This window comes from Rhizobium sp. S96, assembly GCF_030382195.1.
Taxonomy (GTDB): Bacteria; Pseudomonadota; Alphaproteobacteria; order Rhizobiales; family Rhizobiaceae; genus Rhizobium.
In genome coordinates this window covers 542,049-599,719 of sequence record NZ_JAUDRY010000003.1, presented here as the reverse complement: position 1 = coordinate 599,719, position 57,671 = coordinate 542,049, and the positions used below count along the sequence as shown (strand labels likewise).

General features: G+C 62.0%; 52 protein-coding genes (2 of these 52 cut by a window edge). 35 read left to right on the top strand and 17 right to left on the bottom strand.

Annotation, left to right across the window (positions count from 1 at the left end):
- The 5 genes from QTL94_RS03945 to QTL94_RS03925 all read right to left on the bottom strand — a co-directional run.
- Positions 1-39: the 5' end (the start) of an ABC transporter ATP-binding protein gene (locus QTL94_RS03945; protein WP_289800662.1), read on the bottom strand. The gene continues 1,599 nt to the left of window position 1, outside the view; 39 of the gene's 1,638 nt are visible here — the first part of the coding sequence; the start codon lies at positions 37-39; its stop codon lies off the left edge, out of view.
- Positions 36-1,184 (bottom strand): ABC transporter permease, encoded by a 1,149-nt coding sequence (locus tag QTL94_RS03940; protein WP_289800661.1) that lies wholly within the window; start codon positions 1,182-1,184, stop codon positions 36-38. Before QTL94_RS03940 ends, QTL94_RS03945 begins: the two co-directional genes overlap by 4 nt.
- A complete protein-coding gene (locus tag QTL94_RS03935; protein WP_065691034.1) occupies positions 1,184-2,278 on the bottom strand; it encodes a microcin C ABC transporter permease YejB in 1,095 nt (364 codons plus the stop codon). Before QTL94_RS03935 ends, QTL94_RS03940 begins: the two co-directional genes overlap by 1 nt.
- 159 nt (positions 2,279-2,437) lie before the next feature.
- The gene (locus tag QTL94_RS03930) at positions 2,438-4,273 is read right to left on the bottom strand and encodes an extracellular solute-binding protein (RefSeq protein ID WP_289800660.1); all 1,836 of its coding nucleotides are present in this window, start codon (positions 4,271-4,273) and stop codon (positions 2,438-2,440) included.
- Positions 4,274-4,394: 121 nt separating this feature from the next.
- Complete coding sequence (locus tag QTL94_RS03925; RefSeq protein WP_289800659.1) at positions 4,395-5,009, bottom strand: TetR/AcrR family transcriptional regulator; 615 nt, start codon at positions 5,007-5,009, stop codon at positions 4,395-4,397.
- Between the two features lie 51 nt (positions 5,010-5,060).
- Between QTL94_RS03925 and QTL94_RS03920 the strand changes: the two genes are divergently transcribed.
- The 7 genes from QTL94_RS03920 (at position 5,061) to QTL94_RS03890 (ending at position 11,742) form a co-directional block, all read left to right on the top strand.
- Positions 5,061-5,633, top strand: a complete 573-nt coding sequence (locus QTL94_RS03920; RefSeq protein ID WP_289800658.1) for a hydrolase — start codon at positions 5,061-5,063, stop codon at positions 5,631-5,633.
- 129 nt (positions 5,634-5,762) lie between these two features.
- Positions 5,763-6,827, top strand: a complete 1,065-nt coding sequence (gene mepA / locus QTL94_RS03915; protein WP_289800657.1) for a penicillin-insensitive murein endopeptidase — start codon at positions 5,763-5,765, stop codon at positions 6,825-6,827.
- A 95-nt stretch (positions 6,828-6,922) separates the two neighbouring features.
- The gene (locus QTL94_RS03910; RefSeq protein WP_289800656.1) at positions 6,923-7,306 is read left to right on the top strand and encodes a methylglyoxal synthase; all 384 of its coding nucleotides are present in this window, start codon (positions 6,923-6,925) and stop codon (positions 7,304-7,306) included.
- 25 nt (positions 7,307-7,331) lie between these two features.
- Positions 7,332-8,357, top strand: coding sequence for a glucokinase (locus tag QTL94_RS03905; RefSeq protein WP_289800655.1), 1,026 nt, complete (start codon positions 7,332-7,334; stop codon positions 8,355-8,357).
- 93 nt (positions 8,358-8,450) lie between these two features.
- Complete coding sequence (locus tag QTL94_RS03900) at positions 8,451-10,238, top strand: ABC transporter ATP-binding protein (RefSeq protein ID WP_289800654.1); 1,788 nt, start codon at positions 8,451-8,453, stop codon at positions 10,236-10,238.
- Positions 10,239-10,260: 22 nt separating this feature from the next.
- Entirely contained in the window at positions 10,261-11,085 is an 825-nt protein-coding gene (gene dapB / locus QTL94_RS03895) for a 4-hydroxy-tetrahydrodipicolinate reductase (RefSeq protein WP_289800653.1), read from the top strand.
- 21 nt (positions 11,086-11,106) lie between these two features.
- Positions 11,107-11,742 (top strand): 2,3-bisphosphoglycerate-dependent phosphoglycerate mutase, encoded by a 636-nt coding sequence (locus tag QTL94_RS03890; protein ID WP_289800652.1) that lies wholly within the window; start codon positions 11,107-11,109, stop codon positions 11,740-11,742.
- A 63-nt stretch (positions 11,743-11,805) separates the two neighbouring features.
- Here QTL94_RS03890 and QTL94_RS03885 read toward each other — a convergent pair whose 3' ends face one another.
- On the bottom strand, positions 11,806-12,219 hold the full coding sequence (locus QTL94_RS03885) for a winged helix-turn-helix transcriptional regulator (RefSeq protein ID WP_289800651.1): 414 nt from the start codon (positions 12,217-12,219) through the stop codon (positions 11,806-11,808).
- Positions 12,220-12,306: 87 nt separating this feature from the next.
- On the opposite strand from QTL94_RS03885, the gene QTL94_RS03880 reads away from it, so the two are divergent.
- Positions 12,307-13,176 carry an oxidoreductase gene (locus tag QTL94_RS03880; protein ID WP_289800650.1) on the top strand — a complete coding sequence of 290 codons (870 nt, stop codon included), beginning with the start codon at positions 12,307-12,309 and terminating at the stop codon, positions 13,174-13,176.
- Positions 13,177-13,226: 50 nt separating this feature from the next.
- Here QTL94_RS03880 and phnF read toward each other — a convergent pair whose 3' ends face one another.
- A complete protein-coding gene (gene phnF, locus QTL94_RS03875) occupies positions 13,227-13,958 on the bottom strand; it encodes a phosphonate metabolism transcriptional regulator PhnF (protein ID WP_289800649.1) in 732 nt (243 codons plus the stop codon).
- 98 nt (positions 13,959-14,056) lie between these two features.
- On the opposite strand from phnF, the gene phnG reads away from it, so the two are divergent.
- From phnG to QTL94_RS03830, 9 genes are all read left to right on the top strand, one after another.
- Positions 14,057-14,524 carry a phosphonate C-P lyase system protein PhnG gene (phnG, locus tag QTL94_RS03870; protein ID WP_289800648.1) on the top strand — a complete coding sequence of 156 codons (468 nt, stop codon included), beginning with the start codon at positions 14,057-14,059 and terminating at the stop codon, positions 14,522-14,524.
- Complete coding sequence (phnH, locus tag QTL94_RS03865) at positions 14,524-15,132, top strand: phosphonate C-P lyase system protein PhnH (protein WP_289800647.1); 609 nt, start codon at positions 14,524-14,526, stop codon at positions 15,130-15,132. The genes phnG and phnH overlap by 1 nt, the downstream gene beginning before the upstream one ends.
- Positions 15,133-15,135: 3 nt before the next feature.
- A complete protein-coding gene (locus tag QTL94_RS03860; protein ID WP_289800646.1) occupies positions 15,136-16,245 on the top strand; it encodes a carbon-phosphorus lyase complex subunit in 1,110 nt (369 codons plus the stop codon).
- Positions 16,242-17,123: an alpha-D-ribose 1-methylphosphonate 5-phosphate C-P-lyase PhnJ gene (locus QTL94_RS03855; RefSeq protein ID WP_289800645.1), complete on the top strand. Its 882-nt coding sequence runs from the start codon at positions 16,242-16,244 to the stop codon at positions 17,121-17,123. The genes QTL94_RS03860 and QTL94_RS03855 overlap by 4 nt, the downstream gene beginning before the upstream one ends.
- 154 nt (positions 17,124-17,277) lie before the next feature.
- The gene (gene phnK, locus QTL94_RS03850) at positions 17,278-18,054 is read left to right on the top strand and encodes a phosphonate C-P lyase system protein PhnK (protein ID WP_289800644.1); all 777 of its coding nucleotides are present in this window, start codon (positions 17,278-17,280) and stop codon (positions 18,052-18,054) included.
- Positions 18,055-18,118: 64 nt separating this feature from the next.
- Positions 18,119-18,829, top strand: a complete 711-nt coding sequence (gene phnL / locus QTL94_RS03845; protein ID WP_113520524.1) for a phosphonate C-P lyase system protein PhnL — start codon at positions 18,119-18,121, stop codon at positions 18,827-18,829.
- On the top strand, positions 18,826-19,443 hold the full coding sequence (locus QTL94_RS03840) for a DapH/DapD/GlmU-related protein (protein WP_289800643.1): 618 nt from the start codon (positions 18,826-18,828) through the stop codon (positions 19,441-19,443). The genes phnL and QTL94_RS03840 overlap by 4 nt, the downstream gene beginning before the upstream one ends.
- 355 nt (positions 19,444-19,798) lie before the next feature.
- Positions 19,799-20,200, top strand: a complete 402-nt coding sequence (locus QTL94_RS03835) for a hypothetical protein (protein WP_065691015.1) — start codon at positions 19,799-19,801, stop codon at positions 20,198-20,200.
- A 79-nt stretch (positions 20,201-20,279) separates the two neighbouring features.
- Positions 20,280-20,810, top strand: coding sequence for a ribonuclease H family protein (locus QTL94_RS03830; RefSeq protein ID WP_289800642.1), 531 nt, complete (start codon positions 20,280-20,282; stop codon positions 20,808-20,810).
- Positions 20,811-20,851: 41 nt separating this feature from the next.
- On the opposite strand, the gene QTL94_RS03825 is transcribed toward QTL94_RS03830, so the two are convergent.
- A complete protein-coding gene (locus QTL94_RS03825) occupies positions 20,852-24,496 on the bottom strand; it encodes a hydantoinase B/oxoprolinase family protein (RefSeq protein ID WP_289800641.1) in 3,645 nt (1,214 codons plus the stop codon).
- 101 nt (positions 24,497-24,597) lie between these two features.
- Between QTL94_RS03825 and QTL94_RS03820 the strand changes: the two genes are divergently transcribed.
- Positions 24,598-25,119, top strand: a complete 522-nt coding sequence (locus QTL94_RS03820; RefSeq protein ID WP_289800640.1) for a winged helix DNA-binding protein — start codon at positions 24,598-24,600, stop codon at positions 25,117-25,119.
- A 7-nt stretch (positions 25,120-25,126) separates the two neighbouring features.
- On the opposite strand, the gene QTL94_RS03815 is transcribed toward QTL94_RS03820, so the two are convergent.
- The gene (locus QTL94_RS03815) at positions 25,127-25,690 is read right to left on the bottom strand and encodes a methylated-DNA--[protein]-cysteine S-methyltransferase (RefSeq protein ID WP_289800639.1); all 564 of its coding nucleotides are present in this window, start codon (positions 25,688-25,690) and stop codon (positions 25,127-25,129) included.
- Between the two features lie 82 nt (positions 25,691-25,772).
- Entirely contained in the window at positions 25,773-26,690 is a 918-nt protein-coding gene (locus tag QTL94_RS03810) for an MYG1 family protein (RefSeq protein WP_289800638.1), read from the bottom strand.
- A gap of 228 nt (positions 26,691-26,918) precedes the next feature.
- Here QTL94_RS03810 and rsgA point away from each other — a divergent pair, with 228 nt between their 5' ends.
- Positions 26,919-27,938: a ribosome small subunit-dependent GTPase A gene (gene rsgA, locus QTL94_RS03805; protein ID WP_289800637.1), complete on the top strand. Its 1,020-nt coding sequence runs from the start codon at positions 26,919-26,921 to the stop codon at positions 27,936-27,938.
- A 190-nt stretch (positions 27,939-28,128) separates the two neighbouring features.
- On the top strand, positions 28,129-28,752 hold the full coding sequence (locus QTL94_RS03800) for a hypothetical protein (RefSeq protein WP_065691009.1): 624 nt from the start codon (positions 28,129-28,131) through the stop codon (positions 28,750-28,752).
- A 25-nt stretch (positions 28,753-28,777) separates the two neighbouring features.
- Here the strand turns inward: QTL94_RS03800 and QTL94_RS03795 are convergent, their stop codons facing one another.
- Entirely contained in the window at positions 28,778-29,107 is a 330-nt protein-coding gene (locus tag QTL94_RS03795; RefSeq protein WP_289800636.1) for a hypothetical protein, read from the bottom strand.
- A gap of 230 nt (positions 29,108-29,337) precedes the next feature.
- Between QTL94_RS03795 and phnC the strand changes: the two genes are divergently transcribed.
- The 8 genes from phnC to QTL94_RS03755 all read left to right on the top strand — a co-directional run bounded on the left by phnC (position 29,338) and on the right by QTL94_RS03755 (position 36,674).
- Positions 29,338-30,183: a phosphonate ABC transporter ATP-binding protein gene (gene phnC, locus QTL94_RS03790; RefSeq protein WP_289800770.1), complete on the top strand. Its 846-nt coding sequence runs from the start codon at positions 29,338-29,340 to the stop codon at positions 30,181-30,183.
- 91 nt (positions 30,184-30,274) lie between these two features.
- Positions 30,275-31,180: a phosphonate ABC transporter substrate-binding protein gene (gene phnD / locus QTL94_RS03785; protein WP_289800635.1), complete on the top strand. Its 906-nt coding sequence runs from the start codon at positions 30,275-30,277 to the stop codon at positions 31,178-31,180.
- Between the two features lie 70 nt (positions 31,181-31,250).
- The gene (gene phnE, locus QTL94_RS03780) at positions 31,251-32,222 is read left to right on the top strand and encodes a phosphonate ABC transporter, permease protein PhnE (protein ID WP_065691005.1); all 972 of its coding nucleotides are present in this window, start codon (positions 31,251-31,253) and stop codon (positions 32,220-32,222) included.
- A gap of 8 nt (positions 32,223-32,230) precedes the next feature.
- Positions 32,231-33,574: a phosphonate ABC transporter, permease protein PhnE gene (gene phnE / locus QTL94_RS03775; protein ID WP_289800634.1), complete on the top strand. Its 1,344-nt coding sequence runs from the start codon at positions 32,231-32,233 to the stop codon at positions 33,572-33,574.
- 130 nt (positions 33,575-33,704) lie between these two features.
- Positions 33,705-34,400: a DUF1045 domain-containing protein gene (locus QTL94_RS03770; protein ID WP_113520510.1), complete on the top strand. Its 696-nt coding sequence runs from the start codon at positions 33,705-33,707 to the stop codon at positions 34,398-34,400.
- Between the two features lie 12 nt (positions 34,401-34,412).
- On the top strand, positions 34,413-35,552 hold the full coding sequence (locus tag QTL94_RS03765) for an alpha-D-ribose 1-methylphosphonate 5-triphosphate diphosphatase (RefSeq protein WP_289800633.1): 1,140 nt from the start codon (positions 34,413-34,415) through the stop codon (positions 35,550-35,552).
- A complete protein-coding gene (phnN, locus tag QTL94_RS03760; protein ID WP_289800632.1) occupies positions 35,549-36,148 on the top strand; it encodes a phosphonate metabolism protein/1,5-bisphosphokinase (PRPP-forming) PhnN in 600 nt (199 codons plus the stop codon). The genes QTL94_RS03765 and phnN overlap by 4 nt, the downstream gene beginning before the upstream one ends.
- Before the next feature lie 22 nt (positions 36,149-36,170).
- Positions 36,171-36,674 (top strand): GrpB family protein, encoded by a 504-nt coding sequence (locus tag QTL94_RS03755; RefSeq protein WP_289800769.1) that lies wholly within the window; start codon positions 36,171-36,173, stop codon positions 36,672-36,674.
- Positions 36,675-36,720: 46 nt separating this feature from the next.
- On the opposite strand, the gene QTL94_RS03750 is transcribed toward QTL94_RS03755, so the two are convergent.
- From QTL94_RS03750 to polA, 3 genes are all read right to left on the bottom strand, one after another.
- A complete protein-coding gene (locus QTL94_RS03750) occupies positions 36,721-37,914 on the bottom strand; it encodes a TCR/Tet family MFS transporter (protein WP_289800631.1) in 1,194 nt (397 codons plus the stop codon).
- 761 nt (positions 37,915-38,675) lie between these two features.
- Positions 38,676-41,378 (bottom strand): DNA translocase FtsK, encoded by a 2,703-nt coding sequence (locus tag QTL94_RS03745; protein WP_289800630.1) that lies wholly within the window; start codon positions 41,376-41,378, stop codon positions 38,676-38,678.
- Positions 41,379-41,550: 172 nt separating this feature from the next.
- Positions 41,551-44,541: a DNA polymerase I gene (polA, locus tag QTL94_RS03740; protein ID WP_289800629.1), complete on the bottom strand. Its 2,991-nt coding sequence runs from the start codon at positions 44,539-44,541 to the stop codon at positions 41,551-41,553.
- A gap of 415 nt (positions 44,542-44,956) precedes the next feature.
- Here polA and QTL94_RS03735 point away from each other — a divergent pair, with 415 nt between their 5' ends.
- Positions 44,957-45,373: a MarR family winged helix-turn-helix transcriptional regulator gene (locus tag QTL94_RS03735; RefSeq protein WP_065690995.1), complete on the top strand. Its 417-nt coding sequence runs from the start codon at positions 44,957-44,959 to the stop codon at positions 45,371-45,373.
- A 9-nt stretch (positions 45,374-45,382) separates the two neighbouring features.
- On the opposite strand, the gene QTL94_RS03730 is transcribed toward QTL94_RS03735, so the two are convergent.
- Complete coding sequence (locus tag QTL94_RS03730; protein ID WP_289800628.1) at positions 45,383-47,755, bottom strand: bifunctional diguanylate cyclase/phosphodiesterase; 2,373 nt, start codon at positions 47,753-47,755, stop codon at positions 45,383-45,385.
- Positions 47,756-47,938: 183 nt separating this feature from the next.
- On the opposite strand from QTL94_RS03730, the gene QTL94_RS03725 reads away from it, so the two are divergent.
- Complete coding sequence (locus tag QTL94_RS03725) at positions 47,939-49,327, top strand: dipeptidase (RefSeq protein ID WP_289800627.1); 1,389 nt, start codon at positions 47,939-47,941, stop codon at positions 49,325-49,327.
- A 411-nt stretch (positions 49,328-49,738) separates the two neighbouring features.
- On the top strand, positions 49,739-50,599 hold the full coding sequence (locus QTL94_RS03720; RefSeq protein WP_502944096.1) for an SH3 domain-containing protein: 861 nt from the start codon (positions 49,739-49,741) through the stop codon (positions 50,597-50,599).
- 181 nt (positions 50,600-50,780) lie between these two features.
- Here QTL94_RS03720 and QTL94_RS03715 read toward each other — a convergent pair whose 3' ends face one another.
- Together QTL94_RS03715 and QTL94_RS03710 are read right to left on the bottom strand one after the other, a co-directional pair.
- Entirely contained in the window at positions 50,781-50,963 is a 183-nt protein-coding gene (locus tag QTL94_RS03715) for a hypothetical protein (protein WP_113520499.1), read from the bottom strand.
- A 176-nt stretch (positions 50,964-51,139) separates the two neighbouring features.
- Positions 51,140-51,472 carry a GCG_CRPN prefix-to-repeats domain-containing protein gene (locus tag QTL94_RS03710; RefSeq protein ID WP_289800626.1) on the bottom strand — a complete coding sequence of 111 codons (333 nt, stop codon included), beginning with the start codon at positions 51,470-51,472 and terminating at the stop codon, positions 51,140-51,142.
- A gap of 267 nt (positions 51,473-51,739) precedes the next feature.
- Between QTL94_RS03710 and QTL94_RS03705 the strand changes: the two genes are divergently transcribed.
- The 4 genes from QTL94_RS03705 to QTL94_RS03690 form a co-directional block, all read left to right on the top strand.
- Positions 51,740-54,103, top strand: coding sequence for a transglycosylase domain-containing protein (locus tag QTL94_RS03705; RefSeq protein ID WP_289800625.1), 2,364 nt, complete (start codon positions 51,740-51,742; stop codon positions 54,101-54,103).
- Between the two features lie 236 nt (positions 54,104-54,339).
- Positions 54,340-56,256, top strand: a complete 1,917-nt coding sequence (gene dnaK / locus QTL94_RS03700; protein WP_065690990.1) for a molecular chaperone DnaK — start codon at positions 54,340-54,342, stop codon at positions 56,254-56,256.
- An 85-nt stretch (positions 56,257-56,341) separates the two neighbouring features.
- Positions 56,342-57,466, top strand: a complete 1,125-nt coding sequence (dnaJ, locus tag QTL94_RS03695) for a molecular chaperone DnaJ (RefSeq protein ID WP_289800624.1) — start codon at positions 56,342-56,344, stop codon at positions 57,464-57,466.
- A 203-nt stretch (positions 57,467-57,669) separates the two neighbouring features.
- Positions 57,670-57,671, top strand: partial view of a TPR end-of-group domain-containing protein gene (locus QTL94_RS03690; RefSeq protein ID WP_289800623.1) — a 2-nt sliver only. The gene runs 1,897 nt beyond the window's last position; only 2 of the gene's 1,899 nt are visible here; the start codon is cut by the window's right edge — 2 of its three bases fall inside, at positions 57,670-57,671; the stop codon falls past the right edge of the window.

Sequence of the window (57,671 nt, the reverse complement as noted above, 5' to 3'; positions counted from 1 at the left end):
GTCGCGAACGGACAGCAATGGTTCCGACTTGTCGCTCATTGAAACGTCTTCCTTGGGTCGAAGGCATCACGCACGGCTTCGCCGATGAAGATCAGCAACGACAGCATGATCGACATGGTGAAGAAGGCCGTGAGGCCCAGCCACGGCGCCTGCAGGTTGGCCTTGCCCTGGGCGATCATCTCGCCCAGCGACGGCGAGCCGGGCGGCATGCCGAAGCCGAGGAAATCGAGCGAGGTCAGCGTGGTGATCGAGCCGGAAAGGATGAAGGGCAGGAAGGTCAGCGTTGCCACCATCGCGTTGGGAAGCAGGTGCCGCCACATGATCGTGCGGTTGCCGACGCCGAGCGCTCTCGCCGCCCTGACATACTCGAAATTGCGCGCCCGCAGGAATTCGGCACGCACGACGCCGACGAAGCCGACCCATGAGAAGAGCAGCATGATTCCGAGCAGCACGAAGAAGCCGGGCGGCAGGATCGCGGCGATGATCAAGAGGATATAGAGCACTGGCATCGACGACCATATCTCGATGAACCGCTGCAGCAGCAGGTCGGTCCAGCCGCCGAAATAGCCCTGGATCGCACCAGCCGTGACGCCGACGACCGCCGAGCAGATCGTCAGGACCAGCCCGAACAACACCGAAATGCGGAAGCCATAGATCACGCGAGCAAGCACATCGCGTGCCTGGTCGTCCGTGCCGAGCCAGTTGAGATTGCTAAGGCTGCAGCCGGGATCGTTGACGCCTTGCGGATAGCCGGAGCAGCGCTCCTCCTTGCTCATCATCCAAAAAGGCGCGGTCGGCGCCGAGTGCGGGATGTTGGAGTTGACCGAGCGGTAGGAGTAGCGGATCGGCGGCCAGATCATCCAGCCGTTGGCGTTGATCTCATCCGATATCACGTCGGAGCGATAGTCGGTTTCGGCCAGGAAGCCGCCGAACTTCTCCTCGGGATAGTTGACCAGCACCGGAAACAGGATCTCGCCCTTGTAGGAGGCAACGATCGGTCGGTCGTTGGCAATGAACTCGGCGAAGAGGGTGAGCACGAAAAGGACGAGAAACAGCCAGAGCGACCAGTAGCCACGCCTGTTCGCCTTGAAGTTCTTCCAGCGGCGCACGTTTGTAGGCGACAGCAGCCCCTTGCGCGGCGGCTTGACCGGCGTTGCGGTCGTCGGGTTTGCGGCGGTGTCCATCACACGTCCCTCCGCTCGAAGTCGATGCGCGGATCGATCCATGTGTAGATCAGGTCGGAGATCAGGCTGACGAACAGGCCGAGCAGCGAGAAGATGTAGAGCGTCGCAAACACGATTGGGTAGTCGCGGTTGACCACCGAGAGGTAGCCAAGTCGCCCCAGACCGTCGAGTGAGAAGATGTTCTCGATCAGCAGCGAACCGGTGAAGAAGGCGGAGATAAAGGCACCGGGAAAGCCGGCAATGATGATCAGCATGGCGTTGCGGAAGACATGGCCATAAAGCACTTGCCGCTCGTTCAGCCCCTTCGCCCGCGCCGTGACGACGTACTGCTTCTTGATCTCCTCGATGAAGGAGTTCTTGGTCAGCAGCGTCGTTGTCGCGAAGGCGGCCAGCGACAGCGAGATCAGCGGCAGTGCCAGGTGCCAGAAATAGTCGAGCGGCTTCTGCCACCAGGCCAGCTGGTCGAAATTGTCGGAGACGAGGCCGCGCAGCGGGAACCAGTCATAGAACGATCCACCGGCAAAGAGCACGATCAACAGGATGCCGAACAGGAAGCTCGGAACCGCGTAACCGATGATGATGATGCCCGAGGTCCAGACATCGAATGTCGAGCCGTCCTTCACAGCCTTGCGGATGCCGAGCGGGATCGAGATCCCGTAAGAGAAGATCATGATCCAGACGCCGAGCGACGCCGATACCGGCAACTTGTCCTTGATCAGGGCAAGCACCGTGGTGTTGCGGAAGAAGCTCTCACCGAAATCGAAGCGGATATAGTTCCACATCATCTCGCCGAAGCGCGTCAGCGGCGGCTTGTCGAAGCCGAACTGCTTCTCAAGCTTTTTGATCAGCTCCGGATCGAGCCCCTGGGCGCCACGATATTTCGAGCCGCCTTCGTCAAGCCCGCCACCGCCCATCAGGTCGCCGCCACCGCCGGAAAGGCGGGCATCCGCACCTTGGGCATCGCCGGTCAGCTGCGCGATCACCTGTTCGACCGGGCCACCCGGAGCGAACTGGATGACCGTGAAGGAAATGGCCATGATGCCGATAATGGTCGGGATCATCAAAAGCAGGCGGCGAAGAATATATGCTCCCATCAGCGAGCGGCCTCCAGGGAGTTCATGTGTCGTCCGTCCAGTCTATCGCCGCTCAATCCGCCAGCCTTCCTTTGCCGGTTCGCCCGGCTCTGCAATCTCGCCCCGAAGTGATTCGGGTCGCTCATTTGGAGCCCAGCCATTCGGCCAATGCAAGCCCACTCATTTTGCCGTCTTGGACCACCAGACGTCGGGGAAACCGGTCGAGTAGGTCGGCAGTTCGGCGGGCCTGTCGAACTTGTCCCAATAGGCGATCGGGATGTCGGAGCGATAATAGAGCGGCACGACATAGTGCCTCGCCAGCATCACGCGATCCATCGCCTTGATCGCCGCGATCTGGTCCTCGCGGCTCGGCGCGAAGATGATCATCTTGATCAGGGCATCGACGGCGGGATCGGCGATACCGGCATAGTTGCGCGAACCCTGCTGATTGGCCGAAGACGAGCCCCAGTAATCAGCCTGTTCGTTGCCGGGGTTCATCGTCTCGGCCCAGACATTCCAGATCATGTCGTAGTCGAAACTGCGGACGCGGTTGGTGTATTGCGAGGGATCGACAGTGCGCACCCGCGCATCGATGCCGATCTTGCGCAGCGCCTGGGTGTAGGGAACGGCCACGCGTTCCAGGGTCGGGCTGCTCAGGAGCACCTCGAAGGACAAGGGCTTGCCCGTCTTCGTGTTGACCATCTTGTTGCCCTGGATCGAGTACCCTGCGTCCTTGAGCAACGCGATCGCCTTGCGCAGGTTGTCGCGGCTCTTCTGCGGATCGCCGCCGACCGGGTTGCTGTAAGGCGTGGTGAAGATTTCCGGCGGCACCTTGTCCTTCAGGCCCTGCAGGATCTCAAGCTCGCGTCCCTCGGGCAGACCCGAGGACGCGAGTTCCGTACCAAAGAAGAAGCTGTCGACACGCTTGTAAGCGCCGAAGAAGACCGTGCGGTTCATCTCCTCGAAGTCAAAGGCATAGTTCAACGCTTCGCGTACCCGCTCGTCCTTGAAGATCTCGCGGCGCATGTTCGGCACCATCGCCTGCATGATGCCGGTCGCTCGCAGCGAGTTCGGCAACTCCTCGCGTTTGATGCGGCCGTCCTTGACGGCCGGGAAGTTGTAGCCCGTCGCCCAGCGGCTCGCCTGGTTTTCCTGCCAGAAATCGACGTTGCCCGCGCGGAAGCCCTCGAACTCGACATCCCGATCGCCAAAATAGGTGTAGGCGATAGTCTTGAAGTTGTTCTGACCGACATTGACGTTGATGTCCTTGCCCCAATAGTCGTCACGCAACTCGTAGCTGATCTTGGAGCCTGCGGAGAAAGCGCCGATCTTGTAGGGCCCGGACCCCATCACCGGTTCCAGCGTCGTCTTGGTGATGTCGCGCGGCTTGCCGTCGGGCCCGTTGGCTTCCCACCATGCCTTCGGCACGACCTGCAGCTGGCCGAGAATATTCGGCAGCTCCTTGTTACCCTTTTCGTCAAACGTGAACGTCACGTCCCGCTCGCCTGTTTTCTCGGCTTTGACCACGTGCCCGTAGTAGTTGGATAGCAGGGGATTGAGCTCTTTCGATTTCTCGAAGCTGAATACAACGTCCTCCGGCGTCACCGGGCTCCCGTCGGCCCACTTGGCTTCCTTGCGCAGCCGGAACGTCGCGCTCGAGATATCGTCGGGGTAGGAGAGGCCTTCCGCCAGCAATCCGTAGGAGGCGAGAAGCTCGTCGTCGGCGGATTTCATCAGGGTTTCGAAGACGAGCGTCAGCCCCGTCACGGTCTCGCCCTTGCTGAGCAGTGGGTTGAACGTGTCGAAGGTGCCTGTCGTCGACAGGTTGAGATTGCCGCCCTTGGGTGCATCGGGATTGACGTAGTCGAAATGCGTGAAGCCCGGCTTGTACTTCAGCTCGCTGATGACAGAGCTGCCGATGCGGAAATCCTGCTCCTGGGCCGCCGCCTGCAGAGGCAGGGCGATCGCGCCGAAAAGAGAAAAGACCAAACCAAGTTTCGACAACGCACGCACCATTCGCCAGCCCCAATTGTTTTGCTTTCGCCGAGAATAGGCGAAAAGCTGGCGAAAAACAGGTGAGGCTCAGGTTTTTATCCCGTTCGCGAAATCGTGACCGCGGGACAGCCGCGATCGTGGCTCAAGGGGTGGCTTCATCCAGCCTCTTGCGCAGCATTCCGCGAAGCTCGGTCACCATGCGCGGGTCGCCCGCGATATCGGGGTCATACGCCGCCGTGACGATGATGCGCAAAAGTTCAAGCACGAGGGCGGCCAGGAGATCCACGTCCTGTCCGATCGAAGGCACCGCAGTCCTGAGGAGCGCGGCAATATTGGCGCGGAGCTCGGCGCGCGACTTGGCCTTGCGGTCCTTAGGGATATCTCGACGCGCTGCAAGCACCGGGAACTCCGGATACTCGCCGAGGAAATTGCCGAGCCGTGCGAAAATCTCTTCGCCTATCTCGGCAGCACGCTTGCCGGCGACATCGTGCTGCAGGTCCAGCAGGATCGTGTTGAGCTGGCGCAGCCGTTCGATATGGAGTGCTTCGGCCAGCAGCGCCTTGGTCGGGAAGAACTGATAGAGCGAGCCGATCGATGACTTGGCCTCGGCGGCGATCTCCGTCATCGTCGCAGCTTCATAGCCTTTTTCGACGAAGACCTTGGCCGCGGCTTCCGTCAGGATGGCCACGCGTTCGCGGCCCCTCTGCTGTTTGGGTGAACGATTTGTAGTGTCAGTGCTTGATTTTTGTGAGGGCATCCTCATATTTCCAATTGTGAGGAAATCCTCATGTTTATCCCGGAGCCTTTCATGTCCCTTTATGATCCCAAGACAACAGCCCTGATCTCGATCGATCTGCAGGGCTTTATCATCACCAGACCCGTTGTGCCCCATTCCTCTCAGCAAGTCATCGACAACACAGCCGAGATCGCCAAGGCCCTCAAGGCTGCTGGCGGAACGACTATCTTCGTCACGATCGGATTCTCAACGGACTATGCGGATGCTGTCAACCAGCCGACCGACGAGCCGATCGCCTTCCCGCAAGGTGGCCTGCCGCCTGATGCCCTTCGCGAGCCACCGGAAATTGCGGCGCTAACCCCTGATGTTCGCATTACCAAGCATCAGTGGAGCGCGTTCTATGGCACCGAGCTTGATCTCCAGCTTCGCCGTCGCGGCATAAAGACGGTCATTCTGACCGGGATCGCCACGAATTTCGGTGTCGAGGCCACGATCCGCGATGCGTTTGCGCACAACTATGCGGTTTTGGCCGTCGAAGATGCGACGACGACCTTCTCGGCCGAAATGCACGCCTTTGCTTGCGAGCGGATATTCCCGCGCCTTGCCCGCGTCCGAAAGACGGCCGAAATTCTGGCCAATAACTGAAACCTAGCTGCTGCCTGACTCTGTCGGCGCGAGATCGTCGTTGAAAACATCGATTCACCAAAGTTGCTTTTCACGATAGATTCCAAGGCAAATCACTCGACCCCGGTCGACAGCAGTTCAGGACATGGCATGGCTTTCCGCATCGCCCAGACTTTCCACGCAATCGGTAAATTGGCGCTCGCCGGCGCGATAGGCGCAAGCCTGATCGCCGGCGATGTCGCAGCCCAGCAGAAGCAGCCAAGCCCGGGCAGCGCCAAGGCCATCTTTGGCGGTGTTGCGTTGCCGACGCAGGGCCCGGCGCAGCCTTACGGCTTTTATGCCAAAGGCTGCATGGCCGGCGCTGTGGCGTTGCCGACGGATGGGCCGAACTGGCAGGCGATGCGCCTCTCGCGCAACCGGCGCTGGGGCAACCCCGCGACCATCGCCTTGCTGGAGCAGCTTTCGCGCGACGCCGCGAAGTTTGACGGCTGGCCGGGTCTCCTCGTCGGCGACATCTCCCAACCGCGCGGCGGACCGATGTTCAATGGCCACGCCTCCCACCAGATTGGTCTTGATGCCGACATCTGGCTCACGCCGATGCCGTCGCACCGGATGAGCGCCGACGAACGCGAAACCTTGCCATTCACCACCATGCTGCAGAAGGATGCCTTCCTGACGATCAACCCGAACGTCTGGAGTGACTCACGCGCCCGGCTGCTCATGCGCGCGGCGAGCTATCCGCAGGTAGAGCGCATCTTCGTCAATCCGGCCATCAAGAAGAAGATGTGTGACACCTGGACTGGCGATCGCACCAATCTCGGCAAGCTTCGTCCCGAATACGGACATGACTCGCATTTCCATATCCGCTTGAAATGCCCGCCCGGCGTCGCTGGATGCAAGGCCCAGGCGCCGGTTGTCGCCGGTGACGGTTGCGATAAATCGTTGGCGTGGTGGTTCACCAAGGAGCCCTGGGCCGCCCCGAAGCCGCCCAAGTCCGGCACTAAACCCGTCAAGCCGCGCGAGGTGATGGTCTCGGACCTGCCGAACGCATGCGCCGCCGTTCTGGCCGCGCCATCGGTCGCCTCGGTTCGGGCCGCAACGTACGGCGGGGCGTCGGCGGCAGAAGCATTGACCGTTGCTCCCGCCGCCGAACCCGCAGCCGCATCGGACAATGCACTGCCCGCGATCGGCCCTGTGCCGGATGACAAGCCGTAAGGTTGAAATCTTGGCTTTGGGCACTCTTTCAAAGCCAAGTCTCTTCGTATAGAAGCGCTCAAATCGATTGAATTTTCGAATGGAGGTCTCCTTTTATGGCCAGTGGCAAATGCCTCGCATTGATTGCGCATGACCAGAAGAAGGACGACATGGCCGAGTTCGCTCGCCGCAATCGCAAGACGCTGGCAGCGAACTGGAAAATCGTCGCCACTGGAACGACTGGTGGCCGCGTTCTTGACGCCGCACCGGACCTCGACGTGACGCGACTGAAGAGCGGCCCACTCGGCGGCGACCAGCAGATTGGCGCCTTGATCTCGACCGGTGAGGTCGATGCGCTGATTTTCTTCGTCGATCCTTTGACCCCGATGCCTCACGATGTCGACGTCAAGGCGCTGATGCGACTTGCAATCGTCTATGATATTCCAATGGCACTCAACGAAGCGACGGCCGACAGGCTGATCGCAAATCTTCACGCTTAACCGGCGCGCATCAACGGAACCTGCCATGCACCAGATCGACAAAAGCGAAGCCTCTATGCCTTTCCCGATCCTGATCGGCGATATCGGCGGGACCAACGCCCGCTTTGCCATCATCGCAGATGCTGGCGCGGAACAGGTCAACTTCCCGAATCTCCGCACGGCCGAGTTCGAAACGATCGATGATGCCATCCGCGCGACCATTCTCGAAAAGAGCGCCATCAAGCCGCGCTCGGCCATTCTGGCGGTCGCGGGTCCGATCAGCGATGACGAAATTCCCCTGACGAACTGTGACTGGATCGTTCGTCCCCGGACGATGATCGAGGGTCTCGGCTTCGAGGACGTTCTTGTTGTCAACGATTTCGAGGCTCAGGCCTTGGCGATTGCCGATCTCTCGGACGAGAACCGGCAGCGTCTCGGCAGTGCGTCAGGTGAGATGGTGGCCTCCCGCGTCGTGCTTGGCCCCGGCACCGGCCTGGGCGTCGGCAGCCTCATTCACGCGCGAAACACCTGGATTCCCGTTCCCGGGGAAGGTGGGCACGTTGACCTGGGGCCGCGTACCACACGTGATCTGCAGATATTTCCGCATGTCGAGACGATCGAGGGTCGCGTGTCGGCCGAGCAGATCCTCTCCGGCCGCGGCATCGTCAATCTCTACCGAGCCATCTGCACTGCCGATGGCATCGATCCGCTTTACACCGATCCGGCAGACATAACGTCACACGCGCTGGCCGGAACCGATCACGTGGCCGTTGAGACGATCGCGCTGTTTTCGACCTATCTCGGCCGTGTCGCTGGCGACATGGCGATGATCTTCATGGCGCGCGGCGGTGTGTTCCTCTCCGGTGGCATCTCCCAGAAGATCTTGCCGGCCCTGATGAAGCCTGAGTTCCGGGCCGCCTTCGAAGACAAGGCGCCGCATTCCGCTCTGCTGTCGACCATCCCGACCTATGTCGTTACCCATCCTCTCGCGGCGCTGGCCGGCTTGTCTTCCTATGCCCGCAAACCGGAGAGCTTTGGTGTCTCGACCGACGGCCGCCGCTGGCAGCGCTAGGCTACTCTAGCCAAACCGGCGCCAATTCTCTATAGAGCCGCACGAGCGCAGGCCGCATTGCGGCTTGCTTGTCCGAGACAGGAAGCCAGATTTTTGCCTTCACCCGACACCTCGCCGAGCCATATTGATAGCAGTACGGTCACTGCCGTTCTGAAGCGCGTCATCGCTGAAAATGGCCGCGACCACATCTGGGGCTATGCGATCGCCATTGTCTGCCTGGTGATTGTGGCGCTATCGACGTCGTTTACAGCCTGGATCATGAAGTCGGTCATTGACGAGGCGTTCGCCAATCGCCGTGCCGATGTCGTCTGGATCATCTGTCTGTCGATCTTCGTCGCATTTGTGCTGCGCGGCTTTGCCGGCTACATCCAGGCGGTGACGCTTTCGAAGATCGGCAACAACATCGTTGCGCGCTACCAGCGGCGCCTCTATGCGCATCTGATGACGCTGTCCGTCGGGTTTTTCACCGAAGCGAGATCAGCGCGGATCGCGGCACAGGTCAGCCAGAATGTCAGCGGTATCCGCGACGTCCTCAACCTGACAGTCACGTCGACCGCGCGTGACATGTTGACTTTCGTCTCTTTGCTCGGCGTGATGGTTTACCAGGATCCGTTGCTCAGCTGTGCCGTGCTGGTCCTTGCGCCGCCCCTGTTGCTAGCACTGCGTTATCTTTCGAAGCGCCTGCGTCAGGTCACCAAGGAGTCGATCCACCTGAACAGCCACGTGCTTGGCGCGATGCAGGAGACAATTCAGGGGATCTCCATCGTCAAGGCGTTTACGATGGAAGCCGAGCTGGAACGCAAGATCAACAAGATCATCGCGGCTGCCGAAGGCCGCTCCAACAAGATCGCTCGCCTGTCGGAGCGCAACGCGCCGATGACCGAGAGCTTTGCAGGTCTCGCCGTCGCCAGCGTGCTTGCTTATGCAGCGTACCGAGCGATCTATAACAACGTGCCGCCGGGCGCGTTCTTCTCCTTCGTCACGGCGCTGCTACTTGCCTATGACCCGGCCCGCCGCTTGGCGAAACTGCAGGTGCAGATGGAGCGCGCCGCTGTCAATGCGCGCATGATCTACGAGCTCCTCGACATGCAGCCACGCCAGCGCGACCTGCCGGATGCCAAGCCGCTGGTGGTGACGGAAGCCCGGATCGAGCTGCGCGACGTGGCTTTCGCCTATGGCAACGACGACGTTCTGAACGGCGTCAATTTTGTCGCCGAGGGCGGCAAGACGACCGCGCTGGTCGGCCCGTCCGGCGCTGGCAAGTCGACGATCATCAACCTCATTCCCCGCTTCTACGATCCGAAGTCCGGGCAGATTCTGATCGATGGCCAGGATATCGCGCATGTGACCAAACAGTCACTGCGCGAGCAGCTGGCCTATGTCTCGCAGCAGCCCTACCTGTTCGAAGGCTCGATCCGCGACAACATCCGCTACGGCCGCCCCGACGCGACCGATGCCGAGATCGAGGAGGCGGCCCGGCTCGCTTATGCTCACGATTTCATTCTTGCTCAGCCGGAAGGCTATGACACGCCGGTCGGCGAAAACGGCGTGACGCTTTCGGGCGGCCAGCGCCAGCGCCTGTCGATCGCGCGTGCGCTGGTGCGCAATGCGCCGATCTTGCTGCTCGACGAAGCCACCTCGGCGCTCGATACGGAATCGGAAGCGGCGGTGCAGAAGGCGCTTGACGAAGCCATGACCGGCCGCACCGTGGTCGTCATCGCCCACCGGCTGTCGACGGTGGTGCGCGCCGACAAGATCGTCGTGATGCAGCAGGGCCGCGTGGTCGAAGAGGGCAATCATGAGGCGCTTGCGCAGCGCCGCGACGGTCTCTACGCTCGCCTCAACAATCTGCAGAGGCCTGCGGCCTCGGATACGAACTGATAGAAATTTAGGACAGCCTGAGATGAGCGATGCTGCGATGAAGCTGGTGGTGGTTGGTGCAGCAGGTCGCATGGGGCAGGCGCTCATTCGGTTGGTCCACGAGATCGATGGCGTGACCCTTCATGCCGCCGTCGCCCGCCCGGGCTCGGCCTTCGTCGGCAAGGATGCCGGCGAGATCGCAGGCCTCGGCCCGAACGGCATCATCATCGGCGACGATCCGCTGGCGGCTTTCCTGCACGCCGACGGCGTCCTGGATTTCACCACGCCGGCGACGACCAACGAATTTGCAGCACTCGCAGCCCAGGCCCGCATCGTCCATATCATCGGCACGACCGGATGCTCGACCGAGGACGAAGCGAAGATCGCAGCTGCCGCCCGTCACGCCCGCATCGTCAAGTCGGGCAACATGGGCCTCGGCGTCAATCTCTTGAGCGTCCTTGTCGAACAGGCCGCTCGCGCGCTCGATCCCGCCGATTGGGATGTCGAAGTTCTCGAAATGCACCACAAGCGCAAGGTCGATGCCCCCTCGGGCACCGCGCTGCTTCTGGGTGAAGCGGCTGCCAAGGGGCGCGGCATCGATCTCGCCACCCATTCCGTACGCGTCCGCGATGGCCACACAGGCCCGCGCGAAGCTGGCACGATCGGTTTTGCCACGCTGCGCGGCGGCTCGGTTATCGGCGAACATTCGGTCGTTTTCGCCGGCGAAGGCGAGCTGGTCACCATGTCGCACAGCGCCGGCGATCGTTCGATTTTCGCACGCGGCGCCATCAAGGCCGTCCTTTGGGCGCGCGACAAGAAACCCGGTCTCTATTCCATGCTCGACGTGCTCGGGCTTTCCCAACACTGATCTATTTTGGAGGCATTTTTCATGAGCGGTACCCTCGTCCTCGTTCGTCACGGCCAGAGCGACTGGAACCTGAAGAACCTTTTCACCGGCTGGAAGAACCCTGAACTGACCGAGCTCGGCGTTCAGGAAGCCAACACCGGCGGCAAGGCGCTTGCCGATTACGGCATCAAGTTCGACATCGCCTTTACGTCTGATCTGAAGCGCGCCCAGGACACGCTGAAGATCATCCTCGACAACGTCGGCCAGACCGGTCTGCAGACGATCAAGGACCAGGCGCTGAACGAGCGCGACTACGGCGATCTTTCCGGCCTCAACAAGGACGACGCCCGCGCCAAGTGGGGCGAGGAGCAGGTCCATATCTGGCGCCGCTCCTACGACGTACCGCCTCCGGGCGGCGAAAGCCTGCGCGACACCGGCGCCCGCGTCTGGCCGTACTACCTGACGGAAATCCTGCCCCGCGTGCTGCGCGGCGAAAAGGTGCTGGTCGCCGCTCACGGCAACTCGCTGCGCTCGCTGGTCATGGTGCTCGACCGCCTGACCAAGGAACAGATCCTCGGCGTCAACCTCGCGACCGGCGTTCCCATGGTCTACAAGCTCAACGCCGACTCCACCGTTGCGTCCAAGGAAGTGCTCGGCGACATGTCCGGCGCTCACTAAATATCGATTGCGCCGCGCATCGTTTGCTGCGCGGCGCTTTTCCAACCTGACGGTATTGGCTTTTCAGCCTTTTGACGTGTCCGTAGCCTGAGGCGCCTTCTTCCGCGCCGCCTCGAAGTCAGGCAGGCGATTGGCGATCCACTGCCAGAGCGTCACTACCTCCACCAGAAGCTCGCCGCCGAGCGGCGTCAGTTCATACTCCACCCGTGGCGGCACCTGCGGATAGAGTGTGCGCGTCACCAGTCCATCGCTTTCGAGGGTCCGCAGCGTTTGCGTCAAAACCTTCTGGCTGATGCCTTCCACCCGTTCCAGAACGCGCGAGAAGCGCAACGGCCCCTTGGCTTCCGCCAGGATGTGCATCACCCGCAGCGGCCATTTGGCGCTGGCACGTTCCAGCATCTCGCGGGCCAGCGCATCCTGCGCATCGGTCAGCGTCCCGCAGAAATCGAATGTACCGTCGGGCAAGTCAGTTACCATTAGGTATGTATAGCTCCATTGGGTACCTTCTTTCAAGATGAAACCGACTTGCCTATATGCTGTTGCGACGGATCAAGGAGATTTTGGATGTCACAGGTTTGGTTGATTACAGGCAGTTCGCGCGGCCTTGGCAGGGCGCTTGCGGAAGCGGCGCTGGCAGCAGGGCATAAACTGGTCGCGACCGCGCGCGATCCTTCGCAGCTTCAGGACATCAAGCAGCGCTACGGCGGCAATGTCTTGACGATTCCTCTTGATGTGACCGATGAACAATCGGCGGCATCAGCCGTAAAGGCAGCTGTGGATGCGTTCGGTCGCCTCGACGTGCTCGTGAACAATGCCGGTTATGGCGATGTTGGATCGATCGAGGACACCAGCCTCGCCGATTTCCGCGCCCAGATCGAGACCAATCTGTTCGGAACGATCATCGTCACCAAGGCGGCGCTGCCGCTGATGCGCGAGCAGGGCTCCGGCCACGTCATCCAGGTCTCCTCCGTCGGCGGTCGCATCGGCCCTGCCGGCCGCGCACCCTATGCGTCGGCAAAATGGGGCGTCGAAGGCTTCTCGGAAGTGCTGTGCCGGGAAGTCGGCCCGCTCGGCATCAAGGTGACGATCATCGAGCCCGGCGGCTTCCGCACCGATTTTGCCGGCGCCTCCACCACGCTCCGCGAAGGGCGCCCGGAATATGAAGGCACGGTCGGCAAGATGGCCCGCTACCAGCGCGACTACAGCGGCAAACAGCCGGGGGATCCCGCAAAGGCGGCCGCTGCGATCATCCATGTCGCCGGTGTGGCTGAGCCGCCGCTACGCCTGCTGCTCGGCAGCGATGCAGTGCGTGGCGTCGAGCAGAACGACGCGGCACGGGCCAGCGAGCATGCCGCTTGGCGCGACCTCAGTGTTTCCACAGACTTCGAGCCCGGCGCCGGTGCCGGAAAGTTTCCGTGGGAAGCCGGGAAATAACGACCGGCCCTGTCATCGATGCCGGAGACCTTTCCCGGCATCGGCCTGACCTAGTTCTCGATCGTGAACTGCACCCGATCCGCAGCAAACCGGCTGATCGCATATTGCACTGGCACGCCTTCGAGGTCGGTGTTGACGGCCTTGGTGATCAGCAGGATCGCGCCGGGCGCCAGTTCGAGTGCTGCGGTATCGGCCTCATCGGCATGGATGGCGGTGATCTCCGTCGTCGAGCGCACGTAGTCTGATAGTCCAAGCTCGGCAAAGGCCTTGGTGATCGATTCCGTCCGCTTGTAGACGTCGGGCATACCGCCGAAGCGCGCGGCTGGAAACCACGCTGTCGCGCAGGAGACCGGGCGGCCGTCTGCCTTGCGCACCGTTTCCATGCGCACGACAGGCTCGCCCGGCCGGATCTTCAACCCACGCGCCACGTCCGCGTCAGCCTTCTCCTCCGAATGGGAAAGCAGCAGCGCGCGCATCTCGCGCGCCTGTTCGCCGATGCCTGATGTAAACCGGGTGCGCTTGGTGATCGGAAAGTTCAGCCGCTCCTTGCGCTCGATCAGCGTGCCGCGTCCCTGCACGGCGCGCACGATACCCTCCTGGGCAAGGGCAGCGATCGCGCTTCTGACCGTATGCCTGTTGACGCCGAACTGCAGTGCCAGCACCGTCTCCGGCGGGACCATGCCGGTCTCGTCATAGGCGCCGGCGCTGATCGCCTGGCGAATGCGGTCGGCGATCTGCCGCCATAGAGCCACGCCCGTCTGTCTTTGTACCTGCCCAGCCATTTTACCCCTTGATGTCACACGCTTGTCATGTCGCCGATTTAAGCGTAACCATATCTTGTATAGTTGTCTATATCAATAGACATTTAAAGGATGTGGCGATGACCTTAGCGGAAAAGAATGAGCCGGCGGCAGGTGGGCGCAAACGCGTCGTCGACCTGCTTGCGCGTGCGGAGCGGCAGGAGCTGGTCGCGGCTTGGGAGAAGCTCGCGGAAAAGCCGGCGGTCCAGCCTGTGCGCGGACCGGAAACGGGCCTCGTCATGGTCCGGGGCCGGATGGGCGGCGGCGGTGCGCCGTTCAACCTCGGTGAGGTGACGGTGACCCGCGCCACCGTGCGCCTTGCCTCGGGCTCCGTTGGTCATGCCCAGGCGCTCGGCACCGATCGTGAGAAGGCCAGGCTTTCCGCCATCTTCGACGCCCTCTGGCAGGAGCAGGCGACGCAATCCTTCGTCGAGCAGGCGCTTCTGCAGCCGATCGCCGCCCGCGTGGCCGATGCCGATCGCCGCAAGGCCGATGAGACGGCGGCAACCCGCGTCGATTTCTTCACCATGGTTCGCGGAGACGACTGATGAGCCTCAAGACGGAAGTTCTGACTGGGGGCTTTGCCGAGCCGGTCTTCCACGCCCAGAGCGTGTTCAAGCTGATGATGGATGCGATGGCGCGTCCGGGCACGATCCAGACGGTCTCCCCCGATGCTTTGCCGCCGGCCCCCCTCGGCGTTGCAGCAGGTGCGATCGCGCTGACGCTCTGCGACCATGACACGCCCGTCTGGCTGTCATCGGGGCTCGCAAAATCCGCCGTGCCGCAATGGCTCGGCTTCCACACCGGCGCGCCTGTCACGCCGGAGAAGGCCGAAGCGCGCTTCGCCTTCGTCGAAGCCGGAACGCCGCTGTCGTCCTTCGGTCTCTTTGCCGCCGGCACGCAGGAATATCCGGACCGTTCGACGACACTGGTCATCGAACTGGCGGATATCGAAGGCGGCCGCAAGCTGGCGCTGGTGGGCCCCGGCATCAAGACCGTCACCGACATCGCGCCGCTCGGCCTGCCCGACACGTTCCTGCGCCTCTGGACGGATAACCGCGCCCTCTTCCCGCGCGGCATCGACATCGTGCTGACCTCGGGCAGCCGGTTCGTCTGCCTGCCGCGCACCACCAAGATCACCGCAACGGAGATGTGACCCATGTATGTTGCTGTCAAAGGGGGCGAAGCCGCCATTGCCAACGCCCATCGCCTGCTGGCGGATCGCCGTCGCGGTGACCGTTCGTTGCCGGCTATCGGTATCGACCAGATTGTTGCGCAGCTGGCGCTGGCGGTCGATCGCGTCATGGCTGAAGCCTCGCTCTACGATCGTACGCTTGCCGCTCTCGCCGTCCGCCAGTCGCGCGGCGACATGATCGAGGCGATCTTTCTGCTTCGCGCCTATCGCACGACGCTGCCGCGCTTCGGCTATAGCAAGCCGGTTGATACCGCCCGCATGAAGATCGAGCGCCGCGTCTCCGCCACCTACAAGGATCTGCCGGGCGGCCAGTTGCTCGGCCCGACCTTCGACTATACGCATCGCCTCCTCGATCCGTCGCTGCTATCAGACGAAGCCGTCGAGGAGCCGACACTCCGTGATGCCGAATCCGGCCGCGTCATGCGCGTTTCGGAAATTCTCGCGCAGGAAGGCCTGATCGAAGGCGATGGCGAGATGCCCGAGGATCACGAGATCGGCGACCTGACCCGCGAGCCGATGGAATTCCCGATGACCCGCGATCTGCGCCTTCAGGCGCTCGCCCGTGGCGATGAGGGCTTCCTTCTGGCGCTCGGTTATTCCACGCAGCGCGGCTACGGCCGCAACCATCCCTTCACCGGCGAAATCCGCATCGGTGAAGTCGAGGTCGAATTCGATGTTCCCGAACTCGGCTTTGCCGTCTCGCTGGGCACCATCCAGGTGACGGAGTGCCAGATGGTCAACCAGTTCAAGGGTTCGTCCAAGGCGCCGCCGCAGTTTACCCGCGGCTACGGCCTGGTGTTCGGCCAGAGCGAGCGCAAGGCGATGTCGATGTCGCTCGTCGATCGTGCGCTACGCGCCGAAGAACTCGGCGAGGACATCACGGCTCCGGCACAGGACGAGGAATTCGTCATCTCGCATGCCGACAACGTCCAGTCGACCGGCTTCGTCGAGCATTTGAAGCTGCCGCACTATGTCGACTTCCAGGCGGAACTCGATCTGGTCCGCCGCATGCGCACCGAATTCGAAGCCAACCGCATCGGCGGCGATGACACCATCAAGGAGGCTGCGGAATGACCGACCTAGCCAGCTACAATTTCGCCTATCTGGACGAACAGACGAAGCGCATGATCCGCCGCGCGATCCTGAAGGCGATCGCCATGCCCGGCTATCAGGTGCCCTTCGCCTCCCGCGAAATGCCGATGCCATACGGCTGGGGAACCGGCGGCGTGCAGGTCACGGCCTCGATCATCGGGCCGGATGATGTCCTCAAGGTCATCGATCAGGGCGCCGACGACACGACCAACGCGGTCTCGATCCGCGCCTTCTTCCAGAAGGTCGCGAATGTCGCGGTGACGACGCATACCAAGGATGCGACGATCATCCAGACCCGCCACCGCATCCCGGAAGAAAAGCTTGGGCCCAAACAGGTGCTCGTCTACCAGGTTCCGATTCCGGAACCGCTCCGCTTCCTCGAGCCGCGCGAGACCGAGACCCGCAAGATGCACGCGCTTGAGGAATACGGCCTTATGCATGTGAAGCTCTATGAGGACATCGCGCACAACGGCCGCATCTCCAAGACCTACGCCTATCCGGTCAAGGTTGCCGGCCGCTACGTTATGGACCCGTCGCCGACGCCGAAGTTCGACAATCCGAAAATGCACATGTCAGATGCACTGCAGCTCTTCGGGGCAGGGCGCGAGAAGCGCATCTATGCCGTTCCGCCCTATACCGAAGTCGTCAGCCTCGATTTCGACGACTACCCCTTCGAGATCCAGCGCTTCGGCAAACCCTGTGCGCTTTGCGGCGCCGAAGAGGTCTACCTCGACGAAGTCATTCTCGACGACAAGGGCGGACGCATGTTCGTCTGCTCCGACACCGACCATTGCGAAGACCGCTGCGCCCACGGGCATACCGGCGAGATGTTGGCACCGGGCCGGGAGGCGGCGGAATGAACCTGACCAACCACAAAGACCCCTCCCCAACCCCTCCCCACAAGGGGGAGGGGCTTCCTCGGCGCTTGCCGCAGGTTTTCTCCCCCCTTGTGGGGGAGATGGCCGGCAGGCCAGAGGGGGACTTTAGCCGCATGTTCAAACGGAAGACATCGCCATGACCGACACCCCGCTTCTCAAAGTCAATGACGTCTCGAAGTTTTACTGCAACCGCATCGGCTGCCGGAATGTCTCCTTCGAACTCTGGCCCGGCGAAGTGCTTGCCATCGTCGGCGAATCCGGCTCAGGCAAGACCACGCTGCTCAACTGCATCTCGACCCGGCTGATGCCGACGACAGGCAGCGTCGAATACCACATGCGAGACGGCGCCTATCGCGACCTCTACCGCATGAACGAGGCCGAGCGTCGCTTCCTGATGCGCACCGACTGGGGTTTCGTGCATCAGAATCCGGCTGACGGTCTGCGCATGACGGTCTCGGCCGGAGCCAATGTCGGCGAGCGTCTGATGGCGATCGGTGACCGCCACTACGGCAATATCCGCTCCACCGCCATCGATTGGCTGCAGCGCGTCGAGATCGACGAAGGCCGTATCGACGACCAGCCGCGCGCCTTCTCCGGCGGCATGCGCCAGCGTCTGCAGATCGCCCGCAACCTGGTGACCGGCCCACGCCTGGTGTTCATGGACGAGCCGACCGGCGGCCTCGACGTGTCGGTGCAGGCCCGCCTGCTCGATCTTGTTCGTGGCCTCGTCAACGATCTCGGCCTTGCCGCAATCATCGTCACCCACGACCTCGCCGTCGCGCGTCTGCTGTCGCACCGCATGATGGTGATGAAGGATGGCCATGTCATCGAGCACGGGCTGACCGATCGCGTGCTGGACGATCCGCGCGAGCCGTACACGCAGCTCCTCGTTTCCTCCATCCTGCAGGTCTGATCGCGAATGCCGTTCTGACTCCGGCTACCGGTGTCCGCGGCAAGCGAAAATAAGGAAAGAAATCATGGCAACGCCACTCGTTGTTTCTGAAGTCGTCAAGAGCTTCACCATGCACCTGCGCGACGGCATCAAGCTGCCCGTCGTTTCGGATGTATCCTTTTCCGTAGCCTGCGGGGAATGCGTCGTCCTCGGCGGCCCGTCCGGTATCGGCAAGAGCTCGCTGCTGAAGATGATCTACGGCAACTATGCCGTGGATAGCGGCCAGATCCTCATCAAGCATCACGACAAGATCGTCGATCTCGCGACCGCCGATCCGCGCACCGTCATCGCCGTTCGCCGCGATACGCTCGGCTATGTCAGCCAGTTCCTGCGCACCGTCCCGCGTGTTGCGGCGATCGACGTGGTGGCCGAGCCGCTGGTCGCTCGTGGCGAAAAGGCGGAAACGGCGCGCGAGAAGGCGGCAAACCTTCTCTCGAAGCTGAACCTGCCGGAAGCGCTCTGGCAGCTTCCGCCGGCCACTTTCTCCGGCGGCGAGCAGCAGCGCGTCAACATCGCCCGCGGCTTCATCACGGAGCATACCGTCTTGCTGCTCGACGAGCCGACCGCCTCGCTCGACGCCAGGAACCGCGCCGTCGTCGTCGGCATGATCGAGGAGAAGAAGAAGGCGGGCGTCGCCCTTCTCGGCATCTTCCACGATGAGGAAGTGCGCGAGGCCGTCGCCGACCGCATTCTCGACGTCCAGAAGTTTTCGCCGCGAAAGGCAATCGCAGCATGAGCCGCAAGATTGGCCTCGAACCCTATTTCCATGAAACGGCATCCGTGAAGAACGCCACCTTCGGCCGCTTCACAGAGGTCTCGGAGCGTTGCCGCATCGAGGAAGTCGAGTTCGGCGACTATTCCTATGTCATGCAGGATGGCGCCATCTGGTGCGCGACGATCGGGAAGTTCGTCAACATCGCCGCTTCGGTGCGCATCAATGCCACCAACCACCCGACCTGGCGCGCAACGCTGCACCACTTCACCTATCGCGCCGCCGATTATTGGCCGGATGCCGATATGGAGACCGACTTCTTCGAATGGCGCCGCTCGAACCGCGTCGTCATCGGCCACGACGTCTGGATTGGCCATGGCGCCACTATCCTGCCCGGCGTCACGGTCGGCAATGGCGCTGTCATCGGCGCCGGTGCCGTCGTCTCCAAGGATGTCGCGCCCTACACGATCATCGGCGGCGTCCCGGCCAAGCTGATCCGCGAGCGCTTCCCGAAGGAGGTCGGCGAGCGCATGGACAGGCTCGCCTGGTGGGACTGGGAGCACGATCGCCTGCGCGTTGCGCTGGCCGATTTCCGCGCGCTGAGCGCCGAAGATTTCCTCGCCCGCTACGAAGCATGATCGGGCGCCCCTAAGAGGGGCGCTCATCCGGCCCCGGAGCTTGGCCGCCCAAAAATCGGCCGACCGACCTCCGTTCCTCACGGCTCGCCCGGGCGCTAAAAACATGCAGCCGACGAAGCATCGGCGCACTCCATTGTCATAATAGTCGCGTCTGTCTCTGCTAGGAAAGAACAGGAGACGAGCCTGTTTACCGCAAGGATAACCATGCGTCTTGGCCGTGGATGAGCTGGCGCGAATGCCAGTTCCTGTAAGAATCGGAAACACATTGTGACTAAGTCGTTACAAAAGCTACAATTTTCCAGCTTGTCTCAGAATCGTACTTCATGGATATTAGACTGATCTTGAGGAAGTCGTCATGATCAGAATGATTGAAGATCCGGCGGAATTGGCCGGCGAAGATATCACTGGCAAGTATATTCTGCGCAAGCTGAACTATCATTGGTTCGCTTACGGTAAAGCTGCGATCGTGACGGCCTGCAAGGGCACGATCCTGGAGCTGGATCGTGAGGAAACGGTCTATTCCGAACAGTGGGGCCGTCGCGCCTATACGGGCACCGGTAAGCGGTATCCGGGCGGTATCTGTCCGATATCGGCGGTCGCCTGCGTCTGCGATACCCCGGACGAGGTAAATGCCGTCATCCAGCTCGATGTCGACGCGCAGGAAGAGTTCTATCGGCTGATCGCCAAGACGGAAGCTAGAGTTCGCGCTCTTGCATCTACGTCGGAGAATACGGTGTTTCTGGCTGCTGCCGAATAGGTCAGGCGTTCCGGACGGCTCGGTATAAAACCGGGCCTCCCGCGATCTATCCCTCGCGGATGGATGTCACAAGGCGCAAATGATCGATAACACCGACACTATCCTGTTCCCTGAAAGTATCGCTGCCGCGCACACCCTCCACGTCTTCGCCGATGGTTGCTACGAACCTGTATCAGGGGAGGGTGGCTGGGCATTCGCGGTCTATCGCGACAACGCAGAAGTCGCTTCCGGCTTTGGCGGCGTCAAGGACACCGCCAACAATACCACCGAACTGATTGCGTTGCTCGAAGCCGTGATCTGGATCAACGGCAACGCCACGGAGGAAACAGTCGTCGTCTGGTCTGACTCGGCTTACGCCGTCAGAGGCTGCAATCAATGGCGCCACATCTGGAAGAACAACGGCTGGAAGAAGATAAGCGCCAACACAAAAGTCCGAAGCCGAACCATCGCAAATCCGGATGTCTGGAAGGCGATTGACGGTCAGCTGTCCCGCAATCCCCTGCTGACCATCGCCTGGTGCAAGGGTCATTCGGGCCTTGCCGGCAACGAGCGCGCGGATGAACTCGCAGAACGCGGCCGCCTGTCGTTGCGTGGCAAAGGTATCGGATGAAGGTTGAGCAGCTCCGCCCGCGTGGCGAAGCCGCTGAGGCGCTAGCGCTTGCCGTATCCACCCGGTGTCGGCGTTGTCACGATCACCGCGTCGCCGGCCTCAAGGACCGTCTGGTCACAGGCATTCAGCATTTCCACCTGTCCGTCCGCACGGCGAACTGCCGTGCTCCCCGTTTGACCGTCCTCGCCACCGTCCAGCCCGCGTGGTGGGTGTGAGCGGTGTGACGACAGGATAGCGCACTCCATCTTTTCCAGGAAGCGGATCGTTCGGCTGGTGCCGTCGCCCGCCGACCAGCGCCCTTTGCCGCCCGAACCTTGCCGGATGTGAAAGTCCTCGAGCAGCACAGGGAAGCGGAGTTCGAGAACCTCAGGATCGGTAAGCCGTGAATTGGTCATGTGCGTATGGACGCCCGACGTTCCGGCGAACCCGCGCCCGGCATTTGTGCGGCCGGCAGGCGATCCGGAGCAGATCGTTTCGTAATATTGGTACTTTTCGTTGCCGAAGGTGAGGTTGTTCATCGTGCCTTGCGCATTGGCGAGTGAGCCCAGTGCCGAAAACAAGGCATTCGTAACGTGCTGCGAGGTCTCGACGTTGCCGGCGACCACAGCCGCCGGGTAGGCCGGCTTCAGCATGCAGCCATCGGGTATGATGATGTTGATCGGGCGCAGGCAACCGGCGTTCATCGGGATCATGTCTTCGACCATGACACGGAAGGCGTAGAGAACGGCAGCGCGCGCGACCGGCTCCGGCGCGTTGAAGTTGTTCTTCATCACCGGCGAGGTGCCGGTGAAGTCGACCGTCGCCTCGCGCTTCTGGCGATCGACGGTGATCTTCACCTTGATCACCTGTCCCGTATCGGTCGGGTATTCGCATTCGCTTTCATCGGGCAACAGCGACAGAACGCGCCGCACGCTCTCGGCGGCGTTGTCCTGAACATGACCCATATAGGCCTGCACGACATCGAGCCCGAAGTGCGAGACCACCTTGCGCAGTTCGGCAACGCCCTTCTCGTTGGCGGCAATCTGCGCTTTCAGATCAGCAACGTTCTGGTGCGGGTTGCGCGCTGGAAACGGATGATCCTGCAGCAGGTGGCGAAGCTCGGCTTCACGGAATTTGCCCCGTTCGACCAGCTGGAAATTGTCGAACAGCACGCCCTCCTCGTTGACGGTCGTCGCCAGCGGCGTCATCGAGCCGGGCGCCGTGCCGCCGATATCGGCGTGATGTCCACGCGAGGCGACGTAGAACAGGATGTCCTTGTCGGCGTCGTCGAACACAGGGGTGACGACGGTGATGTCAGGAAGATGGGTGCCGCCATTGTACGGCGCGTTGAGCGCGAATACGTCGCCGGGTCGAATATTGCCCGCGTTCAAGCGGATGATGGTCTCGACCGACCGGTCCATCGAGCCGAGGTGGACCGGCATGTGCGGTGCATTGGCCACCAGCGCGCCGGTGTGGTCAAAAACGGCGCAGGAGAAGTCGAGCCGTTCCTTGATGTTGACCGAATAGGCGGTGTTCTGCAGCGTCACGCCCATCTGCTCGGCGATCGACATAAAGAGATTGTTGAATACCTCGAGCATGACGGGATCTGCCTCGGTGCCGAGGGCGGCCTGTCTGCGCTTCTTTTCCACCCGCCGCATGACGACGTGGTCTTTGGCGCTGATCGTCGCCTGCCAGCCGGGCTCGACCACGATGGTCTGGTTCTTCTCGACGATAAGCGCCGGGCCGTTGAGGCGATATCCGGGCCGAAGGGAGCCGCGCATGAAGATGCCAGCCTGATGCCAGGCGCCCTCGGTGAAGAGCGGCCGCGTTTCTGAAGCCGCTGCCTCGATATCCTCGATCGGCGCATCGCGTTCACTCAAGCCTCGCTCGCGACTGTCCTGCCCCTCGACGGCCACCAGTTCGACGATCATCGCCTTGTCGTCGTAGATGAAGCCGAATTGCGCCTTGTGGGCTGCCTCGAAGTCGAGGCGCGCCTGTTTCAGAGAGCCGCTCTCGAAGCCGACCGGAAGCGCGGTATCGGTTCCGTCATAGCGCAGGTGCAGGATCGGGCGGGTGCGCGTCTCGGCTTCCGGCACACCCTGGCTCGCGAGCTCCGCGTGGACGTTCTCGCGCAATTCGCCAATCAATACCTCGACCGCCGTCAGTGTCTCCGGCACGAGCGGCTTTATCAACGCCTGCTGGCGCGTCGCGAAGACCGAGGACAAGCCGATCCCATAAGCTGAAAGCAGGCCCGAGAATGGATGAACCAGCACCGCCTCCATGCCGAGCGCATCGGCGACTAGGCAGGCGTGCTGGCCACCTGCTCCGCCGAAGCAGTTCAACAGGTATTCCGTGACATCGTAGCCGCGCTGAACCGAGATCTTCTTGATGGCGTTTGCCATGTTCTCGACCGCGACGGTGATATAGCCCTCCGCGACGCTTTCAGGGCTGCGGCCATCGCCGATCTCTTCTGCCAGGGCTTCGAACCTGTCGCGCACGACGTGAACGTCGAGCCGTTCGTCCTGCTCCGGGCCAAAAATCGCCGGAAAAAGATCTGGTTGCAGCTTTCCGAGCATGACGTTGGCGTCGGTGACGGCCAAAGGGCCGCCGCGACGATAGCAGGCAGGCCCCGGATTGGCGCCCGCCGAATCCGGCCCGGCGCGAAAGCGCCCCGCCTCGAAATGAAGGATGGAGCCGCCGCCTGCTGCAACCGTATGAATGCGCATCATCGGCGCGCGGACGCGAACACCCGCGACCTCGGTGTCGAACGCGCGTTCGTACTCGCCATCGTAATGCGCCACGTCGGTCGATGTCCCGCCCATGTCGAAGCCGATGACGCGCTCATAGCCGGCAAGCTTTGCCGTTTCCACCATGCCGACCACACCGCCCGCGGGCCCCGATAGCAGCGCATCCTTGCCCTTGAACAGCTCGGCCGCCGTCAGCCCGCCAGAGGACATCATGAACATCAGGCGCGGCGACGTTTCGCCGTCGCCATCCAGCCGCTCGACATCGACGCCCAGTTCCTCAGCCACCCGCCGCACGTAGCGGCCGAGGATTGGCGAGAGATAGGCATCGACAACAGTCGTATCGCCCCGGCCGACGAGCTTGACCAGTGGCGAAACCTCGTGGCTCACGGACACCTGTCCAAAACCGGCGTTCCGGCAGAGGGCCGCCATCTGCAATTCGTGCTCTGGAAATTTCCAGGCGTGCATGAAGACAATCGCCACCGCGTCGATGCCGTCGGCCTTCGCCCGGGCCACTTCGGCCTCGACCGAGGCGAGGTCGAGCGGCCGTTCGATGCGGCCGTCGGCGCAAACCCGCTCGTCTACCTCGATGACGCGGTCGTAGAGCTGCTCGGGGAGAATGATCTCTTTGGCAAAAATGTCCGGGCGTGCCTGATAGGCAATGCGAAGCGCATCGCGAAAACCCCGGGTAATGAGCAGCAGAACGCGATCGCCCTTGCGCTCCAGCAGGGCGTTGGTGGCAACCGTGGTGCCCATCTTGACGTCGCCGATGCGACCAGTGGGGATCGGCTCGCCGGTCGCGAGCCCCATGAGCGTGCGAATGCCCTGGATTGCCGCGTCCCGGTAGACCTCCGGGTTTTCAGACAGCAGCTTGACGGGATGCAGTGCCCCATCCGGGGCGCGGCCGATGACATCCGTGAAGGTTCCGCCGCGATCGATCCAGAAGTCCCACTTGCCGCTCATCTCAGCCATCCTGCTTTTAAAATCCGATGCTCGGATGACATAGGCGGCTTTTGCGGTCATTATGTCAATAAATTATCGATATTCTGTCAGTGAAGGATGTCATGAAGGAACCGCAGCTTTCAATCGGTCCGATCGTTTCGTCGTCGCACCTTGCCGAAGGTGCAATGCCGGCATTGTCCGAACTCGAATTCGCGCTGACGGTGATGGGCAATGCCTTTCACAGCTGGATTGTTCGATGCATGACGGCCGCGGGTTATCCGGGCCTTGGTCATATGGAGGTGCTCATCCTGCATGCGACCAACCATCGCCAGCGTGAAAAATCGCTCTCGGATCTCTGCGTGATGCTCAACATCGAGGACACACACATCGTCACCTATGCGGCCAAGAAGCTGCAGGGTAACGGGCTGATCATGACCGGTCGGCGCGGCAAGGAGAAGACCCTGAAAGTCACCGAAAAGGGCGCGGCGGCTTGCCACCGTTATGGGGAAATGCGCGAAGCGTTGCTCATCGCCGACGCCAGGACACTGCATCTTGATGAGGCGGATATTAGTCGGCTTGCAGGACTGATGCGCGTCCTCTCAGGTCAATATGACCAGGCTGCACGCGGTGCGGCAAGCCTCTGACGACCGATCAGAAATCAAGGGCTTGCTGTGCAGGCGCCGGCGGCGTGAGGCGAACGCCTTCGAGTTCCAGCATCCGCGCCTTGGACGTCGATCCGCCGGGAGCGGAAAAGCCGCCGATCTTGCCGCCAGCGGCCAACACGCGATGGCAGGGAATGATCAGCGCGACGGGATTCTTCGCCATCGCCTGCCCGACATCACGCGCCGCTTCCGGACCGGCGCCGAGCTCCTTCGCGAGCGCTCCGTAGGTCGTGGTATGGCCCCATCCGATCTTGCGCGCGGCGTCGTAGATCCGCCTGAAAAACGCGTCCTGTTCTTCAAGATCGAGCGTAATCCCGGTGAAATCGGTCTCCTCGCCGTCAAAATAGCGTTTCACGTTAAGGATCGCGTCAGCGACATCGGGCGGCGGGTTGCCGCTCTCAGCGCCAGGGATGCGGCGAACCAGCAGGCGCTCGGTGGCGTCCGCTGCCTTGGTGGGCAATTGAAAGCGCGTGATCCCGACATCGTTCCACGCAATGCCGCAAAAGCCGGCAGCGGTTTCGAAGATGAGATACTGGTGTACCATCTGAGCCATGAGGCTGGTCTCCACGTTCGACCGTCCCCAAGAATCCTACTTCAGCGTTTCGAATTCAACCCGTTTCTTGCGTTCGATGGGCCTAGGCGGCGGTAGCCTCTGCGACCGCCAGCTCGGCCATGGCGAGCGCGGCCTCGCGGGTCCTTGCGGCAGCGATGAAGCGGCCATTGTGGCAGAAGCTTGCACCGGCGACGCCGCAAACCGCTTCCAGATCCCCATTGGTCAAACCGGCCCAGGCGACAGGAAGATCCGCCCGCAACTCGAACCCTTCGTCGCCACGGCGGATGCCGGTCAGGCACCAGTCCTTGTCGCGGGGATGGACAACAAAAAGCAGGTGATCGGCGCCTGCCTTCACGATGGCGGGCCGGAAGGGCATTCCCATCGGCAACTCGAGAACGCGGCCTTCGCCCGTTTCCTCGATGGCACGGAGCACCAGCGCTTCGGCACGCAGTTTTGCGGCGCGTTTGCCGATACTCGCCTCGACGAAGCTGCGGGCAACCGCCAGCGCAGCGTGGAAGGCGCGGTCGTCGGCGTCCGGATTGGTCTCGTCGAATGCGGGCTTCAGCGTCTCCAGCAAGGCCGGCAGCGTCAGCGCCGCCAGCGGGCCGGACGGGCTCAGCGCCCCATTGTCCACCAGATCGATCGGCAACACGAAACCGGCATCGAAGCCGGCATGGACCGCCTCGATATCCGCTTCCGGAAGGTTGGAGGCGGCCAGATAGTCACGGCCATAGTGCTTCCAGATCAATCCAAACGAGCTGTACGGCTGGCCGTCTTCGCGTAGCGGCGCGCCGCGCTGGTGGTGATCGAATATCTGTGCGGCAGCGTCATACGCGCCACCGACGTCGTAGATGATGCGGTCTGGGCCCGCCGTGATCCACTCCGGCGCCCTGCTGCGCACCAGTCGCGCCTGCGGGAAAAGCCGGGTGAGGATGACGCTGGACAACAGTTCATCGGCATGGAAGCCACCGGAATGGGTGACAAGAAAATCTGGGGTCATGCAGCTGGGCGCCTTGTTGCTCGCGGTGGGATCCGCTTTGGTTGCCGCCCTGATAGCCGTTGCCAGAAGCCATCTCAACCCGCATTCCGGGATCGAGCGGCCCGGCAAGGCGAATATCTTTGAATTCCAAGGTTCCGCTCATCGGCAGATAATGTCATTGTCGCCGCAACGCCTAACCATCCCTGGAGAGAACACAGTGAACGAAACGCCACACGCCTTGGTGAACCTTTGACAGCAGAGACCGAAGCGGCATTCCTGGAATCGCTGGGATGGTCGGAGTTCTTTGCCGAGCAGCTGCAGCCGGCCGAAGAGGATCTCGTGCCGCGGCGCGTCGCCGAGGTGCATCGCAGCCGTCTCAGCGTCGCCTCGCCGACCGGCCTGATCCGGCTTGGTATCTCTCATCAGGTCAACACCGGCGAGTTCGCGGTCGGCGACTGGGTGGTCGCCAAGCCGCATGATCATGCCCTCGTTCGCCGGCTTGAACGCAGGACGCTGCTGCAGCGCCGCACCGAAGGTCGACAGCACCAACAACTCGGCGCCGCCAATGTCGATACGCTGCTTATCGTCACCTCCTGCAATGCCGATTTCAACGTGGCCCGGTTGGAGCGCTACATGGCGCTCGCCAATCAGGCGGGGACGGCGCCGGTCATCGTGCTGACCAAGGCTGATCTGGTGTCTGACGCCGAGACATACGAGGAGCAGGCAAAGGCGTTGCAGCGAGACCTTCCGGTGGTCGTGCTCAACGCCAAGAATGAGGATGCGGTGGCTGCGTTGGCGCCCTGGTGCCAGTTTGGGCAAACCATCGCGCTGATCGGCTCCTCCGGCGTCGGCAAGTCGACGCTGGTCAACACCCTCGCCGGATTGTCGGGCGAGGGGTCGCAGGAAACCGGCGGCATCCGCGAGCGCGACGCCAAGGGACGCCACACCACCACCGCGCGCTCCTTGCACGCCATGGCCAGCGGTGGCTGGGTCATCGATACGCCGGGAATGCGTACGCTGCACGTCAGCGATGTGGCCGAGGGTATCGATCTGGTGTTCTCCGAGATCACCGAACTCGCCCCGCACTGCCGCTTCCGCGATTGCACCCATGACCACGAACCCGGCTGCGCCGTGCAGGCGGCTGTCGACGCCGGCGCCTTGCCGACCGAGCGTCTGGCGCGCTGGCGCACCCTGCTTGCGGAAAACCGCAAGAACACGCCGCAGATGACCGGACCGCGCGGCAACAAGATCCTTCAGAAGAAGCGCTGAGGGCAGGCGAGGCGTCGATCTCCAGCATTGCCGCACAACACTCTGCCCTTCCGCCAGATGGGGTGCCTCACCGTTCTTTGATTGGCCGCTGTCGCGCACCGGCGATAAAGTCGCGGCCAATCGAAGATCGCATCCCTTCGGCAGCATTTTCGCCAGTTGCGTGCCGAGCGGCAGTCCCAGGGAGAGCACCATGACGCGCAATCACCTCACGAAGATCGTTCTTTCGCTTGCCGCCGGCGCCGCGATCGGGCTGTCGGCGCTGCATGGCGCCAATGCGGCCGACAGGGTTCGCGTTCACGGCACCGTCGAAAATCTCGATGGCGACACACTGAAGATAAAGGGGCCGGATGGCCACGACATCGCCGTGACCATGGCGTCCGGCTTGACGGTGCTCGGTGTCAAGAACGCAGCCGCCGCCGATATAAAAACCGGCGATTTCGTCGGTATCGGCTCCGAGCCGACCGCCAGCGGCATCAATGGCGCGGTCCAGGTCGTGATCTTCCCGGCTTCGATGAAGGGAACCGGCGAAGGCGACCGGCCCTGGAGCGTGAAGCCGAACGGTTCCATGACCAACGCAACGGTCGCCAACGCCGTCAAGGACGTCAACGGCCAAACCGTGACGCTGGCTTACAAGGGTGGCGAACGGAAGATCAATATCCCGGCCGGCACCAAGATCGTGGCGCTTGCGCCGGCCACACGGGACGACCTCAAGCCCGGCGCCGCCGTCTCCGCCCAGGGGACGAGCAGCGGAGACAATGCGCTCGCTGCCGATCGCCTCGCCGTCGGCCTCGATGGCGCAACACCCCCGATGTGATCTTTGGTGCACACCGGCACAGGACCTACTTCTCGTACGTCCAAAGCTCTGCATCCGCACGGATAGCGGTGACGAGCGACCGAGCCCTGGCATGGGCGTCGGACTGCGCTCCCAAGCCCATGTGATCGGCTTCGATGCTCATAAGGTAGCCGATGACGTCGATATCCGATGCACCCCGTCGCAATCGTCCCGCAGCTTCGATCAGATAGTCGTCGTATTCGTCCGCGAATGATCGGTTGTCGCCTTCGTCCCATTTGCTTCCTGTAGGCAAAAGCCCGATAGGGTCCCAAGTGGACCAGCCAATGTCACGCAATCTTGAGAGTTTCATCTTGGGTGGGGGCGTGGGCGAAGCCATTTCGATGTCCGTTGTGGTCGTTGTCGTGATGAGGCTACCCCAAGTTGCTAGCGTCTCCTATCGATTGGAACTGTCTCGTCGGCGCGATGCAAAGGGCATCTGCGCGCTGTCACAAATGAATTTGACCGAGCCCGATTGTGACAGAGGTTACACAAAACTGACATTGGAGCTTCATGAAGCAGGACTAATGCACTCCCTCATATCGCATCTGGACTATGAGGAAGAGCATGATGTTCGAACTGAAGAATGTCACCCGCCGTTTCGGAAAGAAGACAGCCGTTGATTCCGTGACGCTCGACATTCCTCAGGGGCAGATGGTCGGCATCATCGGCCGTTCCGGCGCCGGCAAGTCCACGCTTCTGCGCATGATCAACCGCCTGCAGGAACCGACCTCGGGCTCGATCCATTTCGCCGGTGTCGAAGTCTCGAGGCTCCGCGGCCAGGCGCTGCGCAACTGGCAGCGCGATTGCGCCATGATCTTCCAGCAGTTCAATCTCGTTCCGCGCCTCGACGTGCTGACCAACGTGATGCTAGGCCGCCTCAATCATCGCTCGACCACGATGAGCCTGCTCGGCCTTTTCACCCGCGAAGAGCGCATCCACGCGATTGCCGCCCTCGAGCGCCTCGGCATCGAACAGACGGCCCTGCAGATGGCCGGCACGCTGTCGGGTGGCCAGCAGCAGCGCGTGGCGATCGCTCGCGCCCTGATGCAGAACCCGAAGATGGTGCTTGCCGACGAGCCGATCGCCTCGCTCGACCCGCTCAACGCCAAGATCGTCATGGACGCGCTGCGCGACATCAACGAGCGCGAAGGCATCACCGTCATCACCAACCTTCATACGCTCGATACGGCGCGCAACTATTGCGAACGTATTGTCGGCATGGCCGCCGGTCGGGTGGTGTTCGATGGCAAGCCGTCCGAACTGACCGCCGATGCCGTCAAGCAGATCTACGGCACCGACAAGGACGGCGCCGGCATCGACGAGACGATGACTTCGACCTCGATCAACATTCCCGCGGCTGTTGCCGCCAATCAATCCGCCGGCTTGCAACCGCTGGCGCTGGCCGGTCTCTGAGAGGGGCGGCCTCGGATCGTAAGCCCGCGTTATGGGCGCACTTCTTCTTAAGCAAAGATCGCCGGGGACACCGGTCAATCAGGAGAGAACAATGTTGAAGAAAGCACTCTTTGCCGCGACGGCGCTGTTTGCGCTGGCCGGCGTCTCGCATGCTGCAGACCTCAAGGAATTCCGCGTTGGTATTCTCGGCGGCGAAAACGAAGCCGACCGCCTGCGCAACTACGCTTGCCTAGCTGACCACCTGAAGACTGAATTCGGCTTCGAGAAGGTTTCGCTCTTCCCGGCTGCCGACTATGACGGCGTTATCCAGGGTCTGCTCGGCGGCACGCTCGACTTCGCGGAACTCGGCGCTTCCGGCTACGCTGCCATCGCTATCAAGGACGAGAAGGCCGTTACCCCGATCCTGACGACCGTTCAGAAGGACGGCTCGACCGGCTACCACTCGATCGGTCTCGCCCTGAAGTCCGCTGGCATCAAGGACATGAAGGACGCCAAGGGCAAGAAGCTCGGCTACGCTGATCCGGACTCCACCTCGGGCTACCTCATTCCGCTGACGCAGATTCCGAAGGACACTGGCATGCCGAATGACCAGTACTTCGCTTCCACGCAGTTCAACGGCGGCCACGAAAACAACCTGCTCGCTGCCTACGACGGCAAGGTCGACATCGCTGTTGACGACTCCTCGGGCATCGGCGACTTCAAGGACGGCTACACCTCCGGCACCTTCCGCAAGGCTGTCGACAAGGGCACCGTTGACCCGAACAAGCTGGTTGAAGTCTGGCGCTCGCCGCTGATCCCGAACGGCCCGCTCGTTGTTCGCAACGAACTCGGCACCGAGTGGCAGGCAAAGCTCACCGACTTCTTCATGAAGCTGCCTGAGACCGACGCCAAGTGCTTCGCAGCCATCGAAGGCGGCGACTACCACGGCTACACCAAGGTTCAGGCCGATTTCTACAACGCCATTATCGACGCTCGCAAGGCTGCCATCGGCGGTTGATCGATCCTGATAGTTGGAGGGCGGCCGTAACAAGCCGCCCTTTTTCCTGCGAAGAAAGCGGACATCGTTCATGACTTTTGCCGATCCCAACGCCCACGCGCCGGCTGCGCCGCAAAGCGCCCAAGAAATCGGTGATGCCTGGAGCAAGATGGTGGCTCGCCGCCGCCTCTATACCGGTCTCGGGCTGGTGATCCTGCTGGCTGCCTTCGTCGCTTCCGTGCGGTTCGCGGACGAAAGTAATGCCGGCCACTTCTTCGACCGCCTGCCGCATCTCTTCGATTTTCTGAGCTGGCTCATTCCCAAGGATTGGAATGACGTCTGGCGTGCCCTGTTCGATATCGCAAGCCCGATCCAGAAGACCGGCGAGGAGTACAACTTCGCCGAGGGCCGGGTATATGTCTGGGGCGGTTTCTATATCCCCGAATATTTCGAGCTGATGATCATCACGATCAACGTGGCGCTCGTCTCCACCCTGATCGGCTTTATCTTCGCCGTGCCGCTGAGCTTCCTCGTGGCCCGCAATCTGGCGCCGTCCAATCCGCTGCGGATTGTCGCCAAGCGTCTGACCGAGTTCCTGCGCGCCTTTCCCGAGATCGTCATTGCCGGCCTGTTTTCGGCCATCCTGTCGATCGGTCCGGTTGCCGCGATCATTGCGGTCAGCCTGCACACCATCGGCGCGCTCGGCAAACTCTTCTACGAAGTCGTCGAAAACATCGACATGAAGCCGGACGAGGGCATGAAGGCCGTTGGCGCCAGCTGGTCGGAGCGTGTCCGCTTCGCCGCCCTGCCGCAGGTCATGCCGAACTTCGTCTCCTATGCGCTGCTGCGCCTCGAAATCAACGTCCGCGCCTCCACCATCATTGGTGCGGTCGGCGGCGGCGGTATCGGCGAGGAACTGAAGCTCTCCATCTCGCGTGGTTTCGGCGCCAAGACGGTGGCGCTGGTTCTCCTGCTTTTCATCACCATCGTTGCGGTCGACCAGTTCTCCGCATGGCTGCGCCGCCGCCTCGTCGGCGAGCACGCCTTCCTTTTGCAGCATTGAGGTCCGCCATGACGGTGATCGACGCCAACCGGATGCACGAGATCGAGCAGCGCTACCCGGAATATTTCAAGCGTTCCTTCAAGCAGCGCTTCGGCGGCCTGATGATCGTGATCGCCACGCTGGTCTACGCGCTTTACGCGACCTGGTTTTTCGACCTGCCGAAGCTGTTGGCGGATGCTCATTGGGAGCGTGTCGGCCTCTATCTCAGCCAGTGGGTGAGCTACGACGTGCAGCCGGAGTTCCGCATCAGCGACACGGGCCAGATTACCGTCAAGTATCCGCGCTTCTCGCCGCTGGGCGACGATCCGCATCCCGACTGGGTCGTCAACAACGCCGATGGTAGCGTTACGGCCTCCGTCAGGGGCACAAGCCGCACCGTTACTGTTTCCAGTAAGGAAACCGTCGTCACCGCTCACGGCATCAGCGTGCCGGTGGACGTGTCGAGCGGCGCTCCGAAGGTCGTCGGCCCGGTTCCCGCGTGGATGACCGTCTATGACGACAATGTTCTTGCCGATCTCGGTTTTGCCGGCGATGTCAGCATCTCCGTCGATCGCGTGAAGGTCCGCAAGCGTTTCCTCGGCTGGGCGAATTTTGTGTTCGACACGCAGTCGCCGTTCTTCGACAAACCGGCGAGCGAGGTCCTCAGCCTGATCGTTTCGGGACCGGAGCTGAAGCCCGGCCAGTCCAATCTGTCGCTTGCCTTCGACAATATCTGGCACAACAGCGCCTGGCAGCATGGCGACGTCTGGACCAAGCTGTTCCAGACCATTGTTATGGCCTTCCTGGGAACGTTGCTCGGGGCATTGCTCGCTTTCCCGCTGGCCTTTCTGGCCGCGCGCAATATCACGCCCAACAAGGTGCTCAATCAGGTCCTGAAGCGCTTCTTTGACTTCCTGCGCTCGGTGGACATGCTGATCTGGGCGCTGTTCCTGACGCGCGCCTTCGGCCCGGGCCCCCTGGCTGGCTCCGGTGCGATCTTCCTCACGGAAACCGGCACGCTCGGCAAGCTCTATTCCGAAGGCCTGGAAAACGTCGACAACAAGCCGCGCGAAGGCATCAAGTCGACGGGTGCGTCCACCGTACTCACCCATCGCTACGGCATCATCCCGCAGATCGTCCCGGTCTTCGTCAGCCAGACGCTCTACCAGTGGGAATCGAATGTTCGCGGTGCCACCATCATCGGTGCTGTCGGCGCCGGCGGTATCGGCCTCAAGCTATGGGAGGCAATGCGCACCAACGCCAACTGGGAAAACGTCGCCTACATGGTGCTGCTGATCCTGATTGTCGTCTTCCTCTTCGACATGGCCTCGAACGCGCTGCGCCACCGGTTGATGGGCACGAAGGCACACTAAAGCGTGGAAATCTGGCGCCGCCATCATCATTCTGTCACGGAAATCTTTTAGCCGGAAACCAGCTTGCGGCGGGTCGTCAAATCACTGAAGACTGCGATCCGCATTCCGAACGATTTCCAGGATACCAGCCTTGCGCTACGCACTTTATTTCACGCCGCCGAAGGATGATCCTTTGAACGGCACGGCCGCGCTCTGGCTCGGCCGTGACGCCTTTTCCGGCGAAACTTATCCGGCTCCCGATCATCCGGAGCTGCCGGCCGCCGAACAGTTCGAGCTGACCGCAGAGCCTCGCCGCTACGCCTTCCACGCGACGATCAAGGCGCCGTTCCATCTGGCGGCCTCCGTCACCGAGAAGGATCTGATCCAGGTCGTCGAGGATTTCGCGTCTCGCACGCCCGCCTTCGAAATTCCCGAGCTGGTGCTCGGGCAACTCGGCAAATTCTTTGCCTTGGTGCCCGCTTTCGTGCATCCGCCGCTTCAGGATTTTGCTGCATCGGTGGTAAAATCCTTCGAACCGTTTCGCGCTGCGCTGTCGGATGCCGATATCGCGCGCCGCAATCCGGAGAAACTGAGCGAGAGCCAGAGAGCCAATCTGTTGCGCTGGGGCTATCCCTATGTGATGGATGACTTCGGTTTTCACATGACGCTGACCGGCCAGGTGCCGACCGAGCGTGCCGGCACGATGAAGGCCATTCTGGCGGAGCGCTTTGCCGCGTTCACCGGGCGGCCGCTGCCGATCTCAGGCCTGGCCGTTTTCGTCGAGGAGGCGCGCGGCGCGCCGTTCAAAGCCCATTCCTGGTGGCCGCTCGCCGGCGCCAAAAACTGAAAGACCTAGTCGATGACCAAAGAAACAGTCTTCTCCAATGCCCGCATCGTTCTCGAGGATGAGATCGTCGAAGGTTCGGTTCTTGTCCGCGACGGCAAGATCGCCGATATCTCGACTGGCAGCTCCCGCGTCGGCGAGGATTTCGAAGGCGATTATCTGATCCCGGGTCTCGTCGAACTGCATACCGACCATCTCGAAGGTCACTATTCGCCACGTCCGGGTCTGCGCTGGCACAAGACGGCCGCGATCCAGGCTCACGACGCACAGATCGTCACCTCTGGTATCACCACGGTATTCGACTGCCTGCGCATGGGCGCCGACGAAGACGGCGGCTTCGAGCATGGCGAGATGCGCGAAATGGCGGATGCCATCCAGAAGGCCGAGCAGGAAGGCCGCCTGCGCGCCGAGCACCTGATCCACCTGCGCTGCGAAGTCTCCGCCGGCAATGTGCTGGAGCACTTTGCCGATTTCGAGAATGACCCCTACGTCCGTCTCGTATCGCTGATGGACCACGCGCCGGGCCAGCGCCAGTTCCAGACGATGGATCAGTACATCTTCTACTACCAGAAGAAGCGTGGTCTCACCGATGCCGAGTTCGCCGAGTTCGTCGATCGCCGTGTCGCGGAATCCGAGCGCAATTCGACGCCGCATCGCGTCGCCATCGCCAAGGTCTGCGCCGAACGCGGCATCACCGTCGCCAGCCATGACGACGCGACGCTCGCCCACGTTGACGAGGCGATCGAAAACGGTGTGCGCCTGGCCGAATTCCCGACCAGCTTCGACGCCGCCAAGGCCTCGCATGAGAATGGCATGAGCGTGCTGATGGGCGCGCCGAACATCGTTCGCGGCAAGTCGCACTCCGGCAACATCGCCGCCCGCGATCTCGCCGAACGCGGTGTCCTCGATGTTCTCTCCTCGGATTACGTGCCGCTCAGCCTGCTTTACGCGCCCTTCCTGATTGCCGACGAGGTGGAGAGCATTTCGCTGCCGAAGGCGATTGCCATGGTCACCTCCACGCCCGCCCGTACCGTCAGCCTCAACGACCGTGGCCGCATCGCGACCGGCCTGCGCGCCGATCTGGTCCGCGTCTTCCGCGATCATGGTGTTCCGGTCAGCCGCTCTGTCTGGCGTGAAGGACGCCGTGTCGCATGATGCCCTCGCACGAACCCCACGTCGTTCCGGGCACCGAACGCGGTATCATGGTCGTCGTAGTCGGCCCCAGCGGCGCCGGCAAGGACACGCTGATGGCGCGGGCCGCCAAGCATTTTCACGGCCGCCCGGATGTGCATTTTGTCCGCCGTGTCATCACCCGCCATCACGATGCCGGTGGTGAGGACCATCTGGCCGTGTCTGAGCAGGGCTTCGCCTCGATGGAACAGGCCGGCAGCTTCTCGGTCTGGTGGGAAGCGCACGGCCTGAAATACGGCATCCCCTCCGAGGTATCGGTGTCGCTCGCTGCAGGCAATCTCGTGATCGCCAATGGCTCCCGTTCGGCGCTGCATCGCTTTCAGGCCGTCTTCCCACGCCTGAAGGTCATCAACGTCACCGCCCGCGCCGAAGTACTTGCCACCCGCCTCGAGGCGCGGGGCCGGGAGACCCATGAAGACATCATGGCACGCCTCGCTCGCGGCCCGCTCACCGTGCGCGGCGACTACGATGTCGTCGATCTCGACAACAGCGATTCCCTCGCAGACGGCGAGCGCCGGATGATCGAGGCGCTCGACGGCTGTCTCGCCGAGATCGGCTAAGGGCCGGGCAAGGGATGCGGCCATCAGGATTGTCGACTATGATCCTCGCTGGCCCACTCTCGAACTGGCGAGAGACGAAATCCTGTCGCTTGCGCCTGGCCTCGTCCTCGCCATCGAGCATATCGGCAGCACCGCGGTGCCCGGACTGGCGGCCAAACCGAAGATCGACCTCGACGCGGTACTCATCGACGAAGCCGCCGTGTCGACACTATCAGCCAAGCTCGCCGTCTCAGGTTTCCGCACACACGGCGACCCTCATAATGACGGCCGCTTGCCTTTTACCCGCGAACACGAAGATGGCCTACGCCTCTATCTCTGCACGGCGGGCAATCCCGCCCACCGCGACCGCCTCCTTTTCCGCGATCATCTCCGCTACCACTCGCAACGGGCCGCCGAGTATGCGGCGCTGAAACGCGACCTCGCCGAGAAAGCCAATGGCGACTGGGATATCTACACTGGTGGCAAGACTGATTTCGTCGCCGAGACACTGCGCCGCGCCGCGGCCGAACAGCTCTCACGCAGATGATCTTTTCCTGCGCCGCCGCCGTCGGCGGCTTCGATGGAAGCGCTGCTCACATCGCTGGCGCCGCTTCCGCCTTTTGCCGGTGCAGGCTGAGAACCAGCGGGACACCGAGCGCGTAGACGACGACGACCGATAGCCAGATTGCCCCGGGCCACTGTTCTCTCACCACAAAATAGAAGCTCGAGAACGCGAGCGGACTGACGATTGATGCTAGGCTGACGGCCGATGCCAGCACGCCCTGGAATTGACCTTGCTGGCTCTCATCGACCTGGCGGGTCGCCAGCGACTGTAAGGCCGGCACGCCGATGCCGCCGAGTGCGAAGACCGGCATGATGGCGAAAATCATCCAGCCCTGGTTGGCAAAGGCCATGACGGTCAGCGCAATGCAGGCGGCCGCGACGCCGGTGAGAACGGCCGTGCGCTCGCCGAGCAGCCTTACGGCCACGCCCGGAAGGAATGCCTGAGCCAGCGTCTGGCAGACGCCGAAGGCGCCGAGTGAGAGTCCGATCCAGAGCCCGCTCCACTGGAAGGTATCGCTGCCCCACAGCGCCCAGCACGTGCCATAGGCTTCTCCGGTCGCGCTGAAGACGAAAAAGATGAAGATGACCGGCAGCAGGCTCTTCACTGAGAACGCCCAACGCAGCGGCCGCAGAGGGTTGAGCGCTGCCAGATCGATCTTCTCCCGCGTCGGTGTGCGCGATTCCGGCAGGATGAAGAACGCCAGCAGCAGGTTGCAGGCATTCAGGGCCGCCGCGGCAATGAAGGGGAGCCGCAGCCAGTAGTCTCCGAGCGCGCCGCCGAGGATCGGCCCGACGATGAAGCCGATGCCGAACATCGCGTTCAGCAGGCCAAAGCGGCGAGCGCGGCTTTCCTGTGGGGAAATATCGGTGATGTAGGCCGTCGCCACAGAGACGTTGGCACTTGTCAGGCCGGCAATGGCACGGCCGAGCATCAACATCCAGAGATTGGGCGCGAAGGCGAGGAACAGATAGTTGATGGCTGCGCCGGCCAGCGAGATCAGGAGCACCGGGCGCCGCCCGAGCCGGTCGCTGAGCGAACCGAGAACCGGCGCGAAGATGAACTGCATGACCGCGTAGAGGGCGGTCATGATGCCGATGTAGGACGCCACGTTTTCAGCATGTGTGACGTCCTGCAGCAGCGAAGGCAAGATCGGGAAGATGAGGCCGATGCCGACGGCATCGAGAATGATGGCAGTGAAAATGATGATGAGTGGATTGTTCATGACGCGTTCCGATCGACGCATGCATCCAGCGCCGCTGGCGCCGATGGCTTGCGATTGGGGCCCGACAGTTGTCAGGCGTTTCGTTTCTTGGAAAACGCTGGCGCATCCATGCTCGAAGCGCAGGGACGGCGTGTATTCGACCGCCTGGACGACGATTCGTCCACCTGTTTACTCCGCCACTGGGCGGCTCAAGGAAAGCGATCGCTTTTCGCGATAACCGCCACTTACACCCAGTGGCTGTGCGCGACAAGGCCTTTCATCATCGCACGGCAGTGGTGGCGTTCGACCGGGTTTCCCAGCGGCGGGGACAATTTTCTTGCGCGACGAAAGACTTCGCAGCGATTCCAGCCGCTTGCCGCGCAACATCGTCCGCGCACATCCCCGCGGCATCGACCCATCCGATACTTGCTCCCGTCATTGGACAGGGAGCCGGGTCGCGAACCGGATCTGACAAATCGGGCCGCAGGGCCGGCGTTCGATGATGGTTGCAAGAGGTGGGCAAGCGGTCGTCAGGACCGACGTCCATCCGGAAAGAGAAGGCCGAGAGACGCTCCTGTCGGCCACACGGCTCCGGGACCTTCATGCGATCGGGCAGGCGATAAAGCCTGACATTCCCACCAACCGTTATAGTTGCCTGCCCATTCCCAGCACTCTTAGACCGTCGCCGAGGAACCTCCGGCGCGGCATTTGGCGATGGTCCACAACGCGGGGGTCGCCGAGCCGGGTCCGATCTTGGTGATCGAACCCGGCAACCGGGTTAATCAATCCGCCTCACCACCACGACCAGCGACGATTTCGCGCTTGCCGACGTGGTTCGCAGGGCCGACGAGGCCTTCCTTCTCCATCCGTTCGACGAGCGACGCGGCGCGGTTGTAGCCGATGCCGAGGCGGCGCTGGATGTAGGAGGTCGAGCACTTCTTGTCGCGGAGCACCACCTTGACGGCCTTGTCGTAGAGGTCGTTGCCGTCCTCGGCCGCCATGTCACCCTTATCGAAGACGGCGTTGTCTTCTTCCTCGCCGTCTTCCTCTTCGTCGGCGGTAACCGTGTCGAGATATTCTGGGCGTCCCTGGGTCTTCAGATGCGCCACGACTTTCTCGACCTCTGCGTCGGAGACGAACGGGCCGTGAACGCGCGAGATGCGCCCGCCGCCCTGCATGTGCAGCATGTCGCCCTGGCCGAGCAGCTGTTCGGCGCCCTGTTCGCCAAGGATCGTGCGGCTGTCGATCTTCGACGTCACCTGGAAGGAGATGCGGGTCGGGAAGTTGGCCTTGATCGTGCCGGTGATGACGTCGACCGAGGGACGCTGCGTCGCCATGATCAGGTGGATGCCGGCCGCGCGCGCCATCTGCGCAAGACGCTGGATCGCGCCTTCGATTTCCTTGCCGGCGACCATCATCAGGTCGGCCATCTCGTCGACGATGACGACGATGTAAGGCATTGGCGTCAGGTCGAGTTCCTGCTGTTCCTCGATAGGCGCACCGGTGCTGCGGTCGAAGCCGGTCTGCACCATGATATGGATCGTCTCGCCCTTTTCCTTGGCCTGCGCCACGCGGCCGTTATAGCCGTCGATATTGCGCACGCCGAGGCGCGACATCTTGCGATAACGCTCTTCCATCTCGCGCACCGCCCACTTCAGCGCCATCACGGCCTTCTTCGGGTCGGTGACGACCGGGGTGAGCAGGTGCGGAATGCCGTCATAGACGGAGAGTTCCAGCATCTTCGGATCGATCATGATCAGGCGGCACTGCTCCGGCGTCATCCGGTAGAGCAGCGAAAGGATCATCGTGTTGACGGCGACCGACTTGCCCGAACCGGTGGTGCCGGCCACGAGCAGGTGCGGCATCTTCGCCAGTTCCGCGATCACAGGTTCGCCACCGATCGTCTTGCCGAGGCCGAGCGCCAGCTTGAAGCTGCTCTTCTCGAAATCTGCGCTCTCGATCATCTCGCGGAAATAGACGGTTTCGCGCAGCACGTTCGGCAGTTCGATGCCGATGACGTTGCGGCCGGGAACCACGGCGACGCGCGCCGACAGCGCCGACATCGAGCGGGCGATATCGTCGGCAAGGCCGATGACGCGTGAGGATTTGACGCCCGGTGCCGGCTCGAATTCATAGAGCGTGACGACGGGACCGGGGCGCACATGGATGATCTCACCCTTGATGCCGAAATCCTCAAGAACGCTTTCCAGCAACCCGGCGTTCTGTTCCAGCGCTTCCTGCGACATGATCTCGCCGACGCGTTCCGGCGGCTCCTGCAGCAGAGAGTTGGAGGGGAACTCGTAGCCCGAGGCATCGACCTTGGACGGTACGAATTTGTGCGTCACCATGCGGGCAGCAGGCGCAAGCGGCGCGATCGCCGGCTGCGAACGAACAGGCATCGGTGCGATCGGCTGCGCTGCGGCCGGCTGCGGCTCTATGGCGATGGGCTGCACGACCTGAGGGGCAGGGGCGGTCGCCAGTACCTCGGCGGCAGCCGCCTGCTGCTTCAGTCTGACCGCAAGCGGCTGGCGGATCGGCGTGCGACCGGTGCTCGGTGCCGGTGCCACGACAACAGGCGCTGCCATGGAAACGGCAGGCGCTGCGGCTGTGATGGGAGCGGCAACCGGGGCCGTAGCAACCGGAGCAGGGGCAACAGCAGCGGGCAGCGGCGCGGCATAGGGAGCGGCGACGACGGGCTGCTTGCCCGGCCGCCATTCCATGATGCGGAACTGGCTGATGATCGAATGCGGCGCGAGCACCGCCTGTGGCGCTACGATCTGTACCTGGGGCGTCGCCTCCACCGGCTCGGCCGGCGCCTGGCCCTCTTCGAAGGACATCACTTCCCAGAAGGCGAAGTCTGAGATCGAGGCGAGGTTGGAAGAGGCATGGAACTGCGCTTCGTCAGCGGTCTCTGAAACGACGATCGCGGTTTCTTCGACGGTAACGAAATTGGCTTCCGGCTGGCGGACGTCGAAGGGCACGTTGACGACAACGGGCGCGCGAGGCGTGACCAAGGGCGCACGTGGCGCAGTCGTCTGCGGCGCATAGGCATGGCGCAGCGCCTGCTGTTGAACGTGGGGCTGCGGCTGCGTGACGGCCGGCTGCATGGCGGCCTGGCGGCCGACATAGCCCTGGCGCGGCTGTGCCGCGGGCTGCGACGGCACGACGATCGGCTGGGCCACCGGTGCCACCACTTGGGCGGGCTGGGGAGCAGATGCCGGGGCAGGTGTCGGCGCGCGCTGCGGCGTGAGTGCTGCCACTTGGGCAGGTTCCATCACCCGCTGCTGCACCGGCTCGGCTGGCTGCTTGCGCGGGTTGATCTGGCTCTCCGGCGTGCGGGTAAAGCGGACATTCGGCGCCAGCGAAAAGTGATTCTGCCAGATCGGCGGCACCGGCTTCTCGCCGGCCTGTTCCTGCAGCTGTTCGCCGTCGATCTCCGTGGAAATCTCACCGGCATCCGTCAGATTGGTTCTAGGAAAGCGCATACGACCGCTACTCACTCATGATTAGCAACTATTATCCTCTTCCGGCTTAGGAAATGAAGGTTAATAAGTTCCTTCCATGAGGGCTGTCGCGACCTCGGCAATAAGGCGAAAGTTTATTGTTTTCAGCGCCTTGCTGGATATGGAAAATTTTAGGGATTTTTCGACGAAGCGCTCAATGCGCTTCGTCCCAGTTCATCGCCGAACGGGCGTCGACCTTCAGCGGCACACGCATTTCGAGCGCCGGCATGGTGGCGTTTTCCATCACCGATACAATGATCGGCATGGCCTTTTCGACGTCGGCATCCTCGACCTCGAAGATCAATTCGTCATGCACCTGCAACAGCATGCGCACGCGATCGCCAATCCCTGCTTCCGCCAGCGCCGGCTCGATCTTGATCATCGCCCGGCGGATGATATCGGCAGCCGACCCCTGGATCGGCGCGTTGATCGCCGCGCGCTCGTTGAAGGCGCGCACCGAGGGATTGGAGGAGCGAATCTCCGGATAGTTGATTCGCCGACCGAAGATCGTCTCCACATAGCCCTTGTCGCGGGCCATCTGCTTGCGGCTGTCCATGTAGTCGCGAATACCGGGGAAGCGCTCGAAGTAGCGCTTGATGTAGTCACCCGCCTCGGATCGCTCGATCGACAGCTGGTTGGCAAGGCCAAAGGCCGAGATGCCGTAGATGATGCCGAAGTTGATCGCCTTGGCGCGGCGGCGCACCTCCGACGGCATGCCCTCCACAGGCACGCCGAACATTTCGGATGCCGTCATCGCGTGAATGTCGATCCCGTCGGCAAAGGCCTGTGTCAGCTGCGGGATCTCGGCGACGTGGGCGAGCACGCGCAGCTCGATCTGGCTGTAGTCGGCCGAAATCAGCTTGTGCCCCGGCGTCGAGATGAAGGCCGTGCGGATCTTGCGACCCTCGGCGGTACGAACCGGGATGTTCTGCAGGTTCGGTTCCGACGAGGAGAGGCGCCCTGTTGTCGTCGATGCCAGCGAATAGGAGGTGTGAACCCGCTTCGTCTGCGGATGGACGTAGCCCGGCAGCGCGTCGGTATAGGTCGATTTCAGCTTCGTCAGCTGGCGCCAGTCGACGATCTTGCGTGGAAGCTCGAAACCGGCGGCGGCAAGATCTTCCAGCACGCTTGCCGAGGTGGACCACTGGCCGGTTTTCGTCTTCGTGCCGCCCGTCAGTCCCATTTTACCGAACAGGATATCGCCAAGCTGCTTGGGCGAGCCGATCGTGAAGCGTTCGCCGGCAAGCTTGTAGATCTCGTCTTCAAGCCCGGCCGCACCCTGCGCCAGTTCGCCGGACAGGCGCGACAGGATCTGCCGGTCGACGGTAATACCGCGCTCTTCCATGTGCGCGAGAACGGGCAACAGCGGCCGCTCCAGTCGCTCGTAGATGGTCGTCAGCTTTTCCGCGGCTAGGCGCGGCTTCAGCACCATCCAGAGGCGCAGGGTGATTTCCGCGTCTTCCGCCGCGTAGTGGGTCGCCCGGTCGATGGCGACCAGATCGAAGGTAACGCTCGACTTACCGCTACCGGCAACATCCTTGTAGGCGATCGGCGTGTGGCCGAGGAATTTCTCCGACAGCGGATCCATGCCGTGCGCGCCCGTTCCGGCATCGAGCACATAGGAGATAAGCATCGTGTCGTCGAAGTTCTTCGTTTCGACGCCGTAGCGTTTCATCAGCAGGTAATCGTATTTGAGGTTCTGCGCGACCTTCAGGATGCTTTCGTCTTCCAGCAGCGCCTTGAGGCGGGGCAGGGCGTCGCGCATCGGAATCTGGTTGTCCGCGAGCCCGCCGCCGAGCAGATCGCCAATACCCGTCTTGTGGCCAAGCGGAATGTAGGCGGCGCGAATGCTGGTGCCGGTGGGGTTCTTGTCGTTGTCGGCGATCGCGAGCGAGAAACCGACAAGCTCCGCCTGCATCGCGTCGAGCGATGTCGTTTCCGTATCGAAGGCAACGAGGCCCTTGTCGCGGGCGTCGGCGATCCATGCGTCGAGCGTCGCGACATCGCGGATCGTCACGTAACCGGAGTGATCGAAGGGCAGGGTCGCGAAAGCCTCGGCGCGTGCCGCCGCCAGGTTGGCGGCCAGGAAGGTCCCCTGGGCACCGTTTGCCGTGGCCGGCACAGGCACGGATTCGCCCTCCACCTCGGGAATGCCGCCAGCGACGGGCTCGGGCTGCACCACGTCAAGATCGGGGCCATGGGCGTTGGCGCCCCATTCGACGGGAACGTCGACCGCCTCGATGACGCTGGCATCGCAGGCGCAGGCGTCGGCAACACGGCGCGTCAGGCTGGTAAACTGCATCGCCTTCAGGAAGCCGATCAGCTTCGGGCCGTTCTGCTGCTCCAGAACGAGGTCTTCGACCGCGAGCTCAAGCGGGACATCGGTGCGCAGCTTGACGAGTTCGCGCGACAGGCGCGCCTTGTCGGCGTTTTCGATGATCGTCTGGCGACGCTTCTCCTGCTTGATCTCGGTCGCGCGCTCGAGCAGCGTATCGAGATCACCATATTCGGCGAGCAGCTGCGCCGCCGTCTTTGGCCCGATGCCGGGGATGCCAGGCACGTTATCGACGGAATCGCCGGTCATCGCCTGCAGGTCGATCATCTTCTCGGGTGGCACGCCCCACTTCTCGATCACGTCGGCAATGCCGATCTGCTTGTCCTTCATGCTGTCGTACATGTGGACATTGGGCGTGACGAGCTGCATCAGGTCCTTGTCGGAGGAGACGATCGTCACGTCGGCGCCGAGCGCTTCCGCCTGGCGGGCATAGGTCGCGATGATGTCGTCCGCTTCGAAGCCTTCGGTCTCGATGCACGGCAAGTTGAAGGCGCGCGTCGCGTGCCGGATCAGGCCGAACTGCGGGATCAGTTCCTCGGGCGGCGCCGATCGGTTCGCCTTGTACGCATCGTACAGATCCTTGCGGAAGGTCTTCGACGAGTAGTCGAAGATAACGGCCAGGTGCGTCGGCGTGACGCCGACGGAGGTGTCGCGTGCATCCGTCAGCAGTTTCCACAGCATGTTGCAGAAACCCGAGACGGCGCCGACCGGCAAACCGTCGGATTTGCGCGTCAGCGGAGGGAGTGCGTGGAAAGCTCTGAAGATGAAACCGGAGCCGTCGACAAGGAAAAGATGATCGCCTTTTTTCATGCTGCCATCGATAGCGCGGCGACCCTGTCAGGTCTATATAAAGTTCCAGCCGAGAAAACATCTCGGCTCACCAAACTGTTACTAAAATGTAATAGTCAATTCCTAATCTTCCCTTGAAAAGCCACATTCGAGATCACAAATGATGACTACCGACGGTGATCTTTGATCGCGTCGAGGGTCTGATTGCCGGCTTGTCCCCCGCCGCGTCGGACTTGGACAAAGGCCTTATCCCCTCTCCGGGCCTTTGTCCCCATTTCAAGCCGCCATAGCCGACCTCCAGGCTATGGCGGCTTTGTTTTTCTGCTCTATCTCTCCCGTGACAACCATATGAAGCGATTTTGATGCATCGCATGCGATTTGTTGCATTGTTTCGGTCTGAGTTTTGCGCCTAATTGAAAAAATGGGATTTGATCGGATGGACTCGGGAGCCTATCTGGCTAGTCAACTGGCCAAGGGTTTTGCTCGTTCGCTGCAGCAGCGGGCGGGACGACTCGGCTTTTCTCCCGGGCAGTTTCCCATTTTGCTGGAACTCTGGGCCGAGGACGGGCTGACACAGAAGCAGCTGCTCGCAAGGGTCGATATCGAACAGGCGACAATGGCGAACACGCTCGCGCGCATGGAGCGCGATGGTCTCATCGAGCGCCGGCCGCATCCCTCCGACAAGCGTGCGCAGCTCGTCTTTCTCACGGAAAAGGCGAAAGGAATGCAGGGCGCCGCGGTCGAAGCCGCCCGCGAGGCGGATCTGGCGCTGTTTGACGGTTTCAAGGCTTTCGAGCGAGAGCTGACGCTCGAGTATATCCGCCGTCTCCTCGAGAACGCCAAGAAGCTCTGAGCTCACATCTCACGCGGAGATCGCCTTCGGCGGCGTGCGTTCGTCGGCGTGGGTGGAGAGAAAACTCTCGCGCGCCGCCAGCTTGAGGCTGGGTTCTATATCCGGCTTTCCGAGCAGCAGTCCCTGCATTTGCCCGCATCCCTCGTCGATGACGATCTTGCGCTGCAATTCGGTTTCGACACCCTCCGTAACCACCTGGATGCCGAGACTATGCCCGAGGCCGATGATCGCGCGAACGATCGAACGAGCCGCCGCGTCGTGCTCGAGCACGCCGGTAAAGCTTCTGTCGACCTTGATCTTGTCGAAGGGCAGGGCGCGCAGGTTTGAAAGCGAGGAAAAGCCGGTGCCGAAGTCATCCATGACGATGCGAACGCCGAGCTCGTGCAGCCGCATCAGGGTCGAGATCGTATTCGCCCGATCCCGCACGAAAGCCGCTTCGGTTATCTCCAGCTCCAGCCGCTGCGGCGCCAGCCCGGTTTCCTCGAGGATGGCCGCAAAACGCTCGTAGAGGTTCGGCAGCATGAACTGAACAGGCGAGACGTTGACGGCGATCGAGAGCGGTTGCGGCCAGCGGGCAGCTTCCGTGCAGGCCTGGCGCATGACCCATTCGCCGAGCTGTACGATCGTCCCGCTTTCCTCCGCGATGGAAATGAAGACGTTCGGCTCGCTGATGCCATGCCCCGGCCGGTTCCAGCGCATCAGGGCCTCATAGCCGCTGACGGCATTCGTGGTGCTGTCGAGGATCGGCTGGTAATTCACATAGAGCTGGTTGCGGCTGATCGCGTGCCGCAGCTCGGTTTCGATCTGGCGCCGCGCCCGAACGGCGGCGTCCATGTCGGTATCGAAGAAGCAGGCCTTGCCGCGCCCGGCATGCTTGGCCCGGTAGAGGGCCGTGTCCGCGTTGTCGGAGAGTTCCTCGACCGACCGCCCGTCTGCCGGATAAATGGCAATGCCCATGCTGATGCCGACGGCAGTTGGATCACGCGTCACATCCATTTCGCCAGCCAGCGCTTCGAGGATGTCGCCGGCGAGCCGTTGCGCCGCCTCGGGCTGTTTCTTGCCTGCCTGAATGATCGCGAACTCGTCGCCACCTAGCCGCGCGATCGTGGCGCTGTCGTCGGCGACGCGACGAAGAAGGGCGGCCACCTTGCAGAGGATACGGTCGCCTTCCGCATGCCCGAAGATGTCGTTCACGGCCTTGAAGCGATCGAGATCCATGAAGAAGACGGCAACCTGGCCACGCTTGCGTTGTGCCGCCTGCAGCGCATGCCGGATCCGCGTGTCGAAGAGTGACCGGTTCGGCAATCCCGTCAGCACGTCATGCTGGGCGAGATGCTCGATCATCTGCTGTGCGCGCTTGCGCTCCGTCAGGTCGCGGACTACCAGCACCCGGCAGTTGCGGCCGCGGTACACCATCCTGCGAACGAGAACTTCGACCGGGAGCTCGGTCTCGTCCTTCGTTAGCAATTGCGTTTCGTGGTGGGTGGCCTCGCCGATCTCCCCCGGCAGAACCAGAACCGTATCCGGCTTGGCTCCAAGCAGGTCGGCAAGGCGGCAGCCGGTCATGGCGAGGATCTGCTCGTTGGCATCGACGATCACATCGCGGTGGAGGATCAGCAATCCTTCCATGGATGCGTTTGCAAGCCCGCGCAGATCGGTCAGGTAGCTCGCCAGAAGCGCCGCGCCGAGAGCGATGAGAATGAGGATGGTGGAGACCGCCATGACGATGGCGGCAAGTGTCTTCGTCTCGAGCACGGTCGCCGTGATGCTGCGTCCTGGAACTGGGACGAGGGTAATGCTGCTCATCGATATGAAATGCATCGCGGCGATGGCGCATACCATGGCGATGGCCGAGCACAGGAGCCGCTTGCCGCCCTTGAGGCGGCTGAACGAAAGAAACGCGCCGCTGGCAAGGATCGCACCCAGGCAGATTGCCACAAGTGTCGCGTAGGGATCGTAAATGATATCGACCGGCGCTTCGATCGCCTGCATTCCCGTCAGGTGCATCGCGCCTATCCCAAGCGCCATGAGCACGCCGCCAGACGCAAAGGAGTATCCGCTTGTTCCTTCGGATGCGACAAGCATCGCCAGCAGGGAGATGCCGATCGACAGCACGACGGAGAGCACGGTCAGGCCGAGCCCGTAGGTGATCGGAAAGCCACCGTCATAGGCCAGCATCGAGATGAAATGCGTCGCCCAGATGCCGACGCCGCATGCGAAGGCCGACGCGATGATCCAGCGGCGTTGCTGGGCTCTGTCGCATTCCTGGGCGCGGAAGAGGAGGAGCATGGCAGCGACGTTGCCAACGAGGCAGACGATGACCGCGGCAACGATCAGGCGCCAGTCATGGTTGTCGCGAATACAGGTGAGTACGGAAAACATCAGTCACCTCGAACAACAGCTCGCCCCTTAATTTAATGAGGTGATACTAAATAACTGTAAATTGCATTTTCCATTTTTGTGCCACCCGCATCGAGGGCGTTGGCAAGCAGGCACCGGATTTTTCGTCTCGAAAGGGTCGGCGCTTTGTTCTATCGTCCCGGCGATTTTCCAAAGGAGTCGATAATGACGGAATTACAGACGGTCCTTGCCCGCGCGGACGAGAATTTGACATCGAGCCTGGACAAGCTCTTCGAGCTGCTGCGCATCAAGTCCATCTCGACGGACCCGGCTTACAAGGCCGAATGCCGCAAGGCGGCTGAATGGCTTGTCAGCTATCTGAACACGTTGGGTTTCGAGGCTTCCGTGCGCGACACACCCGGACATCCGATGGTGGTTGCACACCATGAAGGCGCAGACGCCGCTGCCCCGCATGTCCTGTTCTATGGCCATTATGACGTCCAGCCGGTCGATCCGATCGAACTCTGGGAAAACGATCCTTTCGAACCGTCGATCAAGGATGTCGGAAACGGCCGCAAGATCCTGACCGGACGCGGCACCGCGGACGACAAGGGCCAGCTGATGACCTTCGTCGAAGCCTGCCGCGCGTACAAGGAAATCAATGGAGCGCTCCCTTGCCGCATCACCATCCTGTTCGAAGGCGAGGAAGAATCGGGCTCGCCGTCGCTGAAGCCTTTCCTGCAGGCCAATGCCGATGAGCTGAAGGCAGATTACGCCCTGGTTTGCGATACCAGCATGTGGGATCGCGATACGCCGGCCATCGCCGCGGCACTGCGCGGCCTCGTCGGTGAAGAGGTGGTCGTGACCGCCGCGGATCGCGATCTTCATTCCGGTCTCTTCGGCGGCGCGGCCGCAAATCCGATCCACATTCTTGTCGAAGCGCTTTCGGGCCTGCGCGACGAAACCGGCCGCGTGACGCTCGACGGCTTTTACGATGGCGTCGAGGAGACGCCTGAGAACGTCAAGGCATCCTGGGAAACGCTTGGAAAGACGGCAGAGAGTTTCCTTGGCGAAGTTGGCCTCTCCGTGCCGTCGGGTGAGAAAGGCCGGTCCGTTCTCGAATTGACCTGGGCGCGTCCGACCGCCGAGGTCAACGGCATCTGGGGTGGATATACCGGCGAAGGGTTCAAGACCGTCATCGCGGCCAAGGCGTCCGCCAAGGTCTCCTTCCGGCTCGTCGGAACGCAGAACCCCGACGCCGTTCGCGAAAGCTTCCGCGCCTTTGTCCGCTCGAAGATTCCGGCCGATTGCTCTGTCGAGTTTCATCCGCACGGCGGCTCGCCGGCGATCCATCTTTCCTACGATTCCCCTGTTTTGACGAAGGCGAAAACCGCGCTGTCCGACGAATGGCCGAAGCCGGCCGTCGTCATCGGCATGGGTGGGTCCATCCCAATCGTGGGCGACTTCCAGAAAATGCTGGGAATGGAATCGCTGCTCGTCGGCTTCGGCCTGAGTGATGACCGCATCCACTCGCCCAACGAAAAGTACGAGCTGGTCTCGTACCACAAGGGCATCCGCTCCTGGATCCGCATCCTGGAAGCTCTGGCGGCCTGAAAAACAAAAAAGGCGTCTCGGCTTTCGCCGTGGACGCCTTAGAGAACAAAAAGGCCGGCAAAAACCGGCCTTTCGTCATTCGCTTCACTTCGATGCCAGTACATCCGTGGTCAAGGAGGAAGCGAATATTGCAGCCAGAGTGGCCCGAAAAGGTTAACGAATCGTTAACGCTACGACCGGGCCTTCAATGGACCTCGGCGACTATGAAAGCGCCTTCGGATATCCACCCGCTGCAATCCGTAGAACCATAGATCGGTATTGCGAGGGCAGGTTTCAAGCCCCGAAAGCAAATATTGCCGTTCAAGCTGCGTTCATCCGGCCACGAATATAACCTATTGAAAGATATATGAATAGTTGTTGCGACGGCGCGCTTTGCGCCGCCGATGGTGCGTGTCCTGAAGGGAGTACAGCGTGAAACCGATGCTGATGAAAATAGCCGCCGTAGCGGCACTGGTGCTGGCACCGGCAATTGCCGAAGCCGCAGAGGGCTATGCCACTGCGAACGTCAACATGCGCGCCGGTCCAAGCACGCAATACCCCGCTGTTACGGTCATTCCGGCCGGTGAATCGGTCGAGATCCATGGATGTCTCGCCGACGTACCGTGGTGCGATGTCGAGTTCTATGGTGGTCGCGGCTGGGTAGCCGGCGCCTACGTGCAGGCGGTCTATCAGCAGCGCCGGGTGTATGTCGGGCCGGAATATTATCGCCCGCTGGGCATTCCGACCGTCGTCTTCAGCGTCGGCAACTATTGGGATCGCTATTACCGCGATCGCAATTTCTACCATGAGCGGGATCGCTGGCACCGCAACCCCGTCTATGATCGCCCGCCTGCCGTTCCCGGCCGCGGCCCTGGTTATGATCGCGGCCCCGGCCCTAGGCCCGGCTATGATCGCGGCCCGGACCGGCGTCCTGATTTTGGTTCGCAGCCCGACCGCCGTCCGAATTCGGACCGCGGTCCCGACCGGCGCCCCGATGCTCAGCCGCGTCCCGGCAATGGCAATGCGATCGGTCGTCCCGGTGGCAACCCGGATTTCGGGTCGCAGCCAGATCGTCGCCCGAACTCGGATCGCGGACCCGATCGTCGCCCCGACATGCAGGGACGCCCCGGCAACGGTCGTCCGCCGGAACTTGATCGCAACCGCAATCGCGACAATGTCCAGCGGCCTCCGCAGGGCGGGCGCGACGCGGGTCATGATCGTGGCAACCAGGATCGCCGCCGGCATCCGGCCTGCGCACCCGGCGATCAGGCCTGCCGCGACAATCAGAGATAACGGAAAAGGGCGGTCGCGAGGCCGCCCTTTTTTCACGGCTTCGCCCACGAAAAAGCCCGGGACTCTCGATGAGTCGCCGGGCCTAATTTTGATCGGACGTCTGAGGGGAGGCGGCCGATCCTGACGGAACTGAGGGTTGTTCCGTCTTCCTATAATCGCGTAGCGCCCTAATGGTTCCCTGCTACCAGACCGAAACTGTTCTTTCCCGGCCGGCGAGAAGATCGCGCATCTCGGCAAAAGGCCCGTGCAGCATTTTCAGTCGGCTCTCTTCCATCTTGCTGAGCCGGTATTGGCGCGCAAACTCCTGCACGCTCCATACTTCGCGCAGCTTGAATTCGTCCGTTTTTGCTGGGTCTATGCTCATCAGTGCCTACATATTGCGCTTGCTGCGCTATTCTTAGGCGCAATTCGGCTGGCTATATGTCAGATTTGTGACAACCGCAACGAATGGCAGCCATGCTAAAATAGCGTGGCTGTCGGGAGTGCAAAAAAGTCCCGGGCAATCAGCCGGGCCTTCCTGTTCAATATCAGCGGATGGATCTAGCGCCAGTTATTGTCATACCGGTCATAGCGATCCCAGCCCGGTGGCGGACGGCGGGGCCGGTCGTAACCCCAGCCATAGCGCGGCGGCGGCCGGTCGCCCCATCCGTAGGTGCGCTCGTAGCGCCAGCCATATCGCGGGGGTGGCGGCCGTCTCCAGTTCGGACGGCAATTGCCCCATGGGGTGATGTGGAAGCCGCGTCCGCACGCGTAGTCGACAAGGACGGGCGCTTTGGCTGCGCCGGGCTCGATGGGCGCCATCGGCATTGCGTCGGCAATGGAAACGGCTGCTCCGCTTAGGGCAATCGCAATGGCGATTGTTGAAATACGCATCTCTGCACCTCTGTTCTGCAAGTCCCTTGCATGCGGATTAGAGAGTGCGCGGAGTGAATGGGAGCTGAACCAAAAATGGCATTGTTGGGGCAGCTCCCAGGCGCGCGAAACGCGGGAAAATAAAGGTTTGGAGCGTGCCTAACGAGTTCTTAACCCCCCCTTAAATCGCCGCATTTAAAGTTCAACCGGGTAGAGAACCGCCCGCAGTGGGGCGGATGCTGCAAACATCGGGTTTGTTTGGCAAAAATGGAGCGCGACCGGTCCTAAATGGCAGGCAGAGGCAGATCACACGACAGAATCGAACCGTCCTTCAACGGCCGCGACAGCCGGGATGATGATGACGATTTCGCCCTCGACGCCGAAGATCGCGTCGCAGGTGGACGTTCGGTAAAGCGGTCAGCCTCCTCCAAGCCTTCGCGTTCCCGCCAGCCGGCAGGACGCAAGCGCCGTCCGCCCCCGCGCGAAAGCGGCGGCCTCTTCGGATTTATTCACCGGATCGTCTATTGGTGCATCGTGCTCGGCATCTGGGCGGGGATTGGCGTGGCGGGCCTCGTCTTCTACTACGGCTCGCGCATGCCCAGCGCCAGCACGTGGGCCATCCCCGATCGTCCGCCGAACGTGAAGATCACGGCCGTCGACGGCAGCGTCATGGCCAACCGCGGTACGACCGGTGGCGAGGCGCTCGCGCTGGAAGACATGTCTCCCTATATCCCCGAGGCGATCGTTGCGATCGAGGACCGCCGTTTCTATTCGCACTATGGCGTCGACCCTCTCGGGCTGGCGCGCGCCTTCGTCACCAACCTGACATCAGGTCACATGGTCCAGGGCGGCTCGACGCTGACGCAGCAGCTTGCCAAGAACCTGTTCCTCTCGCCGGATCGCACGCTTGAGCGCAAGGTGCAGGAAGTGCTGCTCGCTCTGTGGCTTGAGCAGAAGTACACCAAGGATCAGATCCTTGCGATGTATCTCAACCGCGTCTTCTTCGGCTCGAACGCCTATGGCGTGGAGGCAGCATCCCGTCGCTACTTCAACAAGTCGGCGCGCGACGTGAACCTCGGCGAAGCAGCGCTCCTCGCCGGTCTGGTCAAGGCTCCGTCGCGTCTGTCGCCAGCGCGTGATCCGGAAGCGGCCAATGCCCGCGCACAGGTGGTCCTGCAGGCCATGCGCGACCAGGGCTATGTCACCGACGACGAGGTCAAGACGGCCATGTCGCAGACCCCGGCCAAGGCAAAGCGCTACTGGTCCGGAGCCGGACACTACGTCGCCGATATGGTGATGGACGAGCTGCCGGGACTGATCGGAGATGTGAAGGAGGACATCGTCGTCGATACGACGATCGACAAGACGCTCGAAAAGCGGGCGGAGCAGTCCCTGACGGATGTGCTGAACAAGGACGGAGCCAAGCTCGACGCGTCGCAGGCAGCCCTTGTCTCGATCGACGGCACCGGGGCGATCCGCGCTCTGGTCGGCGGTCGTGACTACGCCGACAGCCAGTTCAATCGCGCCGTCAAGGCCAAGCGCCAGCCGGGCTCCTCATTCAAGCCGTTCGTCTACGCCGCAGCGCTCGAAAAGGGTCTGACGCCATTTTCGGTGTTCAACGACGCGCCGATCCGGATCGGCGACTGGACGCCGGAAAACTACGAGAAGAAATACAATGGTCAGGTGACGCTCGCGACGGCGCTTGCGAAGTCGCTGAATACGGTTGCGGCGCAGCTGGTGATGTATGACGGCCCGGATCAGGTGATCAAGCTGGCGCATCGCCTCGGCATCGAATCGGAACTGCAGCCGAACGCATCGATTGCGCTTGGTACGTCAGAAGTATCGCTGATGGAGCTGACCGGCGCCTATGCGGCCTTCATGAACGGCGGATACAAGGCAACGCCGCACGTCATCCGCCGCGTGACGACCGCCGACGGCAGCAAGGTTCTCTACGAAAATACCTATGACAATCCGCCTCGCGTGTTGTCCGAGACGATCGCCGCGAACATGAACGCGATGATGATGGGCGTGATCGACCAGGGAACGGGCAAGAGCGCCAAGATCCCGGGCTGGCAGGCAGCCGGCAAGACCGGCACGACGCAGAATTCGCGCGACGCGCTTTTCGTTGGCTTCACCAGCAACCTGACGACGGGCGTCTGGTTCGGCAACGACGACGGCAAGCCGATGAAGAAGGTCACCGGCGGCGGTTTGCCGGCCAAGGCCTGGCAGACATTCATGGTCGCCGCCCACAAGGGGCTGTCGCCTGCGCCGCTGTTCGGTAGCGGCCAGTTCATGGCCGATCCGGTCAGCCCGGGCAATGCCGACCAGCCGATAGCGTCGGTCGAGCCCGGCATGCAGCAACCCGGCATGCAGCAACCGGTCGAAGAACCAAGCGCGATCGGCAGCATCATATCGGGTGTTTTCGGCGGATCCAGCGAGGCGGAAAGTCGCTATCCACAGGCGCCAAGCCGGCCTGCGCGGCAGCAGCTTGCGCCGGTCGGCAGAGGTCCTGTCCCACCATCGGACGTTGCTGAAGATGGCCGCTACGGCTATGGCGACGCCGTTCCGCCGGGCGAGGTCGGCGATACGCTGGAGGGCCCCGTAGAGCGTCCGCGCCGCACGACTTTGCTTGACCTGATCATGGGCCAATAGCGCCGTTGTCGGCTAAGAAAAAATGCGGCTTTCCTGAGGCTGTGAAAATTAATTGGCCTAGGCTCTTTTTGCTGGTTTTCAGGCTATTCTCTGCCTTGCAGTCGCGAAAACCGCTCCTTATATACGCCGCATCACCGCAATCACGATTGCGTTAATCTTAAAGACCAATCCCGTAAGGGGCTGTCAGGGAAATGCCTTACCGGGGTTCCGACAGCTTGCTTCAAGGAGAGAATGACATGGCAAAAGTAATTGGTATCGACCTCGGAACGACAAATTCCTGCGTCGCTGTCATGGACGGCAAGGACGCGAAGGTCATTGAGAACGCCGAAGGTGCGCGCACGACGCCTTCGATCGTAGCATTTTCCGAAGATGGCGAACGCCTCGTCGGTCAGCCGGCCAAGCGCCAGGCAGTTACCAACCCCACGGACACGCTGTTCGCAGTGAAGCGCCTCATCGGCCGCCGCTACGACGATCCGACGGTTGAAAAGGACAAGGCTCTCGTGCCTTTCGAGATCACCAAGGGTGACAACGGCGACGCATGGGTCAAGGCCCGCGGCACCGGCTATTCGCCTGCCCAGATCTCCGCGATGATCCTTCAGAAGATGAAGGAAACCGCTGAATCCTATCTCGGTGAAAAGGTCGAAAAGGCCGTTATCACCGTTCCCGCATACTTCAACGACGCACAGCGCCAGGCAACCAAGGATGCCGGCAAGATCGCTGGCCTCGAAGTTCTGCGCATCATCAACGAGCCGACGGCGGCAGCGCTGGCCTACGGTCTCGACAAGAAGGACGGCAAGACGATCGCCGTTTACGACTTGGGTGGCGGTACCTTCGATATCTCGATCCTCGAGATCGGCGACGGCGTCTTCGAAGTGAAGTCCACCAACGGCGATACCTTCCTCGGTGGTGAAGACTTCGACATGCGCCTGGTCGAATACCTCGTTGCCGAGTTCAAGAAGGACAACGGCATCGACCTCAAGGGCGACAAGCTTGCTCTGCAGCGCCTCAAGGAAGCTGCCGAAAAGGCCAAGATCGAACTCTCGTCCTCGCAGCAGACCGAAATCAACCTGCCGTTCATCACGGCCGATGCAACCGGTCCGAAGCACCTGACGCTGAAGCTGACCCGCGCCAAGCTGGAAAGCCTGGTTGACGATCTGATCCAGCGCACCATCGCGCCGTGCAAGGCAGCCCTCAAGGATGCTGGTGTCACGCCTGCCGAGATCGACGAAGTCGTTCTGGTCGGTGGCATGAGCCGCATGCCGAAGGTGCAGGAAGTCGTCAAGCAGCTGTTCGGCAAGGAGCCGCACAAGGGCGTCAACCCGGATGAAGTCGTAGCCCTCGGCGCCGCCATCCAGGCCGGCGTTCTCCAGGGCGACGTCAAGGACGTTCTGCTTCTCGACGTAACCCCGCTGTCCCTCGGCATCGAAACGCTGGGTGGCGTCTTCACTCGTCTGATCGAGCGTAACACCACGATCCCGACGAAGAAGTCGCAGACCTTCTCGACCGCCGACGACAACCAGCAGGCCGTCACCATCCGCGTTTCGCAGGGCGAGCGCGAAATGGCTGCCGACAACAAGCTGCTCGGCCAGTTCGACCTCGTTGGCCTGCCGCCGGCACCGCGTGGCGTTCCGCAGATCGAAGTCACCTTCGATATCGACGCCAACGGCATCGTACAGGTTTCGGCCAAGGACAAGGGCACCGGCAAGGAACAGCAGATCCGCATCCAGGCCTCCGGTGGTCTCTCCGACGCCGACATCGAGAAGATGGTCAAGGACGCCGAAGCCAATGCTGAAGCCGACAAGAAGCGTCGCGAAGGCGTAGAAGCCAAGAACCAGGCTGAAAGCCTGATCCACTCCAGCGAGAAGTCGCTGAAGGATTACGGCGACAAGGTCACCGAAGCCGACCGCACGGCGATTTCCGATGCGATCGCAGCGCTGAAGTCTGCAACCGAAGCGTCTGAGCCTGATGCTGAAGACATCAAGGCAAAGACCCAGACCCTCATGGAAGTCTCGATGAAGCTCGGTCAGGCGATCTACGAAGCGCAGCAGGCTGAAGGTGGTGCGGCAGACGCATCCGCTGAAGCCGGCGATGACAATGTCGTCGATGCCGACTACGAAGAAGTCAAGGACGACGACCGCAAGAAGTCCGCATAAGCTGGACGAAACGGTCACGTTTGAAACTGACATTCCGGCTGCTCACCATGGCAGCCGGAAATCCATTTCCGGGGTCTGATCCTTAATGGCAAAAGCCGATTTTTACGAAACGCTGGGTGTCGCCAAGACGGCGGATGACAAAGAGCTGAAGAGCGCTTTCCGCAAGCTGGCGATGAAATACCATCCGGACAAGAATCCTGATGATCATACCGCCGAGCAGAAGTTCAAGGAAATCAACGAAGCCTACGAGATGCTGAAGGACCCGCAGAAGCGGGCTGCCTACGACCGTTATGGCCACGCTGCTTTCGAGCATGGCGGCATGGGCGGTGGCGGCGGCTTTGCCGGCGGTGGTTTCTCCGACATCTTCGAAGACATCTTTGGCGAGATGATGGGCGGCGGCCGGCAGCGGCAGCGCTCGTCCGGCGGTCGCGAACGCGGCGCCGATCTTCGCTACAACATGGAAATTTCGCTGGAGGAATCCTTCTCCGGAAAGACCGCGCAGATCAGGGTTCCGACCTCGATCACCTGCGACGTCTGTTCCGGCTCCGGTGCCAAGCCCGGCACCCAGCCGAAGACCTGCGGCACCTGCCAGGGCTCCGGCCGCGTGCGTGCAGCCCAGGGCTTCTTCTCGATCGAGCGCACCTGCCCGACCTGTCATGGCCGCGGCCAGATCATTCCCGACCCCTGCACCAAGTGCCACGGCCAGGGTCGCGTTACCGAGGAGCGTTCGCTCTCGGTCAACATCCCTGCTGGCATCGAGGACGGCACCCGCATTCGCCTGCAGGGCGAAGGCGAGGCTGGCACCCGCGGTGGACCGGCGGGCGACCTCTATATCTTCCTGTCGGTGAAGCCGCATGAGTTCTATCAGCGCGACGGAGCCGATCTCTATTGCTCGATCCCGATCTCGATGACGACGGCCGCGCTCGGCGGTACGTTCGATGTCGCGACCCTCGACGGTACGAAGTCGCGCGTCACGGTGCCGGAAGGCACGCAGGCCGGCAAGCAGTTTCGCCTGAAGGGCAAGGGGATGCCGGTGCTGCGTTCGCCGCAGACGGGCGATCTCTACATCCAGATCCAGATCGAGACACCGCAGAAGCTCACCAAGCGCCAGCGCGAGCTTCTTCAGGAGTTCGAGGAACTGTCTTCCAAGGAAAACAATCCAGAATCGACCGGTTTCTTTGCTCGAATGAAAGAGTTCTTCGAGAACTGATCCTGTGATTTCAGGTCTTTTTCCGAAAGCCCGGTTGCCCGTCAACCGGGCTTTTCTGTTCTTAAGCGGTTGCATTGCGGGAACAGGCTCGACTTTTGCGTCTTTATTCGCTTTATTACTTAATTGCTAATTACGTTCGACCGGGCATCTTAAAGAAGACTAGACCTGCGTCCGTGTTTTTGTCAGCCAGTGCCGAGGTCACCTT

Coding starts and splice junctions, on each gene's coding strand:
- QTL94_RS03940 (WP_289800661.1), bottom strand. CDS start 1,184: ATGGACACCGCCGCAAACCCGACGACCGCAACGCCGGTCAAGCCGCCG.
- QTL94_RS03935 (WP_065691034.1), bottom strand. CDS start 2,278: ATGGGAGCATATATTCTTCGCCGCCTGCTTTTGATGATCCCGACCATT.
- QTL94_RS03930 (WP_289800660.1), bottom strand. CDS start 4,273: ATGGTGCGTGCGTTGTCGAAACTTGGTTTGGTCTTTTCTCTTTTCGGC.
- QTL94_RS03925 (WP_289800659.1), bottom strand. CDS start 5,009: ATGCCCTCACAAAAATCAAGCACTGACACTACAAATCGTTCACCCAAA.
- QTL94_RS03920 (WP_289800658.1), top strand. CDS start 5,061: ATGTCCCTTTATGATCCCAAGACAACAGCCCTGATCTCGATCGATCTG.
- mepA (WP_289800657.1), top strand. CDS start 5,763: ATGGCTTTCCGCATCGCCCAGACTTTCCACGCAATCGGTAAATTGGCG.
- QTL94_RS03910 (WP_289800656.1), top strand. CDS start 6,923: ATGGCCAGTGGCAAATGCCTCGCATTGATTGCGCATGACCAGAAGAAG.
- QTL94_RS03905 (WP_289800655.1), top strand. CDS start 7,332: ATGCACCAGATCGACAAAAGCGAAGCCTCTATGCCTTTCCCGATCCTG.
- dapB (WP_289800653.1), top strand. CDS start 10,261: ATGAGCGATGCTGCGATGAAGCTGGTGGTGGTTGGTGCAGCAGGTCGC.
- QTL94_RS03890 (WP_289800652.1), top strand. CDS start 11,107: ATGAGCGGTACCCTCGTCCTCGTTCGTCACGGCCAGAGCGACTGGAAC.
- QTL94_RS03885 (WP_289800651.1), bottom strand. CDS start 12,219: ATGGTAACTGACTTGCCCGACGGTACATTCGATTTCTGCGGGACGCTG.
- QTL94_RS03880 (WP_289800650.1), top strand. CDS start 12,307: ATGTCACAGGTTTGGTTGATTACAGGCAGTTCGCGCGGCCTTGGCAGG.
- phnF (WP_289800649.1), bottom strand. CDS start 13,958: ATGGCTGGGCAGGTACAAAGACAGACGGGCGTGGCTCTATGGCGGCAG.
- phnG (WP_289800648.1), top strand. CDS start 14,057: ATGACCTTAGCGGAAAAGAATGAGCCGGCGGCAGGTGGGCGCAAACGC.
- phnH (WP_289800647.1), top strand. CDS start 14,524: ATGAGCCTCAAGACGGAAGTTCTGACTGGGGGCTTTGCCGAGCCGGTC.
- QTL94_RS03860 (WP_289800646.1), top strand. CDS start 15,136: ATGTATGTTGCTGTCAAAGGGGGCGAAGCCGCCATTGCCAACGCCCAT.
- QTL94_RS03855 (WP_289800645.1), top strand. CDS start 16,242: ATGACCGACCTAGCCAGCTACAATTTCGCCTATCTGGACGAACAGACG.
- phnK (WP_289800644.1), top strand. CDS start 17,278: ATGACCGACACCCCGCTTCTCAAAGTCAATGACGTCTCGAAGTTTTAC.
- phnL (WP_113520524.1), top strand. CDS start 18,119: ATGGCAACGCCACTCGTTGTTTCTGAAGTCGTCAAGAGCTTCACCATG.
- QTL94_RS03840 (WP_289800643.1), top strand. CDS start 18,826: ATGAGCCGCAAGATTGGCCTCGAACCCTATTTCCATGAAACGGCATCC.
- QTL94_RS03835 (WP_065691015.1), top strand. CDS start 19,799: ATGATCAGAATGATTGAAGATCCGGCGGAATTGGCCGGCGAAGATATC.
- QTL94_RS03830 (WP_289800642.1), top strand. CDS start 20,280: ATGATCGATAACACCGACACTATCCTGTTCCCTGAAAGTATCGCTGCC.
- QTL94_RS03825 (WP_289800641.1), bottom strand. CDS start 24,496: ATGAGCGGCAAGTGGGACTTCTGGATCGATCGCGGCGGAACCTTCACG.
- QTL94_RS03820 (WP_289800640.1), top strand. CDS start 24,598: ATGAAGGAACCGCAGCTTTCAATCGGTCCGATCGTTTCGTCGTCGCAC.
- QTL94_RS03815 (WP_289800639.1), bottom strand. CDS start 25,690: ATGGCTCAGATGGTACACCAGTATCTCATCTTCGAAACCGCTGCCGGC.
- QTL94_RS03810 (WP_289800638.1), bottom strand. CDS start 26,690: ATGACCCCAGATTTTCTTGTCACCCATTCCGGTGGCTTCCATGCCGAT.
- QTL94_RS03800 (WP_065691009.1), top strand. CDS start 28,129: ATGACGCGCAATCACCTCACGAAGATCGTTCTTTCGCTTGCCGCCGGC.
- QTL94_RS03795 (WP_289800636.1), bottom strand. CDS start 29,107: ATGGCTTCGCCCACGCCCCCACCCAAGATGAAACTCTCAAGATTGCGT.
- phnC (WP_289800770.1), top strand. CDS start 29,338: ATGTTCGAACTGAAGAATGTCACCCGCCGTTTCGGAAAGAAGACAGCC.
- phnD (WP_289800635.1), top strand. CDS start 30,275: ATGTTGAAGAAAGCACTCTTTGCCGCGACGGCGCTGTTTGCGCTGGCC.
- phnE (WP_065691005.1), top strand. CDS start 31,251: ATGACTTTTGCCGATCCCAACGCCCACGCGCCGGCTGCGCCGCAAAGC.
- phnE (WP_289800634.1), top strand. CDS start 32,231: ATGACGGTGATCGACGCCAACCGGATGCACGAGATCGAGCAGCGCTAC.
- QTL94_RS03765 (WP_289800633.1), top strand. CDS start 34,413: ATGACCAAAGAAACAGTCTTCTCCAATGCCCGCATCGTTCTCGAGGAT.
- phnN (WP_289800632.1), top strand. CDS start 35,549: ATGATGCCCTCGCACGAACCCCACGTCGTTCCGGGCACCGAACGCGGT.
- QTL94_RS03750 (WP_289800631.1), bottom strand. CDS start 37,914: ATGAACAATCCACTCATCATCATTTTCACTGCCATCATTCTCGATGCC.
- QTL94_RS03745 (WP_289800630.1), bottom strand. CDS start 41,378: ATGCGCTTTCCTAGAACCAATCTGACGGATGCCGGTGAGATTTCCACG.
- polA (WP_289800629.1), bottom strand. CDS start 44,541: ATGAAAAAAGGCGATCATCTTTTCCTTGTCGACGGCTCCGGTTTCATC.
- QTL94_RS03735 (WP_065690995.1), top strand. CDS start 44,957: ATGGACTCGGGAGCCTATCTGGCTAGTCAACTGGCCAAGGGTTTTGCT.
- QTL94_RS03730 (WP_289800628.1), bottom strand. CDS start 47,755: ATGTTTTCCGTACTCACCTGTATTCGCGACAACCATGACTGGCGCCTG.
- QTL94_RS03725 (WP_289800627.1), top strand. CDS start 47,939: ATGACGGAATTACAGACGGTCCTTGCCCGCGCGGACGAGAATTTGACA.
- QTL94_RS03715 (WP_113520499.1), bottom strand. CDS start 50,963: ATGAGCATAGACCCAGCAAAAACGGACGAATTCAAGCTGCGCGAAGTA.
- QTL94_RS03710 (WP_289800626.1), bottom strand. CDS start 51,472: ATGCGTATTTCAACAATCGCCATTGCGATTGCCCTAAGCGGAGCAGCC.
- QTL94_RS03705 (WP_289800625.1), top strand. CDS start 51,740: ATGGCAGGCAGAGGCAGATCACACGACAGAATCGAACCGTCCTTCAAC.
- dnaK (WP_065690990.1), top strand. CDS start 54,340: ATGGCAAAAGTAATTGGTATCGACCTCGGAACGACAAATTCCTGCGTC.
- dnaJ (WP_289800624.1), top strand. CDS start 56,342: ATGGCAAAAGCCGATTTTTACGAAACGCTGGGTGTCGCCAAGACGGCG.